The organism is Lacinutrix himadriensis (genome assembly GCF_001418105.1).
Classification (GTDB): domain Bacteria; phylum Bacteroidota; class Bacteroidia; order Flavobacteriales; family Flavobacteriaceae; genus Oceanihabitans; species Oceanihabitans himadriense.
In genome coordinates, this window is sequence record NZ_LIQI01000024.1 from 115,344 (window position 1) to 173,014 (window position 57,671).

The 57,671-nt window shown below is 34.5% G+C and carries 34 protein-coding genes (2 of these 34 cut by a window edge); 13 read left to right on the forward strand and 21 right to left on the reverse strand.

Annotated elements, in window-relative coordinates:
• From AMD28_RS12395 to AMD28_RS12485, 20 genes are all read right to left on the reverse strand, one after another.
• Positions 1–213, reverse strand: the start of a protein-coding gene (locus AMD28_RS12395) for a hypothetical protein (RefSeq protein WP_055444463.1). Its footprint begins 1,467 nt before the window's first position; the window shows 213 of its 1,680 coding nt (coding positions 1–213); it begins with the start codon at positions 211–213; its stop codon lies off the left edge, out of view.
• A 269-nt stretch (positions 214–482) separates the two neighbouring features.
• Positions 483–1,322, reverse strand: coding sequence for a histidine phosphatase family protein (locus AMD28_RS12400; RefSeq protein ID WP_055444464.1), 840 nt, complete (start codon positions 1,320–1,322; stop codon positions 483–485).
• 21 nt (positions 1,323–1,343) lie between these two features.
• Positions 1,344–2,867: a sulfatase-like hydrolase/transferase gene (locus AMD28_RS12405; protein ID WP_083478306.1), complete on the reverse strand. Its 1,524-nt coding sequence runs from the start codon at positions 2,865–2,867 to the stop codon at positions 1,344–1,346.
• A gap of 98 nt (positions 2,868–2,965) precedes the next feature.
• Positions 2,966–5,338 (reverse strand): glycosyl hydrolase family 95 catalytic domain-containing protein, encoded by a 2,373-nt coding sequence (locus tag AMD28_RS12410; RefSeq protein WP_055444465.1) that lies wholly within the window; start codon positions 5,336–5,338, stop codon positions 2,966–2,968.
• A gap of 109 nt (positions 5,339–5,447) precedes the next feature.
• Complete coding sequence (locus AMD28_RS12415) at positions 5,448–6,311, reverse strand: alpha/beta hydrolase (RefSeq protein WP_055444466.1); 864 nt, start codon at positions 6,309–6,311, stop codon at positions 5,448–5,450.
• A 6-nt stretch (positions 6,312–6,317) separates the two neighbouring features.
• On the reverse strand, positions 6,318–6,653 hold the full coding sequence (locus AMD28_RS18785) for a hypothetical protein (RefSeq protein ID WP_206542236.1): 336 nt from the start codon (positions 6,651–6,653) through the stop codon (positions 6,318–6,320).
• 83 nt (positions 6,654–6,736) lie between these two features.
• Positions 6,737–7,891: a sialate O-acetylesterase gene (locus AMD28_RS12420; protein WP_206542237.1), complete on the reverse strand. Its 1,155-nt coding sequence runs from the start codon at positions 7,889–7,891 to the stop codon at positions 6,737–6,739.
• 7 nt (positions 7,892–7,898) lie between these two features.
• Complete coding sequence (locus AMD28_RS12425) at positions 7,899–9,410, reverse strand: sulfatase family protein (RefSeq protein WP_055444467.1); 1,512 nt, start codon at positions 9,408–9,410, stop codon at positions 7,899–7,901.
• Between the two features lie 61 nt (positions 9,411–9,471).
• Entirely contained in the window at positions 9,472–10,605 is a 1,134-nt protein-coding gene (locus AMD28_RS12430) for an alpha/beta hydrolase (protein WP_055444468.1), read from the reverse strand.
• Positions 10,606–10,638: 33 nt separating this feature from the next.
• On the reverse strand, positions 10,639–12,135 hold the full coding sequence (locus tag AMD28_RS12435; protein WP_055444469.1) for a sulfatase family protein: 1,497 nt from the start codon (positions 12,133–12,135) through the stop codon (positions 10,639–10,641).
• A 67-nt stretch (positions 12,136–12,202) separates the two neighbouring features.
• Positions 12,203–13,636 carry a sulfatase family protein gene (locus AMD28_RS12440; protein WP_055444470.1) on the reverse strand — a complete coding sequence of 478 codons (1,434 nt, stop codon included), beginning with the start codon at positions 13,634–13,636 and terminating at the stop codon, positions 12,203–12,205.
• 7 nt (positions 13,637–13,643) lie between these two features.
• On the reverse strand, positions 13,644–15,254 hold the full coding sequence (locus AMD28_RS12445; protein ID WP_206542238.1) for a sulfatase family protein: 1,611 nt from the start codon (positions 15,252–15,254) through the stop codon (positions 13,644–13,646).
• A gap of 4 nt (positions 15,255–15,258) precedes the next feature.
• Positions 15,259–17,118 carry an alpha-L-fucosidase gene (locus AMD28_RS12450; protein WP_055444471.1) on the reverse strand — a complete coding sequence of 620 codons (1,860 nt, stop codon included), beginning with the start codon at positions 17,116–17,118 and terminating at the stop codon, positions 15,259–15,261.
• Positions 17,119–17,139: 21 nt separating this feature from the next.
• Complete coding sequence (locus AMD28_RS12455; protein WP_206542239.1) at positions 17,140–18,744, reverse strand: sulfatase family protein; 1,605 nt, start codon at positions 18,742–18,744, stop codon at positions 17,140–17,142.
• 11 nt (positions 18,745–18,755) lie between these two features.
• Entirely contained in the window at positions 18,756–20,231 is a 1,476-nt protein-coding gene (locus AMD28_RS12460; RefSeq protein ID WP_055444473.1) for an arylsulfatase, read from the reverse strand.
• Positions 20,232–20,258: 27 nt separating this feature from the next.
• Positions 20,259–22,142, reverse strand: coding sequence for a sulfatase (locus AMD28_RS12465; protein ID WP_055444474.1), 1,884 nt, complete (start codon positions 22,140–22,142; stop codon positions 20,259–20,261).
• 24 nt (positions 22,143–22,166) lie between these two features.
• Positions 22,167–24,050, reverse strand: coding sequence for a sulfatase (locus AMD28_RS12470; protein WP_055444475.1), 1,884 nt, complete (start codon positions 24,048–24,050; stop codon positions 22,167–22,169).
• Between the two features lie 33 nt (positions 24,051–24,083).
• A complete protein-coding gene (locus AMD28_RS12475; RefSeq protein ID WP_083478307.1) occupies positions 24,084–25,328 on the reverse strand; it encodes a putative glycoside hydrolase in 1,245 nt (414 codons plus the stop codon).
• 49 nt (positions 25,329–25,377) lie between these two features.
• The gene (locus AMD28_RS12480) at positions 25,378–26,562 is read right to left on the reverse strand and encodes a putative glycoside hydrolase (RefSeq protein ID WP_083478308.1); all 1,185 of its coding nucleotides are present in this window, start codon (positions 26,560–26,562) and stop codon (positions 25,378–25,380) included.
• Between the two features lie 46 nt (positions 26,563–26,608).
• The gene (locus tag AMD28_RS12485; protein WP_055444478.1) at positions 26,609–28,132 is read right to left on the reverse strand and encodes an alpha-L-fucosidase; all 1,524 of its coding nucleotides are present in this window, start codon (positions 28,130–28,132) and stop codon (positions 26,609–26,611) included.
• Between the two features lie 215 nt (positions 28,133–28,347).
• Between AMD28_RS12485 and AMD28_RS12490 the strand changes: the two genes are divergently transcribed.
• The 8 genes from AMD28_RS12490 (at position 28,348) to AMD28_RS12525 (ending at position 42,114) form a co-directional block, all read left to right on the forward strand.
• The gene (locus AMD28_RS12490) at positions 28,348–31,473 is read left to right on the forward strand and encodes a TonB-dependent receptor (protein WP_055444479.1); all 3,126 of its coding nucleotides are present in this window, start codon (positions 28,348–28,350) and stop codon (positions 31,471–31,473) included.
• A gap of 162 nt (positions 31,474–31,635) precedes the next feature.
• Positions 31,636–33,405 (forward strand): alpha-L-fucosidase, encoded by a 1,770-nt coding sequence (locus AMD28_RS12495; protein WP_055444480.1) that lies wholly within the window; start codon positions 31,636–31,638, stop codon positions 33,403–33,405.
• A gap of 11 nt (positions 33,406–33,416) precedes the next feature.
• Complete coding sequence (locus AMD28_RS12500; RefSeq protein ID WP_083478309.1) at positions 33,417–34,565, forward strand: putative glycoside hydrolase; 1,149 nt, start codon at positions 33,417–33,419, stop codon at positions 34,563–34,565.
• A gap of 22 nt (positions 34,566–34,587) precedes the next feature.
• Positions 34,588–36,129, forward strand: a complete 1,542-nt coding sequence (locus AMD28_RS12505; RefSeq protein WP_055444599.1) for a sulfatase family protein — start codon at positions 34,588–34,590, stop codon at positions 36,127–36,129.
• 7 nt (positions 36,130–36,136) lie between these two features.
• Entirely contained in the window at positions 36,137–37,525 is a 1,389-nt protein-coding gene (locus AMD28_RS12510; RefSeq protein ID WP_083478310.1) for a sulfatase family protein, read from the forward strand.
• Between the two features lie 59 nt (positions 37,526–37,584).
• Complete coding sequence (locus tag AMD28_RS12515; RefSeq protein ID WP_055444482.1) at positions 37,585–39,423, forward strand: arylsulfatase; 1,839 nt, start codon at positions 37,585–37,587, stop codon at positions 39,421–39,423.
• Between the two features lie 99 nt (positions 39,424–39,522).
• Positions 39,523–40,914, forward strand: coding sequence for a DUF1800 domain-containing protein (locus tag AMD28_RS12520; protein ID WP_055444483.1), 1,392 nt, complete (start codon positions 39,523–39,525; stop codon positions 40,912–40,914).
• A 93-nt stretch (positions 40,915–41,007) separates the two neighbouring features.
• Entirely contained in the window at positions 41,008–42,114 is a 1,107-nt protein-coding gene (locus tag AMD28_RS12525) for a DUF1501 domain-containing protein (RefSeq protein ID WP_241492502.1), read from the forward strand.
• On the opposite strand, the gene AMD28_RS12530 is transcribed toward AMD28_RS12525, so the two are convergent.
• Positions 42,107–43,210, reverse strand: coding sequence for a formylglycine-generating enzyme family protein (locus AMD28_RS12530; RefSeq protein WP_152975603.1), 1,104 nt, complete (start codon positions 43,208–43,210; stop codon positions 42,107–42,109). The genes AMD28_RS12525 and AMD28_RS12530 overlap by 8 nt on opposite strands.
• Positions 43,211–43,809: 599 nt before the next feature.
• Between AMD28_RS12530 and AMD28_RS12535 the strand changes: the two genes are divergently transcribed.
• The 5 genes from AMD28_RS12535 to AMD28_RS12555 all read left to right on the forward strand — a co-directional run.
• Positions 43,810–44,265, forward strand: coding sequence for a hypothetical protein (locus AMD28_RS12535; RefSeq protein ID WP_055444484.1), 456 nt, complete (start codon positions 43,810–43,812; stop codon positions 44,263–44,265).
• A gap of 295 nt (positions 44,266–44,560) precedes the next feature.
• Positions 44,561–45,859, forward strand: coding sequence for a hypothetical protein (locus AMD28_RS12540; RefSeq protein ID WP_055444485.1), 1,299 nt, complete (start codon positions 44,561–44,563; stop codon positions 45,857–45,859).
• Positions 45,860–45,951: 92 nt separating this feature from the next.
• Positions 45,952–47,412, forward strand: coding sequence for a T9SS type B sorting domain-containing protein (locus AMD28_RS12545; protein ID WP_055444486.1), 1,461 nt, complete (start codon positions 45,952–45,954; stop codon positions 47,410–47,412).
• 1 nt (position 47,413) lies between these two features.
• A complete protein-coding gene (locus tag AMD28_RS12550) occupies positions 47,414–50,176 on the forward strand; it encodes a PorP/SprF family type IX secretion system membrane protein (protein ID WP_055444487.1) in 2,763 nt (920 codons plus the stop codon).
• A gap of 69 nt (positions 50,177–50,245) precedes the next feature.
• A protein-coding gene (locus AMD28_RS12555; RefSeq protein ID WP_055444488.1) for a T9SS type B sorting domain-containing protein crosses the window boundary here: on the forward strand, positions 50,246–57,671 show its 5' portion. It continues 6,407 nt past the right edge of the window; only the first 7,426 of its 13,833 coding nucleotides appear in the window; it begins with the start codon at positions 50,246–50,248; the stop codon falls past the right edge of the window.

Consider the following 57,671-nt stretch of genomic DNA (forward strand, 5'->3'; position numbering starts at 1 on the left):
TGGTTCTCCGTGTAATGCTTCTAATTCTACAGAAGTATCTACTCCTATTTCTATACCTTCTACGGTTTTGAAATCTATTGTACCATATTCGTTTATGCCAAATGTGCTTTCAATGGAGCCTTCTGGTATCACTACAGGGTCATATTGAATATCATTTGAACAGGATATACTTAACAATAATAAAATCACGGAAATATACTTGACGGTTTTCATAAAGTTTAATTTAGTATTAATATTTCATCAAATATCTTGAACTTAGGCGAAAAAACATTTCTTTATTCCATCAAATGCTTGCTCTTTTTTTGCATTAGTATGGTTTAGGCGTTAAATAGGGCATTAAGTTATGGTTATAATCTTTAGTTGGTCCAATATCTTGAAAGTTTAATCTTGGGCTATTCCAGTTTTTAATAAAAAAAATCTAAGCACAAAAACAGTAAACATTTGTCCTTTAAATTTAGCCTGCTAACTCCATAACTATAATCTTATTCCGATAAAGGAACATCATTAAACATCATTAATTTAAACGAACCATCCTCTTGTTTTTCTACCATCCAAACACCTGTATTTGTAATTTGTGGAAAATCATTTAAAGGGTTATTGATAAGCATTCTTAAAACTGCTTTTCCGCTGCTTCCATGTCCGGATAAAAGTATCGTTTTATGAGAAACACTGCGGTCATCAATTAATTCTAAAACGCGATCGATAATTACCTTTGCCATCGCATTTTCTTTTGCGCTCTCGGAATGATCTCTAGGAAATCGCATTTTCTTAAATTCATGCAAGCCATCTTTACGCAACGTAAAATAAGGAGCTTCTTCTGGAAGTAAAGTGATAGCATCTCCAGCACCAAGAATTTTATCGGTTGCTGTATGTTCTGGTAAATCTGGCGAAACCATAAGATTGGTTGCATAAATTTCAGCAAGTTCTGGCCAAATCTCGCCTTTCATTTTGGAAGCTTCTAGATATGGTAACACCGTGTTTTTACATCGCCATGCAGGACTTACGGCTACAAAGTCGAAATTAAATCGCTTTAATTTATTTGACACTCTAGATTGTTGCATAATCCCTTTAGGTGTAAAAGTACTATGATTACCAACATAGGCAGGCCATTCGCTTTCTGGATATATTCCCCATTCTTTTTTAACATTATGTCCACCTTCTGCATGTCTTATATAGTAAATTCGAAGCTTCGGTTTTGTGGAGTCTTTCTTCTGAATTACTTCGGTATTGTTAGAAGTTTCATTTATATCGTTTTTCGGAAGTAGTATTCCGAAAATGAAGATTCCGATGACAATAGGAAAGGATAATAATAGTTTTTTCATGGGTTATTATTTATAGGTGAATTAATTTAATTCGGAAACAAGGATTTTACATCTTTCTCTATATGCATTTAAAACGTCGATGTAATCTTTATTTCCAACTAAGTTGTTTTGCTCTTTTGGATCTTTTATGATGTCGAATAGTTCTTCGTAGATTGGCTGTTCGTCGGTTTCAATAGTTTGTTCTGGAACGTATTTGTTTCGGTCGTTTTCTTTACTAAAAGAGCGAATGTATTTATACTGTTTACTTCGCACGCCTTCTTGTCTTGGGTAGCCTTGATCTGTAAATAAGTTTTCTAAAAAGATGTCTTTTCGCCAATCTGTATTTTTATCATCAATTAACGGAAGCATACTTTTTCCTTGATAGGATTGCGGTGTTTGTACACCACACATCTCTAAAATAGTTGCAGGAATATCTTGTCCGACTACCAATTCATTGACTACTTTTCCGATGGTTTTATCTTTGAAAAATGGAGAATACACAATCATTGGCACATGCACCGATTCATCATATAGAATCGTTTTTCCTCCTAATCCGTGTTCACCTAAAAACAAACCGTTGTCCGAACAAAATACGATAATGGTATTTTCAGCTTCGCCAATTTCCTTTAAAAACGCACGAAGATTGCCTAGCATTAGATCGATAGCATAAATAGCACGATCCATTTTTAGCTTTTCATTTAATAGCTTTCCCTTATTAGCCGTTACATAATATTTCATTAAATCACCTGTAGCATACACGTTTTTAGGTAGACTTATCTTTTGCGGATAGCCGTCTGGTAATTCCATTTTATGTTTTACATCCTCATATTTTGTTTTGTAATATTCTGGGTCTGTTTCGCGAGAACCCATACCGCCAATACTAGATGCATGCGGAAGATTTAAATTAATCCATGCCGAAAATGGCTTGTTAGGATCTCTTTTTTGAAGTTGGTTTTTAATGGAAGGATCTGCGTTTTCATAAAAGTACTTATAATCATCTCCTTGCGTTAAGTAGGCTTTTGTAGCTTCTAATAAACCTTCTACTTGGGTTTTGTTTTTTAGATTGCTGAATTGCTTGTGTTTTTTTTCTGGATAAAATCCTAAGTGGCCATTTCCATAATAACTAAAATCGGTGTTTTCTACTAAAGGTGTATCCTTTCTATCTCCAATTTTGGTGTGGTGTTTCCCAATAAATGCCGTAGAATATCCTGCTTTTTTTAATTGTGCTTGCCAACTGTCTTGATAGGTTTTTTTAGAAATCACATGATTCGAAATAGAGGTGAAGCCTATTTTATTTTTTCGTTCCCATTGTGCAGTAAAGATATTTGCTCTACTTGGTCCGCAAATAGGACTAGTAATATACGCGTTATTAAAAAAGACACCTTCTTTTGCTAGTTGATCGATATTTGGAGTTTCTGCTATAGGATCTCCAGTCATGCTCAAAGAATGAAACCTTTGGTCATCTGAAAAAATAAAAATGACATTCGGTTTCTTTTGTTGTTCTTGTGCTTTACAGGATATAAAAGAAGCGCATATAAAGATGCTGTATAGAATCGTTTTTTTCATGTGTTTATATTTATTGTTTATTTATGGTCACATGCTGTTCGCTATTAATCATTATCCTTTGGTGATAAAATCTTGAACATGCTCGTTTCATAATATTTTTAATAAGAACTGTAATAGTCATGACCTGGTAGTCGTTTTGTTTTCTTGCCATAACCGAATAGATTTTGCTCTGCTTCCGATTTTGGTAATTCTTGAATACTTAAATCTGTTTTGTTTATTTCTTTGGAAGTAATAATAACAGATTCATTTTGCTTTAAATCAATAGTATAAAAACCATCGGATGTTTCAGGTATAGAAACCGATTTTCCGTCAATATAAAATTGAGGCTTCTCAAAATCAACTTGAACGATACATGCATTTCCTTTTAAACTTTTTACGGAAACAAATTCGGTAACTCCTTCTGCTTTTTTAGCACTCACCAAAAAGGCACCTTGGGTTCTTAAATCGTGAAAAGCAACATCTTTCCATTTTTTCGGACTAGCAGGAAATACGCGTATTTTTCCTCCCCAACTTTGCAGCATCATATCGTGTACGCTAGTAGCAAAAGACAACGGACTTTCAATAACTGGGTTTATTTTTCCTTCGGAATACATCGTGGTAGACGAAATGTTTTTATGCTTAATTAGAAAATCTAGATAATAATAGGCCTTTTCGGCATCGCCTAAATTGGCATACATAGAAGAAGCTCCAGTTGCGGTATAACCTGTAACTGGCATGGCTTTAATTTTCTTTCCGCTATTAAAAGTGACATCTAACCAATGATCTAAAGATGTACGTAACAATTTTTTATCTTCCTCGTTTTCTGGTGTAATTACCATTAAAGGATAAAAAGCTAGTAAATGGGAATAATGTCTATGCGGATTCGCAAAAGGTCTGTCTTTTCCAACCATAAGACCGTTTTCATCGATTTGAAAATCCACTAAATTATCTAATAAGTATCTCCATTCTTTTTTAAGCGGGTCGTTTATTTGATGCTTTTCATCCAAATCGATTAGCGTTTGACAACTCCAACGAATTAATGCCAATGTGAAATTAATGTCTTGACCACGTCCAGGTTTGTATTCTGGCGACCAACTATATTTAATATGAATTTTGCCATCTTCGGCAGCTACGGGATTGTCTTTAATGTAATTTAAATAACTATTTACGGTCTTTTTTAAGATAGGAAATAGTTTATCTCGCATTCGAATATCATCTCCTGCAAATTGGCAATGCAACCAATAATCGTTTAAGATCCACGCTAACATATCCGGCACTTTTGCACCATTAAAAGCGATGAGGTCTTGCGGCATTAAAGCAGCAACGGCAGCACTATTTTTCCATTGTGGAGGTACGTTTGCCTCTAGGTTTTTAGCGTATTTGTCAATGTTGTTTGGTAGAGATTCTCCAATAGACATTCTGTTTGCTGTTAAATGCGTCCAATAGATTAATTGCACATTTAAATCTCCCCAAACCATTGGCCAAAACGTTCGGTTATACCAAGGTCCCATTAAATCTAAAATCGGTCCGTTTCCTCGAGAAGCAGATCCTAGTTTATACATCTGAATCCAATAGAACGATTCTTTTTCTGCATCATTAATGGTTAAGAAACTTAATGGATAATAGTCATGCCACCATTTTTTATGGGTAGATACAAAGTTGTTTTCTTGGATTAGTGCTTCCGCAGTTTCTAAATTTTCAGTAACAATTTCTAAGGAATTGTGGTCTGGAAAACAATGATGTACACTTGCTATTAATTGTTGTTTTCCGGAAGGGTTCCCTGATATTTTATAACCTGTAGTGGTTTCTCCTCTGTTATCGAATAATGGTTGGTAACAGAAATTGTAACCGTCTTTCTCACTAAACGTTGGTTTCGGCGCGATTTCTAAAGTTACCGCTCTCATTTTATCCCAAGTACCACCTTTTGGTCCACCACCGCTTTTTAAAACTTCATAAACTGGAGGAATAGGATCTTCGGCATGCCAAGTGATTTCTATGTTTTCATCTTTGGTATCCGTTTCCAAATAGATAATATCCTTCGTACTATGCGTAAATCCTTTAATTTTATAACTTCCTTGAGAGGTATGGATTGTACCTGTTAATTCGGCATTCCATAAATCTAAACGCATATCCACACCTGTGATCTTTCCTTTAGAAGTTAATTTAAAATGACCTAGCGGTAAACGGCTTCGTTTAATCCAAAGCATTTCATCTGCTTTTGTTTCCGCTTCTCTATGATCGTAGTAATCATGACGCCCAATATGTAACGAGATTACATTGTCTTTTTCTTCAGTACCTTGATATAATAAAAATCCGACGTTACCATTTCCTGAATACGGAGCAGTTTGCCATTTGTCTGGAACAATATCCCAAAGCATATCGTGTTTCGATAAGAAGGATTCGTAATCGACTTTAAAATCGACATTTTGTGCTTTGATTATCTGCGTAAAGCAAAATATAAATAATAAATACGATACCGTTGTTTTTTTCATTCTATCTAGGATTATTAGTAAGGTGTATAATATTATATATAAAGGTATAACATTAGTTTATATGGTGTTTTCTCTAATCGTTCAAATAATTGCTGAATATGAGCATTGTCTATTCTATTGCGTTAAAATGATGCTTTTTAAGAAACGCTAAGGATGCATCCATGGTAATATTAAAAATTACATCCGTCCTTTTTTTACGAAAAAAAGAACCATTAAAATAGCCATGGCCTTTGCCTTCAAAAGGAATTAACTCACAGGTGTTTCCTGTTTCTTTCGTAAGTTTTGTAAACCGTTCTACATTTTCAAAAGGAACGGTTTTATCCCCAGTTCCATGAAATATTAAGGTAGGAGGGATGCCAGAAATTACATGGTCACATGGTGATATTTCTGTTTTTCTGCTTTCGCCTACTTTTTCCATACCATAGCCTTTTTCTGTAGTATCTATTACCGGATTAAAAAGAATCATTGCATTAGGAATCGAACTAATATCTAGATTTTCTCCAACTTCCTCAAAATCTTTTATAACACCTGTACAAGCTGCCACGTGTCCGCCAGCAGATGCGCCAGAAGCTATAATTTTATTCGGATCTATTCCTAGTTCATCCGCATGTTCTCTTAGCCAACGTATGGCAGATTTACCATCGGTTACACATTCAAAAGGAGTGGTTTTATGTCTGCCACGTACTCGGTATTCTGCTGAAATTGCTAAATAGCCCCTATCGGAAAAATATCTTGCTTGCTGATAGAATTGTTTTGGATGCCCTGCAACCCAACCGCCTCCAAAAAAGAATATAATTACTGGTCTTTTGTCGGAAGTTTTATAATCGGAAGGTTTAAAAATATCCATTTTTAAGTTGCCTTCCTCTGTGGTCTTATAGGTTAAAGTAGAATCTGGCACAAAATTAACTTGTCCTTTTGCTACAATTGAAAAAGCGATTAAGAACGCGGTTATTAGTATTTTAATATGCTTCATAAAGTGTTAAGGCTTGAAAGTATCTGTTCGAAATGGGAATGCAGGTAAATCTATTTCATTAACTAAATTTACTTCTGGTATTCCTGTAAAAGCGTAACGAATGTATTTTGGTTTTGATAATGCATCCGAATGTAATACCACGGTTTTTCCTTTTATTTCCGCTTCCGCAGGAAACCATTCTTTAGAATCATCTGCTAACCAAAAACCTGTTGGTGCTTTTCCGTCTTTTGTTTTTAGTTTTTCAGCATAGTCAAAGGTCACGACTGCAGTATTTCCTTTTATTACAGATTCTTTTATAACAGGACCACAGGATTTAGTAGCTGATTTTGAAATCTCGTCCATTGCTAATAACGCTAAACGCTTACCAATAGGTAGTTTGTCTTTTGGATGTATGTTTTTAATATCTCCTAAATCGATGGTATTTACTACCGATGTATAGGCAATTCCAATGCTTTTAATTGGGATTCACGCATCCATGCCCAGGAATGGGAATTCGGGTTTTCAGAATTAAGATCGGTTCCTGAATTTAAAGTTTTTCCGAAACCAGGCAGCATAACCACCATAAATTGCATGGCTTCATCATTCCAAGATTTTCGATAATTTTTTATCCATTCTTTTAGTGTTTCTCCGTATTTCAGCATCCCTGAATTTCTATAAAACCAAGGTTTCTTTACCATACCTTCCATAGATTGGGTATTTCGTTCTCCTTGGTACCAAACTAATCCGCGACAAGCGTAAGGAATTAACGGATGCATCATGGCATTGTACAATATATTAGATTGTCTACGCGCAAAAACATTATCATGTTTGGTCCACGGTTCTGGTCCATCTAAAATGGTTTGTATTTTATTTTTGGTTTTTAAGTCCGCATCAAATTCTTCCATGATCGTTTTAAAATGCGGCACTGTTTTGGTCATTTCTCTTGGCATCCATGCTTCTATAGAAGAGCTTCCCCAAGAAGTTAATATAATTCCGATAGGAATATTGGCAGATTTCTGAAGAAAATAAGCAAATGAAAAAGCCACAGCACTATCTGGATGTTCATTTACCCAAGTACCTTCGCAGGTATCTTGAGGTTCGAAGGCTACGGTGTTTTTTACGGTAAAACTTCGAATATTAGAAGATGTGGGGATTAAAGCCTTAATTTCGGGAATACGTCCTACTTGCATTTGCATATTAGACTGCCCAGAACAAATCCATACATCTCCAATTAATATATCTGAAATGGTGATCTCTTCTGCATTTTCTGAAGATGAAATAATCATGGTTTTGGGTTCAAAACTAGCACTTAAAGCGTTTAAATCCATACGCCATTCGCCATTAGAATCGGTAACAATACTTTTTTCTGAATTCGCAAATTTCACGGTAATGGTTGCTCCAACTGATGCTTTTCCCCAAACAGGAATAGACTTATCGCGTTGCAATACCATATGGTCTGTAAAGAGAGAAGCTAATTGAAAGGGGGTTTTTACTTCTGTTTTTAAAACAGTGTCTGTTACATTAAAACTAAAATTAGCCGCAAACAAAGAAGTGCTTAAAAGGAAACTAACCGTATATATTAAAAAATGCAATCTTTTCATGAAAGGACTAATGTTTAGATTTATTATTGTTTTTATTTTTCTTCTTTTCCGATTTCCATAAAATGATTTTATCTACATCATTTTTAGCAAATTCTCCTTTGGTGCTTCTACCTGTTTTTATGTCTGGTTCCAACTGCTTTAAAAGTTTTTTAGCAATTTCTGGGCGTGTTTCATATAGATTATTTGTTTCCGCAGGATCATTTTCTATATCGTATAATTGCGCTTTAGGCGTATCTGCTGCTTCTCTTTCTCTTGGGGAAGACCATCCTCCAGAACCTTTGGCTAATAATAATTTCCATTTTCCTAATCTGTACCCAAAATGACCACTAATAGAATGGTGTATCACACCAGCTCTAGTGCTATTTATTTCTTCTCCTTGTAATGCTGCTAAAAAACTCACACTATCTTCTCCGCTTTTGCTTGGAACGGCAACATCTGTGATCTCAGAAAAGGTAGCCATAATATCTGTTAAACAAATTAAGGCATCACTTGTTGAACTAGGTTTTACGTTATTTGGCCACTTTACAATAAACGGTACTCGATGTCCACCATCCCATAAATCGGATTTAGAACCACGATATCCTGCACTTACTATATGCCCTTTTTCAGCAAGTCCTTCAATGTCCGCTGCTTTAGACGTACCATTGTCGCTAGTAAAAATCACCAATGTATTTTCAGATAATCCATTTGCTTTAAGTGCTTCTGTAATAGCTCCCACAGTGGCATCTGTTTGCATCACAAAATCTGCATAATCTCCCATGCCACTTTTCCCTTGCCATTCTTTGGAAGGTAGTATTGGCGTATGTGGTGAGCCTAAAGGCACATATAAGAAAAATGGTTTTCCATCTTTGTTTTTTGCTTGTTGATTAATGTATTCTACAGATTTAGTTGTCAATCGCGGTAGCATGTTAATTTCGTCATCATAAAGAATTACTTTATCATTTTCAATTACTGCTTTCATATCTCGAGCATGATGAAATCCGTGATAATAATCAAATCCACGATTTACAGGTCCATCTGGAATAATAGCGCCAACAGGAGGTAACTGTTTTTTTGCAATTTTTTCGATTGGTTTTTTAGTATCTGGGTCGAGATACTGAAAATTAAGATGCCACTTACCAATAATAGCAGTATGATATCCTTGATCTTTAAGGAAGTTTGCAATTGTTGGTCGGTCTTCTTTAATGAGGTTAGGAGCAAAACCTTGAACAACACCACTTTGAAGTTTTGTTCTCCAACTATAACGTCCGGTCATAATTCCATAACGAGTAGGTGTACAAACCGCTGATCCAGAATGCGCATCTGTAAACACCATCCCTTCTTTGGTTAATTGATCGGTAAAAGGTGTTTTTATTTTACTGGTTTCTGGTGCTAAACTTTGAATCTCTCCGTAGCCTAAATCATCACATACTATAAAAACAATATTGGGTTTTTTAGTGTTTTCTTGCGCGTTAGTAGTCCAAGAGAAAAAGCTTAATAGGATTAGGATTAAGGGGATTGTATTGACTTTTAGTTTCATTATATTTTATTAATTTGTTAGTACTCTTTTTTTATTGCATTGTTTTTATATAGTAATCGATTTATTCTAAATGAGAAGCAAAGTAATTTATTGTTGTTACTATTATTGATTCTCGTGTTGGATTAATAGCTGCACCTACTTTTCGCCAATTGTGTCCTGCGTTTTTTACAATTAATGTGGTTACTGGAGCACCAATAGCATTTGCTTTTTCTGCCATGTAATAGGCATGCTTTACAGGTATTGTTGTGTCTTTATCACCTTGTATCATTAATAAGGGCGCACTGTTTTTTTCTAAATAATTAATAGGACTCATTTCCTTATACAGCAATAATTTATCTTTAGGTTTGGTATTTGATTTTGTTATTCTTGCACCAAATCTATCTTTAGAAACAGGGCTGTCATCATGATTAAATAGACTTATGTTTTCAAAATCGCAAGGACCATACCAAGATACTCCAGCAACCATTTTATAATTATAGGAAGCCAAATCTGGATCTCCCTTTAAAGTTTCAGGAGCACTTAATAATAACATTTGGGAAATTTGACCACCAGCAGAATCTCCAAAAGAGAAAAAACGATTGGTATCTATTCCTAGTGTTTCGTTATGTTTAGACAAATAACGCATGGCATCTTTACTATCTATCACGCAATCTCTCATGCTGGTTTCGCCTTCTTTTTTCCAAAGTCTATAACTAACAGATACCACACAAAACCCTTTTTCTAAAAGTGTAGTATGTACGGTTTTAAAAGAAGCATTTGCAGCTCCATGTCTGCTACCTGCAGCCCAACCACCACCATGCGTGTAAATAACTACAGGTAGTTTTTCTCCTGCAATTCTGTTTTTCGGATAATAGATATCGAGATATAAATTTTCTTCTTTAGTTTCTTTATATAATACATTCAATTTTCTTTCTCCGCCTTGATCTAAATAAGGAATTTTAGTTGCTGAGAATTCTTCTTCACTCACAGCATTGTCTTTGTTAAGATCTAGTTGTTTTAAATGTTTCCAACTTCTGCTATTTTCTTTTTCAAGAAATTTCCCGTCTTTATTTTTATCTAATTTTTGCCAAGATTTTTGAAGGTATAGGTCACGATATGCTCCGTTGGATTGATCTTCGGTTTGTGCAAATCCATTTAAAAAAGGAAATGTAATACATAGTATTACTAATAAGGTGTTTAATTTTGATGCTGTCATAATTCGGTTAAGAGTTATCCCTTTTTATTTTAATTATTTATTACTATATCCTTGACTTTTATAAGTCTCTAAAAGGTTGTTTAATTCTTCAACAACTTCTGGATGTTCGTTATACAAATTGTTCTTTTCCGTAGGATCATTAATCATATCATATAAAGTTCCTGGAGCTTCGTTAGGTTTTGGTTCTCTGTTTTTTGGCTTTGTAAAACCACCGGAACCTAATTCTGGAGTGAATTTCCACTTGCCTTTTCTAATGGAAAACATGCCGTAAAGTGAATGATGCACAACCGCTTCTCGAATTGGTGTTTTTACATTAGAAGTGTAAGCAGGCCAAAGATTAAAACTATCTTCAGCGCCTTCTTCTACGTTAGGTTGATTTAATATTCCTGATAAAGTGGCAAACAAATCAGTGGTAGACATCAATTGATTGGATTCTAGTCCTGCAGGAATTACACCCGGCCATTGTGCGATGTATGGTACTCTATGACCGCCATCATAAATATCTGCTTTTCGGCCTTTGTATATGTAATTGGCACGATGTGGATATAACTCTTGATCTCTTTCTGTCCAATTTGCTCCATTATCTGAAGTAACTATAATGAGCGTGTTTTCTAATTGCCCTGATTTTTTTAATGCTTCCACAACTGCACCTACCGCATCATCTACCATAGTTACATAATCTCCATAAAGCCCTGCTTCAGATTTACCTATCGCTTCACCTACTGGTAACCAAGGTTTATGCGGAGCAGTTAATGGGAAATACAAAAAGAAAGGAGAATCTACTTCTTTTTGATCTTGGATAAAGGAAACCGATCTTTTCGTGAAATTATCTAATACCTGTTCGAATACAAAATTGGGTGCTTTTTCTCCTGGTCTCCACATCACACCGCGACCTGCGTTTTTTCCTTTGGTGAATTCTGTTGGTAGTTCTACCGTTTTTCCGTTTTCTATATATACATAAGGAGGAATATCTAAAGATGCAGGCATGATGTATGAATAATCAAAACCTAAATCGCTTGGGTCTTTTATTGGTTTGCTAAAATCTACATTACTAACACCGTCTTTTGATTTTACAACTTTGTCTCCATCTTTTGGTTGCATCCCTAAACCAATGTGCCATTTTCCTATGCAGGCTGTTGTATATCCATTACTTTTAAGATACGAAGCAACCGTTGGTCTGCTTTCTTCTATTAAAGCTGGTTTGTAACCATGTAGCACGCCTTTTTTTAATGGACTTCTCCAAGCATAGCGTCCTGTAATGATACCATATCTAGTAGGTGTACATACGGAAGAATTGGAATGTGCATCTGTAAAATGAACGCCTTCTTTTAGTATTTTATCCATGTATGGCGTTTGAATCCCAGATGCTGAGTTTAAGGAAGAAAGGTCACCGTATCCCATGTCATCTGCCAAGATGTATACAATATTAGGCCCTGTGTTTTTAATAACAGAATCTTGTTTTTGGATAGTCGCATTAGACTTACAAGATGTTATTACAAGGAATAGGAAAAGAAATCTTAATGCGTTCATTGGTGTTTTTTATTTATAGCTGAAACGAAAGTTTGCTTCCTTTGTTTTTAGCTTATAATCTGTTTTATTAATGTTTCTTTTTTTTAGAAACGGTATAATCTGCAGCTTCTAAAGAGGTCATTGGATCTTTGTTTTTATCCATTTCCGCTTCCAATAGCTTTGTCATTTCATCTACTTTCTCATTATACTCAAGGTTGCCTGCTAAATTTTTCATTTCAAATGCATCCTCTACAAGGTTGAAAAGTTTCTTCTTTTTGATTTGCGGATATACAATTAATTTCCAATTATCTTTAATAAGCATTCGCTGGGTTCCCATATAGGCACTATAAATATTTTCATAGTGGTTGTTCTTCTCATTTTGTAATAATGGAAGTACACTTTTAAAGGATACATAATCTGGTTTGGTAGCTGTTGCTAAATCCAGCGAAGTAGCCATAGCATCTTGAAGATAAATTGGAGTATCTATTTTAGAATCCGCTTTTATATTTGGTCCCGAAATAATAAAAGGAGCACGAACAGAATGCTCATACATATTTTGTTTCCCTACCAAGCCATGATGTCCAACCGCTAAACCGTGATCGGATGTAAAAATAATATAAGTATTATCTGCTTTTCCAGATTTTTCAAGCGCATCTAAAATACGACCAATCTGCGCATCCATGTGCGTGATACTCGCATAATATTCTTGTCGGTGTACTTTTATAGCATACGGTGTTCTTGGGAATGGTGCCAATCTTTCGTCTCTAATTTTTGGCACGCCATTTTTACCCATATCCGGATATAAATCCTGATAATTTTCTGGAAGTTGGATGTTGTCTAAAGGGTATTTATCCATATATTCTTTTGGTGCTTGTCTTGGGTCATGTGGCGCATTAAATGCCAAATACATAAAAAATGGTTTATCTTCTGTAGCAGCATTTTCTATAAATCCTACACCATCATCAGCTAGTACTTCACTCCAATGTTTTCCACCTTGCCAAAATCCACCATTTTCTGTATCCCATGGTAACCAAGCGGTTTCTAAATTTTCTCCTTCCACCGGTCTATTGTAAGCTTTTGGAATACTTTTAGGCATACCTGCTCTAACATTTTTAGTTACGTCAAACGCTTGAATTACAGGAGTTGGCACATGCCATTTTCCACTCATATACGTAGTGTAACCTGCATCGTGCATCATTTCTGGCCAAGCTTGCTGTTTTTTTTCGCTAACTTTTTTGACTGCTTTTTTTGCATTCCATAAGCTAGTACCTGTTATTATCATAGACCTGCTTGCTACGCATACTGCACCACCCCAAGCTCCTTGATTATACGCATGTGTAAAAGTGGTACCGCTTTTGGTTAACCTATCTAAATTGGGCGTTTCTACAATGGTTTGTCCGTTTGCACCTATAGTTTCAAAAGATTGATCGTCTGAAAATATAAATAGAATATTCGGCTTTTCTGTTTGCCCATACATGTTTAGGGCAAAGAGTAATACAATAAGTTTAAGGCTGTTTTTCATTTTGAGATTATTCTTTAAATGCAAATTCTGCTTGTGGCCACTCTCCCATTATAGCATCGTTTTCTTGCGTTTTCCCTGGTGTACTTCTACCATCCCTTATTTGTTGGCTTAAGATGTCTTTTAGTTCTTTAACCTTTTCAGGGAATTGATCTGCAACATTATTTCGTTCTTTCACGTCCTTTTTTAAATTGTATAAAATCTCTTCCGCAGTAACATCTTTATGTTTTTTTGTTGCTCCAGATGCCATAATACCAGAATTAGGAGATACAATTAATTTCCAATCTCCTTTTCTAATAGCAAAAACACCATATTTATCATGATGAATAGTTACTTCTCTTAAATAATCTCCTTCATTAGTTAATAAAGGCATCATGCTAAAACTGTCTTCAGCTTCATTATCCTTAAAATCATAATTAATGATTTCTGCGCAAGTTGCCATAAAATCTGTTGTACAAATGGTTGCTTTTGAAATGGAATTTGGTTTAATTGTTCCTGGCCATTTTACAAGAAAAGGTACTCTATGACCACCTTCTAAATAGCTTCCTTTATAACCGCTGTAAATATAACTTGGACTGTGTTTTTCTTTTTTTAATGTTTTTAAATCGTTTGTAGTAGCGAATCCATTATCACTTGTAAAAACGACTATGGTATTGTCGTCGATACCCTGTTCTTTTAATGTTTCAAAAATCGTTCCCATTAAATCATCAATCATGATTACAAAATCTGCATAAGGACTGCCAATTTCGCTTTGCCCTTTCCATGGTGCAATTGGTAAAACAGGATTATGCGGAGAAGGTAAGGGGATGTACATAAAAAAAGGTTTCTCTTTATTGGCATTCTCTTTAATAAATGAAATCGATTTATTTACAACGTTTGGTAATACTTCCTCGTGTTTAAAATCTGCAGCAATGTCACCTCTTATCCAAGTTGCATAAGGGGATTGTTTTTTAGTTTGTGCGGAAATACCTGTTGGTACCATGGTTGCTTTATTATTTTCGATATATACAAAAGGTGGCATGTTTAAGGATGCAGAAATCATATAGGAATAATCAAAACCCATATCATTAGGTCCGAATTTTAAAGGTTGGCTATAATCGATATCCTTGAAATTCAACCGATCGGATTTGTTTGAAAAATGATCAAACTCCGGACTATTATTTTTCATCGACCAGTTTAAACCTAAATGCCATTTTCCAATACTTGCTGTTGTATAGCCATTATCTTTTAGCATTTGCGCAACCGTTAATCTATCTTTCTGAATTAAACTAGGTGAGTTTCCCCAAGTCACAAATTCTTTTAAAGGCGTACGCCAATTGTATCTTCCTGTTAAGATACCGTAACGAGTTGGTGTACAAACGGCAGATGAGGTATGCGCATCTGTAAACACCATTCCTTCTTTTCCCATTTGATCTAAATGCGGTGTCTGGATTTTACTGTTTTCATTATAAATACTTAAATCACCAATTCCCAAATCATCTGCCAAAATGTAAATAATGTTTGGCTTTTTATTTTTTGGTTTTTCTATAGTTTCCGTATTAACAAAACTAGAAAGCATAAATAGTAATCCTAATAACGGAAGGCTTACAGAAAGAATTCGAGTGGTTTTATTTTTCATCATCGTTTTATTTGTTTTTTAAAGTCACTTCAATAACGTAACCAAGTGCATCTTTAGGCACTCCAGCAATTGAGGTTTGTAATCCGTTTTTATTTTGATCCCATTCCAGGATTTTATCGCTTCCTAATAACTTTACTTGTTCAATTTCTCCTTCTCCTTTTCTTAGGGATTTTATTAGAATATCTCCGTCTGTATTGGTAAGTGAAATAGCGTACACTTTATTTTCTTTGGTAGTAAACCAAAAATCTTTAGAAGTAAATTCTCTTCGGAAGCCTTTAGCAGCTCTATGGCCTGTACCATCTAATAATGTTTCTTCTTGTCCTTCGTTTGGCGTTTTCCAACGAGTTGTTCCGTAAACAGCATCCGCATTTTGATGCACCCATTTTCCCATTTCACGCAAGTTTTGAGCACTTGTTTCTGGCACGTTTCCTTTTCCGTCAGGACCAATATTCAATAGATAGTTTCCGCCTTTAGATAAAATATCAACAAAGTAGTATAGTAGTTCTTTCGGACTTTTCCAGTCTTCATCATAGACTTTATAGCCCCAGGAATTATTAGTAGTACCACAAGTTTCCCAATACTTTTCTAACTTTTCTGAAGCGGAAGGAATCTTATTATCTCCTGCATCTAAATAATCTCCAAACTCCCAGCCAACTCTTCGGTTTACTAATATATTCGGATTTGCATCGTACACCATTTTGTAAAAGGTAAACGATTGTTCTTCGGTAGTAAACCCTTCGCCGTCAAACCAAATTAAACGCAACTTTGGCAATAAAGTGATCAGCTCTTTAATTTGCGGATAACTTTTAGAAGCATAATATTCTGCATGTGTATTCGTACTTGGATCCCATAAATTTTTTCCGGATGCATGGGTATAGATTCCTAAAGAATCATTTACTTTTTTAACGTTTGCATAGTTACCATCACCGCCATCATTCCAATCATTTCCATGCGAATAATAAACACCAAAATCTAAGCCTTCGTTTAAACAAGCCTCATATAATTCTTGGATAACATCGGCTTTGTAAGGTGTTGCATCAACCATGTCGTATTCTGAACTTTCCGAATTAAACAAAGCAAAACCATCGTGGTGTTTTGATGTGATTACTACATATTTCATTCCGACATCTTTGGCAAGTTTGGCTATATTTTGCGCAAAAGATTTATCTGGATTGAAGGTTTTTGCCAATTCTGCATATTCTTCTCTAGGAATTTGAAACGCATGCATTAACCATTCTGCGACTTTAGGTCCTTGAAATGGCGAATGATTAATTTTTGTTCCTTTCCACATGCCTCCAGCTTGGGAATATAATCCCCAATGAATAAACATACCAAGTTTGGCTTCTTTAAAACGTTTTAGCGCTTCTTGTTTCTCCTTAGATTGATGCATGGTTAGCCATTCTTGATGATACTTACCAGAACCAACTAGGTTTTTATGATGAGGTACTAATCTTATTTGATGAAAGTTTGCTTCCGTTTCAATAGTTAAAACATGTTTTGCTGCCGTATCCTTAATTTTAATAGGTTTCTTAAATTCGGAAACTATTTTACCATCATAAGTGGTGTAATCCTTCTTCAATACACCTTCTAGTTCCTGATCATCTATTTTGATTTTTACTATGGAATCGCTAGTTGGTAAAGCATCCATAACTACTTGTACCGTATATTCAATTGGATGTTTTACCGTAATATTCCATGTGTAGGTGTTTCCGTTTTTTACGGCATCTGCTTTGTTGCTTAGGCTCCAATTTGTGGTTTGGTCAAAACTCAGATTTTCAGTAACGTTTGTCTTTTCTTTTTGCGCACAAGCGAATGTTGTGATAAAGACAATAAGCAGTAAGCTATGGATTCTTATTTGGTTTTTCATCCTGAAATGTATAGTTGTTTCTTACTTGTTTTTTGTAGCAATGGTTTGATATTCTTCTTTTGTCATCCAAGTTAAATCATCCCAATACCCAGTATCATTACCTTGAAAAGTGCCGTTAATGGTACTTCCGCTAGCGATAATAGTATTGATTTTAGTTTTTAGATCTTTTACCTTTTCCGGAAATAGCGTCGCTACATTTTTTTCTTCGGAAGGATCTATATCTAAATCATATAATTCTATTCCTTCCGCTTTTACTTTAGAAGGTAAAATCAATTTCCAATTTCCTTCCGTAATGGCATATCTGCCAATTCTTCCTCTATCTCCTCTATTTATAAGAGGTAATCGGTTATAGGTACTATTCGTTGTTGTTAAAACGGAAGCAAAACTCTGACTATCTTCTCCTGCATTTTCTGAAATAGTAGTACCTAAAATATCTGCGAATGTTGCTAATAAATCTACTTGTCCAATAGGATGATTCCAAGAACGTCCCGGTTCTTTAATGCCATTTGGCCAACGCACCAAAAATGGTATGCGATGTCCACCTTCGTAAACCGAACGTTTTCCTTCTTTAAATCCGGCTTTACTATCGTGATTGAAATCGGTAATACGTGCACTCCAAGATTTTTCAGGACCATTATCACTGGTAAAAACAACCATGGTATTATCCTCTAATCCGGATTCTTTAAGGTAATTTAATATTTGTCCGATATGATAATCGGTCTCAATCATAAACTCACCATAAGCACCTGCGTTTCCTTTTCCATGAAATTCTGGTAAAGGAGCAACCGGGTAATGCGGAGAGGTATACGGTAAATACAAGAAAAAAGGCTTGTCGTTCTTAGCATCACTTTCCACGGTCTTCATCCAATCAATAGCTTTATCTGTAAAACGCGTTAAACATTGATTGTCTACAAAATCTGGAGCAACTTCAAAACCGTTTTGGCCTAAGTTCTCTTTTGTTTGCTCGGGAGTTGTATCATAAGGAGGCATGATTCGATAATCTACATGCCTATCATTTTTCTTTTTATTGGTAAAAAGTGTAGGAGGGACTTTAGCAAATCTTCCTTCAAACCATGCAAGAATACCAAAATTTAAGGAAGCTGGTACACCATAAAAATAATCGAAACCTTTATCTAAAGGCATATCTTTTACAGGCTGTGACCAATCTCTGTTTTGTGGCGTTCCTGGAAAATCCATTCCCAAATGCCATTTACCAACCATTCCTGTATGGTAGCCTTGATTTTTTAAAAGGGAAGCCAATGTTTCTCTTCCATCTTCTATCAAACAGGTAGCTTCCGATTGCATTACGCCGTTTTTAAGCGTGGTTCTCCAGCTATAACGACCGGTTAATATAGAATATCGAGAAGGTGTACAAACCGAAGATGCACTATGTGCATTTGTAAATGAAATTCCTTCTTTCTCTAAACGATCTAAATTTGGTGTTTTAAATTTTGATTCAGGATTTAACGCGCTTACATCTCCAAAACCTTGATCGTCTGTGTATATGACAATGATATTGGGTTTTTTCGAAGACTGCGCGCATGAAATAGAGGTGAATGTTAGTGCAAGAAAGCACAATACATAGACACTATCTCTAACGATATTTCTAAAAGGATTTAATTTCACTTTAATTCATTTTATAATTTTGGACTCCAAAGTTCAATGCCTTTTTCTTCTAATTGCTTATGATATTTAACATGAAGTGGTTGTTCTTTTATTCGCTTTCTGTTTTCGTTTACCATCAGTGGAATAGAAGCAGACCACCAATCGTTATAGGGTTGTTGAAAATTTGCAATCACTTCTGTGTTTTCTGCAGCTACATTTTCACGCTCGCCAGGATCGTTCATAACATCATACAATTCCTTATTATTTACAAAACGCCATTGCTGACTTCTTATAGCCATTTTAGTGTATTTGGCCTCCTCTACCATTCCAGATTTCCATCGTCCGCAATGCACAAATAGCAAACGATCTTCCCAATTTGTCGCTGTGTTTTCTAAAAGAGGTAGTAAGGATAAACCTTCTAATGGTTGCATGGTTTCAGGAAGTTTAGCACCTGTTAATTCGGCAAAAGTTGGATATAAATCGAGGTGTGCAGTAAGTTGATTAATGTCTTTTCCTTCCGTTAAAACACCTTTCCAATACAAGAAAAGCGGTACGTGATTTCCACCTTCATTTGGTGAGTTTTTTCCACCTTTTAGATTCGCATTAAAATGTTTTATTTTTTCTCCATTTAAAGAACCTCTTAGGTGTGTTGCACCATTATCTGTAGTAAAAATAACTAGGGTGTTTTCTAAGGCATCCCATTCCTCAAGCTTGTTCATCAACACGCCAAAATTATCGTCAATGTTCTCAATCATGCCGTATCTACCTGCAGTTCCTTCATCATAGCCCAAATCTAAAAAACGTTTTTTATAAGCTTCAGGAGCAATTAAAGGAGCATGAGGAGCATTCAGTGAAAGGAATGTAAAATAAGGTTGCTTCGTGTCTATTTTTTCTTTGGTCCAGGCTAGTGCTGCATCGAAAAACACATCGGTACAAAAGCCTTCGGTTTTTACAATGGTTTCGTTATGTAGTAAAATGTTATCGAAATAGACGTTTTCTTTATTTGGTGGAAAATCTCCTAAACTCACTTGACCAATTCCACCGCCACCATGCATTAGCACTTCATCAAAACCTCTATTTTGTGGTAGGTATTCATCCGCATCTCCCAAATGCCATTTGCCAAATAATCCGGTTTGATATCCTGCAGATTGTAAGGCTTGCGGAAGTGTGTACACATCTAAAGCCATGCGTTCGCGTTCTAAAATGGTATGAGTAACGCCAACTCTAAATTCATGTTGACCACTCATGATAGCAGCTCTTGTTGGAGCACAAGTAGGACTTACATGGTATTCTGTAAAACGAGTTGATTTTTTATAAAACGCATCCATGTTTGGGGTTTTTACAACCTCGTTTCCCATACAAGAAAAATCTCCCATACCTTGATCATCTGTCATTACAAAGATGATGTTGGGACGACTATTTTTTAACGCTTCAACGTTTTCTTGGGCATAACTCATTGGAATAATAAATAGGAAGCACAAGAAATAGGTGACAACTGTATTTTTCATGATTCCTATTTTATATTCAACGTTTAATTACTTGATTTTATGAAATGCACCTTTTACCATAAATCGGTTTTCATCAATTAAAATGATACCGTATTCTATGGCTTCTTTAGGAACCGTAAACGAGTATTCTAAATTGTTTTTCCCAGCGTCTACAGGTATTCTGATATACGTGGATTTCACTTTGCTTTTCTTACCTTTTTTCTTAGCCTTCGCCTTGTCAGATATTTTTACAAGCGCATAACTTTCAACTACATTAGATTTTCCTTTTTCTAATTGAATAGCAACTTTACGAGATGTAGCATCTAAAACATCAGTTACAATTACAGGGATAGCAGTTGCCTCTTTATCACTTTTAAATTTTGAAGGATCTTTATAAGGCAATTTAGCATCGTAATCTTTTAGATATTTTTCCAATTTGGAAGCTAAGGCTTGAGTGATTTCTGGCGCTTCATTGGCAATATCATTTTGTTCTTCTAAATCATAGCGTTTTCCATCCTTATACAAACGGTGCAATACATAATTACCTGTGATAAAGTTTTTATATAATTTATAATCTCCAGATCGTATAGCAGATTGGTTTTTAGTCTCGTCGCCATACGGATAATGCCACCATAAATCTTCTCTAGGTTTTCCGTCTTTATTTAAGACTTCCTTTTCATTCTTTAATAAGACATTGGAAATATCTAATCCGTCTAGGTTTGCACTATACTTTTCCGGTATTTTACTATTGGTAAGGTTCAAGATTGTTGGAAAATAATCTAACTGATTGATTAAAACATCTTTTGTTTTTTCTTTAGGTATGTTTGGTCCCGAAATAAGCATTGGTACTCTAATACCGCCTTCTTCCGAATATTTTTTACCCTTATCTAAAGGAGCATTATCAGACATTACTTCTGCTCTACGAGTTTCCGCTCCACCATTATCAGATGAAAAGATGATGTATGTAGTTTCGTATAATTTTTTACCAGGATTTCTAGGATCATCTGTTTTCTTTAGTAAATCTATAACACGACCTAAACTCCAATCTAAGGTAGTTACCATAGCACCAAAATAAGGATTATTCTGACCTTCTTTAGTCCATTCTGTATCTACTTCTGGAAGTTCTACGCCTAATTTATCACAATAATAATCTAATAATGCACGGTTTTTTGTGTGAATAGGGTAGTGCACCATCCAGTGTGCTAAATATAAAAAGAAAGGTTCTTCTTTGTTGTTTTCTATGAATTCTAGTGCGTTTTCAGTAACTGCATCTGTTGGATAAGAGATTCCTTCAGGCGATTCCTTTGTGAAAGGAAAGTATTTTTCTTCACTTAAACGATACGCATCATTTTTATCATGCGTAGCAAAAGCATTTAAGCGATTTTTAACTCCTTTCGGTCCTTGATGTGCTCCTCTAGATTCATGTGCAAAATCAAAACCTTGATTGGTTGATTTTTGAATCTGAAGTGCTCCTGCATGCCATTTTCCAACATGTCCAGTTCTGTAGCCATTCATTTTTAAAGCTTCTGCAATCGTGAAGTTTTCAGGCATTAATCCTTCTGGAAAATACGGACTCATATATTTTTCAGATCTCTGAGCCTTAGGGATTTTTCCTCCGCTTACATTCGTTATTCCTGTTTTAGCAGGATGCAATCCGCTTAAAAGCGCAGATCGAGAAGGGGCACAAGTAGGTGCTGGAGAATATGCATTGGTAAAATTGATAGCATCTTCCGCTAATTTAGCAATGTTTGGTGTATCCCAAGCACAAGGTTCGTCTAAATCATTTAACTGTACGTCTTGCCAACCCAAATCATCGGCATAGAAAATGATAACATTAGGTTTTATTAAGTTACTTTTTTCCTGACTGTTTATATAGTTCGAAGAAAAAAACGCTAGTAATACTAGGACTAAGAATGTTTTGTTAGTTTTCATTATATGTATGTAAAGGGCGATTTTTTAGTTGATTTTATGAAATTCACTTTGTACCATAAATCGATTTTCATCGATTAAAATAACACCGTATTCTATAATTCCTTTAGGAATAGTAAACGTGTATTCTAAATTGTTTTTACTAGACTCTAATGGTACTTTTATAAAGGTGGTATCATGTTTTCCGTATTTACCTTTCTTTTTTGCTTTAGCCTTATTTGCAATTCTTACTAGTGCATACGCTTCTATAACATTGTTTTTTCCTTTTTCTAATGTGATAGTGACTTTGCGAGATTTTTCATCAAAAGAATCACTAGCAACAACAGGAATAGAAGCTACATTTTTATTAGTTCCATCTTTTTTGAATTTTGAAGGATCTTTATAAGGCATTTGCGCATTATATTCTTCTAAATATTTTTCTAATATTGCAGATAAATCTTTAACTACTTCCGGATTTTGTTTAGCGATATCAAACTTTTCTTCAATATCTTCTCTTTTTCCATCTTTATACAAACGGTATAATTCATAAGTACCAGGAATCAAGTTTTTGTATAATTTGTAATCTCCATGTCTTAGTGCAGACTGCATAGATTCGTCTTGATTATGTGGAAAGTGCCACCATAAGTCTTCTCTAGGACTTCCGTCTGTATTATGAATAACATTTTCGTTGTTTAATAATACACCTGAAATATCTAGACCATCTAATTCGGAAGCATATTTTTCTGGAATTTCACTATTAGTAAGACTTAAAATGGTTGGGTAAAAATCTAACTGATTTACTAAACCATCATACGTTTTTCCTTTAGGAATATTTGGACCAGAAACAACCATAGGAACTCTAATACCACCTTCTTGTGCATGTTTTTTACCTTCGTCTAAAGGAAAATTATCTGTAACTATTTCTCCGTTTGCTTTTTCTGCACCACCATTATCGGAAGAAAATATAATATAGGTAGTTTCAATTAGCTTTTTACCAGGATTTCTAGGGTCGTCTGTTTTCTTTAACAAATCTACAACGCGTCCTAAACTCCAATCTAAAGTAGTCACCATAGAACCGTAAAAAGGATTGGTTTGTCCTCCTGTAGCAATAGGAATATTCTTAGTAGGCATATCTATACCTAACTTATCACTGTAATATTGTAATAATTCTTTGTTTTTAGTGTGAATTGGTGCGTGTACCAACCAATGTGCTAAGTATAAAAAGAAAGGTTCTTCTTTACTAGTCGTAATAAACTCTAATGCTTTTTCCGTAACCGCATCCGTTGGATATGAAATTCCGTTAGGAGATGCCTTTGTAAAAGGAGGATATTTTTCATCGCTTAAACGGTACGCATCGCCTTTATCATGGGTTGCAAAATTATTCACACGTGTTTTTTCTCTTTTTGGACCTTGGTGTGCACCTCTAGATTCGTAAGCAAAATCGAAACCTTGGTTCGTTGATTTTTGAATATCTAGCGCTCCTACGTGCCATTTTCCAACATGTCCTGTTCTGTAACCATTCATTTTTAATGCTTCTGCTATTGTAAAGTTTTCAGGCATTAATCCTACAGGATAAAATGGAGTTACATAATTAGATTTTTTAGAGGTTTTAGGTAAAGTTCCTCCGCTTACATGTGTTACACCTGTTTTTGTAGGATGTAAACCAGAAAGCAGTGCAGCTCTAGAAGGCGCGCAAGTTGGAGCTGGAGAATAACCATTGGTGAAATTGATACCTTCTTTAGCAAGTGCCACTATATTTGGAGTCTCCCAAGGTGTGGGCTCATCTAAATCATTAAGTTCTGTGTCTTGCCAGCCTAAATCATCTACATAAAAGACAACAATATTTGGTTTTACTAAATCTTTCTTTTCTTGGCTAATAGCATCATTAGCAAAGAACAATAAAATGGTCAGCGTTGTTAAAAGTGATTTCATTTTTTTTTGATGTATAAATAATTACGGGTTTGTTTATTTCCAATCTAATTGGGCGGTTTGGTTTTCTATATCTAGCCAAACATCTAGATGTTCAAAAGACCTTGTGTAAATGTATCCGTCTCTTATGGCATTTCCTGTTGGTGCTCCTAAGTTTTTTTTATATTGAGAAAATGTTTTTAACCAAGTAGCAGAAGTTAAACTATTGAAGCCATCATGCGGATATATGTAACTGTATTGTTCTGCACAAACTAGAAATATGGCTAATAAATAATCTAGACGTGCGCTAAGTTCTTCATTTAATTCTATAGTCTCTATACCGTCACCAGATCCAATTGCTGTTCCGTTTATATCTTCACCAAAATTAATAGACATAGCCATTACTTTACCTTCTCTTGCTGAATTCTGAAAAGCTTCTATACCTGTCGCAAGGTAATTTGCATAAGTCATGCCAAAATTTTCATTATCGAAGGCCTCGAGATAAGATCCATCAAAATAGTTTAAAAATTCTCTTCCAGAATCTATAAAATCAGGACGAACACGAACAATGTTTGCAAGGAATAGATTGTCATCTCGCATTTGCGTATTTAAATCTTCCATCATAGAAAAATAGCCGTATTCTATTTGCTGTTGTTTTTCTTCACCAACTCTTCCGCTAAAAAAACTAGGAACTAGTACTTTTATATTAGCATCTACAAACAAACCATCAATAGAAGCGTTATTAGTGATTTCATTGACATGGTTTAACCAATAGTCGCGTACATATTCCTGAGAAATATCAAAAAAACCAGTAACTCCATTAGGCATTACAGCCAATTCTCCTTCATCATTAGTCAATAAGGCTTCTGGATTGGCTGATAGAAAAGCTTCATCTTCTTCATAATTCCCCCAATTGATTACTGCATTTTTGTAATACAATATCTTAGCCTCTGGATTTAAGTTCTTAATAGCTGTAGCAGCTTCAATAGTCCCATTTTCATTAGAACCATAGGTTTGGTAACCCGTGCTTTTTTCGATAGTAATTAAAGGGAAATCTGCTAGGAATTGAATTTCATCTGCTGTAAAAGCAGCACTTTTACGAACATGCATATACAGTGGCATTTTGTCCCATGAAAATTCAGGATAGTTCGGATTGATTATTACAGGAGGTTCATTCTCTATTGGAGTAGTAGTAGTAGTAGTAGTAGTAGTAGTAGCATTTTCTTCTACAGCTTCTTCATTACACGATACCATAAATAACAGCAGTATAAAAAAGGATAAATGCGAATATGTTGATTTCATGTTTTTAATTTTGTAGCTAATAATCTAGTAGCGTATTAAACTTTAAAATTTATTTCCAATCTAATTGGGCTGTTTTGTTTTTTATATCTAACCAAACATCTAGATGTTCAAAAGATCTGGTGTAAATATATCCTTCACGTTTTGCATAACCTTTTGGAGCTCCTAATTTTTTCTCATACTGAGGAAACGTTTTAAGCCAAACGGCAGAACTTCCAACAGCATAACCGTCATGGGGATATACGTAGCTGTATTTTTCAGCACAAACTAAAAAAATGGCTAATAGATAATCTAGTCGTTTTGCGAAATCTTCATCTATGTTTACTTTTTTTCTAGCATCATCAATACCTTCTTCTGCATTTTTTAATCCTTTACCTATGCCAAGAGACATGGCGATAACATTTCCTTCTCTTGCTGATTTTTGGACAGTTTCAATACCTTTAGCAAGATAATCTTCATAGGTCGTGCTAGTATGTCCGCGTTCAAAACCTTCTAGGTAAGAACCATCAAAGAATTTTAAATATTCTCTGCCGGAATCTTCAAATTCTGGACGCACACGAAGGATATTTGCAAGGAGCAAGTTGTCTTCTCCTATTTGTGATTCTAAATCTGCCATCATGGACAAGTAGCCTGATTTAATAGCTTTTTGTTTTACTTCTCCAACACGGCTGTTAAAAAAAACAGGGACTAAAACTTTAATGTTTGCATCTAAAAACACACCATCAATAAACGGATTGTCACTAACTTTTTCTACATGTTTTAACCAATAGTCACGAACGTAATCTTGTGAGATATCAAAGAATCCCGTTTTGCCATTTGGCATTACAGCCTTTTGTCCTTTATTGTTAACCAATAAAGCTTCAGGATACTGGTACAAGAAATCTTCATCCTCTTTATAACCACCCCAATTGATAACCACATTTTTATAATATAAGATGGTGGCATTCGGGTTAATTTTCTTTACAGCTTCGGCAGCTTTTATAGTTCCTTTTTCTGTAGAACCGTACGTTTTGCTTCCTGTTGTTTTTTCGAAGGTTATTAAAGGATGTTTTGCAATGTATTTAACCTCTTTATTTGTAAACGCAGTAGATTTGCGTAAATGCATATACAATGGCATTTTATCCCAAGAAAATTCAGGTAATTTATGTTTTACTGCAGAAGTCTCTACCTTTTGCGTGACACATGCACTTAAAGAAGCTACTAATAAAACCAATAATATGGAAGACTTAAAATGCATTGTTACCTTTTGTTAAGTTAATTGTTAGACTCTTTTGTGACTTTAACTATTCTGTAATTATTTTAAAACAAATAGCCGATGGGTTTGGGATGTCTTTAAAATCATGTTCAATAGCCAACCCGTCTTTACTTTGACTCCATTTGATTTTTTCATCACTACCTAATAACTGTATTTCTTTAATGGTCTTTTGTAAAAGGCCTTCTTTTTTAAGTGTTTTAATCAAAATATCTTCTTTAGGTGGTGCTAAAAGAAAAGCGTAAATGTTTCCATTTTTTGTGGTAAAACGAATGTCTTTTTCAGAGAATTCTTTTAAGTTTTCTCCAGCTCTTTTGGTAACGATTTCTAGAGGTCCTTCCCCAAAGGTTTTCCAAGGTCTGGTATTATAAATACCGTCTTGATTGGTTTTTACAAAATCACCAAAGTCGCTAAGCATTTTTATTTGATTTTCAGGAATGGTACCATCTCCTTTTAAAGCAATGTTAATCATTACAATACCGTTTTTACTGATGGCATCAATAGCATTACCAATTAAAACATCTAAAGACATTTTGGTAAAAGAATCTTTTCTGTAAAACCAACTTCCAGATAAATCGGTAGCCCAAATCCATGGATGCGCTTGCTGTTCGCCAAACATCCCTCTTTCTAAATTGTAGGTGAAAGCAGCTTTATTCTCTTTTGCGTTTTTAAAGGATAAAACAGTAGTTTGTTTTCCGTTATTCTCTTTTAAATCTCTATTTAAATATTCGGAGAATAGTTTCACACCCAATCCTTTTCCTGTTTTTATTGACGGATAAGGCGAGTCGTTATTAAACATGTCTGGATCGTATTTTTCTATTAAATCCCAAGAGCGTTTGTACCAGTGTTCATTCCAACGATCTTGACTAGCAAATTCTTTGGTATCATAATCCATGTTGAAGAATTCCCATTCTGGAGTACCTTCTTTTTGAAATTTTCTAGCCGTTCTAAAAAAGCGAGGAGACCAATATAAGTGCGTAGATACTCCAAATTTTAAATCGTGTTTGTTTGCAGCGTCTTTCCATTCTCTAAGGATATCTTTCTTTGGGCCCATTTTTACGGCATTCCAAGGAAAGAAAGAATCATACATGTCAAAATTATCATGATGTGTTGCTACTGGCATGATAAAACGTGCACCAGACTCTTTTACAAATTTTACAATAGCATCGGCATCAAAATTTTCTGCTTTAAAGTCAGGTATGAATTTTTCATAACCAAATTCAGAAGGATCTCCATATCTCTCCGTATGCCATTTCGTTAAACGTACCGTTCGCATTCTGTCTGGTTCGGTTCGTGCATCATAATCTTTATCACCATACATTCTTCTTCCGTAATGCGAACCATCGTCTGCTCTATTTTCATCTATAGAAGAAGGGATACCCCAATGCATCCAAACCCCAATTTTACCATCTTGAAACCATTCTGGAACCTGATAGTTTTCCGCCATGGATTCCCAGTTAGGTGCTATTGTTTTTTCAGACTGCTTTGTTTGACTAAAAACAAAACAAGTGCTGAATAGCAAGAAAAAGATAGCGGCACGTTTCTTAAGGGTCATATTCTTTTATATTATGGGATATACAAATTAACCATTTACTTATTAAGAAACGATTCTCTATTCCGTCATTTTCTTGCTGTAAAAATTCAAAAGTATCGAGACTGCTTATTCCTTGGCGGTTTTGGTTGAAATGAGAAAACTTTAAAACGATAAGAGCAAGTTCAATTCTCTTATTTGTCACATATTTGTATTCAAACGAACCAACTCATCAAGTCATGAAAAAAAATATTTCTAAAAGTTTACTGTTTTTGGCATTGCTACAATGCTTTATTGGTTTTGCTCAGGAACAAGTTGTTACCGGTAAAATTATTGATATAGATAAGGCGCCTTTGCCAGGAGCTAGTATTATAGAAAAAGGAACTAGTAATGGTACAATGTCTAATATGGACGGAGATTATACTTTAAAGTTAAAGAGTGCAGATGCTGTATTGGTGTTTTCTTATGTAGGTTTTAAGACCGTAGAGAAAATTGTTGCAGGAAAGAGTCTTGTTAATGTTAGCATGGACGTGGATCCAGAATCTTTAGATGAAGTAGTTGTAACAACAGGAATTAGAAGTTCGCAATTGCGATCTGTTAAAGAAAAGCGAGAAGCTACTACGGTTATAGAGTCTATAACACCAGAAGATATTGGAAGTTTTTCGGATAGTAATGTTACCGATGCTTTACAAAGAGTTGCAGGTGTACAAATAGAACGAAATGATGATGGTGTTTCTGGAGATAGAGTTTCTATTAGAGGGATTGGGCCACAGTTTGTTCAAGTAACTATGAATGGTCGTTCTCCAATTTCTGCAGGAAATGAAGGGAAATCAGATTACCGAAAATTTAACTTAAATGTGATTCCTACCGAAATTATTAATGGTGCAAGAATCCATAAAACAACACAAGCCAAGGAGGTGTCAACAGCTATTGGTGGAACTGTAGATTTTCAAACCTTAAGACCATTAGATAAAAAGTACAAAAAGAAGAAAAATTATTTTGCTAGTGTTAATCTAAGAGGAGATAGTGATTCTTATTTTGAAGATATAGATTTCAACCCAAGATTTTCAGGAGTTTTTGGCGGTAAAATACATGAAAAACTAGGTGCTGCTGTTTCTATAGTTTATGCAGATGATTATAGTCGACGTGAGGAAGTGGGAATGCGTGGGTATAGAAATGTAAATTTTTATGAAGATACCAATAGCAATGGCTCTTATGAAGCTGGAGAAAATGCGTATGAAAACATTTTAGTGCCAGCAACTATAAATAACGTAATAAGAAAAGATGATAGAGAACAACTAGCGGTATCTGCGGCAATTCAATATAAACCAGTGGAGAAGTTAGAGTTTGTATTAGATTATACGTTAACTAGGTTACGAGCTGCTTCAGACAGACAACAGTTACAAATGTCAATGGCTTCTGGTGGAGACAATAATGGATTGTTAGGTGCTAATAACTTTTTTACACCAGGAAGTCTTGTCTTTAATGGAAATAATTTAGCTTACATTAACGCAGCTGGAGCTAATCAATCCAGAGTGAATATTCAAAATAAAAATCAATTTTATAATAATAATACCACTAATAATATTATTGGTTTAAATACAAAATTTACGCAATCCGATAAGTTTAATATTAGTATTGATTTGTCCTATTCTAATTTAGATTTTTTCCAAAACTTAACACAAATTAACTCTAGATTAAAAGGACAAGATTATGATAATAGTGTTTTTAGTTTGGATTTGAGAGGAGATCTTCCTCAATATGGATTACCAGATGAAATATTGGATCCAACTGCATTTGGATTAGTTTCTTCATCAAAAAGACATATTAGAACGAAGGGATATAATTATGCTTCTAGATTAGATTTAGAGTATGAATTAAATAAAGACATCATGTTTACTGTTGGAGCAAGATCAGCAGTAACAGATTTTGAAGCAAGAGAAGCTCAGGCAAATGCAGACGATATATATGGCGATTATACGGACGTGCAATTACAGGAATTTACAGATCTTATTTCTTATAACAATTATTATACTCCAGGGGAGTTTCTGTACGGTGAAACAGGTTTAGATCAATGGATTAATATACCTGGAAATGCCGTGTTAGATTTAACACCAGGATTTAATGATTTAGATGGTGGTGGTGTTTTTAATTTTAATACACCTATAGATCAATTGATCTCTTTAGATGATAATCTACAATTTAATCCAGCAAAATCTTATGGCGCATTAGAACGAAGTTTTTCTTCTTATGCACAAGCAGATGTTAAAACAAAAGTGTTTGATATACCATTGGTTTTAAATTTTGGAGTTAGAGCTATTAATACAGTTAATGAGTCTAGAGGATTTACAGGAGTAGAACAATTTGATCCTATTGCAGAAACTAGTACTGTTGTAAGTGAGGCTATATATCATGAAGTAGAAAATTCTAGATGGGATATATTACCTAGTTTTAATGCTAATTTTAAATTAAGAAGAAATTTCAACTGGAGATTTAGTGCTGCTAAAGGAACATCAAGACCAAAGTATAGAGATATGATGCCAAGCAATGAGGTGGAATATTTAGATCCTACTTCTGAAATATTCAATCCGAGTTCACCAGATTATGAACCAAATTTAGGAACTAGTTTATATAGAGGAACAATCACTTCTGGAAATCCAAAGTTAAAGCCGTATTCAGCATGGATGTATGATACTACCCTAGAATTTTACAGTAGAAATGGTGGAGCTATTATTGGTAGTGTTTTTTATAAGGACATTAGAAACTACATAGGAAGACAAACATTAAATGATCAAGCTTATCCTGGTGTAGAAGCGTTAGGTATTGCCATACCAGCAGGACAAGAAGATTTATTGTTTGATATTTCTACACCTATTAATATAACCAACGCACAACTTTACGGATTTGAAATAGGTTTCAACCAACACTTTACATTCTTACCAGGTTTTGCAAGCGGATTTGGTTTACGTGCAAATTATTCTTTTGTTGAAAGTAATTTTGATGGTGCTGTTGGTGATGCAACGAATGGTTTTCCTGGGACATCTAAACACAACTTTAATTCGGTGATGTACTATGAGAAATACGGTTTCTCTTTTAGATTCACAGCTGCCTACAGAAGTAATTACCTTAGTAATTTAGGAGGTGTTGGATCTACACGTGCAGACGAAGCGCATTATACCGAAGGAACTACTTTGCTTGGTATCAATTTAAAATACAAGGTAACAAAAAGTTTACAGGCAAGTGCTGGAGTAAGTAACCTTACCGGTGAAGATACACGTAGATATATTGGAGACGATACGCAAAACTTAACCTCTTATTACCAAAGAACTCCTACCTGGAAAGTTGGTTTAAGATATAGATTATAATATACAATACGAATACCATATTTTCTTGAGAGTCATTAAATCAAATTAGTTAATGCCTCTCCAGAGAATCATAACGGATGAAAAGGTAGATGCTTTTTGTCCGAATTTTAAAAGAAAAATAAATTAAATAATAGTTCGAATATGTTTAGCAAAAGATGTTTTATGTTTTCCGTTTTAGTAATGCTTATTGGTGTTATGAACGTGCATTCTCAAGTGAAGGATAAAAAGGGAATGGAAGAAATGTGGGGAGAAACTACCGTTTCTGGAGACGCTTTAAAAAGTGGAAAAGCAAAGTTGTTTGATGAAGGTAACTACGGAATGTTCATCCATTGGGGTTTGTTTTCAAATCTTGGTGGTGTTTGGGAAGATAAAACCTATTACGGTATTGGTGAATGGTTAATGAGTAAACGCGTTGCTAATATTTCTCCAAAGGAATATATGGAAACTGCAAAAACGTTCAATCCTACAGCATTCGATGCAAAACTGATTGCGCAATTAGCAAAAGATGCTGGGATGAAATATATTATCATTACTAGTAAACATCATGAAGGTTTTGCAATGTTCGATTCGGAAGCAAGTGACTTTAATATTGTAGATGCTACACCATTTGGAAGAGATCCAATGCATGAGTTGTCTGCTGCTTGTAAAGAATTAGGACTTGGTTTCGGATTCTATTATTCACATAATCAAGATTGGACAGCTCCAGGAGGTACTAGAGGTCCAGAAGTAGATGAAAATGGAAATAAAGCAGATTTTAAAGATTATTTCTATAATAAATGTAAACCTCAGGTTAAAGAAATATGTACTAATTACGGTCAAATAGACTTTGTTTGGTTTGATACTCCAGGAGATATGCCAGAAGAGTACGTTGTTGAATTAGCGGATATGGTTAGAGAATTACAACCAAATGCTATGATGTGTAGTAGAGTTGGTTATGGTATGGGAGATTATGCTAGTATTGGTGATATGGAAGTGCCAACTAGAAATGTAGAAGGTCTATGGGAAACTTGTGATACCAATAATGATTCTTGGTCTTATGCTTGGTATGATAACAACTTTAAAAGTCCTAAGAAAATTTTAGGAAGAGTTATAGAAACCGTGGCTAGAGGTGGTTCTTATTTATTCAATATTGGTCCAGATAGTACCGGTGCTGTTCCTGCTATTGGAATGGAATTTTTACAAGAATCTGGTCGTTGGATACAAAAATACCCACAAGTAGTTTATGCCGCAGGTAGTTCTCCTTGGGGTTATGCATTACCTTGGGGTGATATTACAACAAACAATAACTCTCTTTATTTATCGGTAGGGCAATGGCCAACAGATGGTAAGTTATACGTTCCTGGTTTAAAATCGAAAGTGAAAAGTATTTCGCTTTTAAATGGAGCAGAAAGTAGCGCATTACAATTTTCTAAAGACAACGATTGGTTAATTATAGACGTGCCTTACAAAGCACCAGAAGATCTTATCTCTGTAATTCAAGTGGAACTTGCAGATGCAGAAGCGAATGTAGAAACCAACTTAGGAATCTATCCAAATGTACCAACTAGATTATTAACCGAGTTTGGAGTTGCTGAAGGCGCAGAGCAAAAAAATGTGCGTTGGATGGAAAAATTTGGTGAATGGAAACATGCAAATCAAGTTAGCGATTGGCAAGAAGGTGGTACTGTTACTTGGGAAGTGAATGTGCAAAAACCAGGATATTATTATTTAGATTTAGAATATAAGGGGGAAGGAAGATTGGTTTGGAATACAACTACCGATGAAGGTGTAAAAGTTCAAAACCAACAAGCTGCAACCGATAAATATGCATTTCGTAGAATGGGTATTTTAGAATTTAAAACTGCAGGAAATCACGTTATTAAATCCGCTTTGGTTGAAGGAGATGTAAAAACATCTAGCCTAAAATCGATTAAAATTTCACCAATTAAATAATAGAAAGCATAATGAAGTTCCCTTTTCTACATACCTCTTTATTTTTAGTCAGTTTGCTTTTAAGTCAAACGGCATTTTCTCAAAGTGATGCACATTATCCAGATTTTAGTTGGGATAAAGTTCCTGTAGCTTTTCACTTCGGAAAAAAAGGAGATCTATTAACCAAAAAGGAAGCCAAATTTGTTGCTTCGCATTCCAACTTTGTGGTATTAGAAAAAGCACATGGTTTCCCTAAATATAAATATTCGGAAGAATCTATCGCTGCCGATGCAAAAGTCTTAAAGGATTTAAATGCCGATATGAAAGTGGTGTTTTATTGGAATGCTTTTTTAGATTATAGCATGTATGCGGCACACAAAGAATATCAAAAGAAGGAAGATTGGTGGCTAAAAACAGCAAAAGGGGAATTCGATTTAAAAGATAATAAGATTAAACGTTACGATTTATCGAATTCAGAACTTAGAGATTGGTGGTCTAATGTTGCTTTAGAAAATGTAAAGAATGAAAATATCGATGGTGTTTTCTTTGATGCATTAGTACAGGTAACCAACCCTGGAAATGAAAGATTATGGGGAACGGAAAAATTTGACGCCATTCAACAAGGGTTAAAAGATTTAATTCAAGAAACTAGAGCTAAAATTGGTGACGATAAATTAATCGTTTATAACGGTATTCGTTCTACACCAATTAGAAATGTAGGTAATAATTTTCCTGAAAATACAGATGCCATCATGATTGAGCATTTTGGATATTTTAATAGCAAAACTAAAGAAAGTATGCTTCAAGATATTCAAGAAATGGAAAAAGCAGGTAAAACTGGTAAAATTGTAGTGTTTAAGGCTTGGCCAGAAAACGCATGGTTGAACAAAAAGTTCATGGCTAAATCAGAGAAAGAAAAAGAAGAAATTTCTAAAGAGCATATAACTTTTGCTTTAGCTTCTTTTTTAGCTGGAGCACAAAAACATTCGTATCTTATTTATAATTGGGGTTATCGATTAAGTATGGGGTCCCTTTTATGGTATCCAGAATTTGATAAACCTTTAGGAAAGCCTTTAAATGACATGCAGGTAAACGATTGGATTTTAACCAGAAATTACGAGCATGCAAGTATTTGGGTAGATTTGGAAAACAAGAAAGCCAAAATTGACTGGAAAAATTAAAACAATAAATAGAACAAAAACCATGAAGCTAAGTGCCTACTTTTATGTTTTCATGCTGGTGTGTTTCACATCTTGTCAACAACAAACAAAACCAACAGAACCTGAGAATAAACCCAATATAATCATCTTTTATGCCGATGATATGGGGTACGGAGATTTGGCAATTCAAAATCCGAAATCTAAAATACCAACTCCCAATTTAGATCAATTAGCAAAGGAAGGTCTTTTAATGACAGACGCTCACAGTTCTTCAGGTATTTGTACACCTAGTAGGTATGCACTTTTATCTGGCCGTTATCATTGGAGAGATTTTAATGATATTGTACATGCGATGGGAGAATCTGTTTTTAAAGAAAATCAGGTGACTTTACCTAAAATTCTTAAAGCAAACGGGTATCATACTGCAGCAATTGGTAAATGGCATTTAGGTTGGAATTGGGAAGCTATCCGAAAGAAAGACTTTACTCAAAAAGAAACCGTTATACGTGGCAAAAAGGAATTAGAAATTTGGCCAGCTCAGGCTTATGATTGGAATAAAAATATTCCTAATGGTCCTTTATCTATTGGCTTTGATTCTTATTTTGGTGATGGTACCATTAATTTCCCTCCGTATACTTGGATTAAAAATGATAAGGTTACCGAAACTCCAACCATAACCTTACAACTTCCAAGAAAAGATTTTCCTTTAGAAGGTAACTGGGAATTAAGACCAGGACCAGCAGTTAAAGATTGGGATTTCTATAACGTTTTACCAACGGTTACCAGTTCAGCGGTAACTTTCATAAAAAATCAAGAAAAAGCAGAGAAGCCTTTCTTTTTATACATGCCTTTTCCTTCTCCGCATGCACCAATAATTCCGAATAAAGCATTTAAAGGAAAAAGTGAAGCAGGTGCTTATGGTGATTGGGTATATCAAACAGATGATGCTGTCGGACAAGTTTTAGCGGCTTTAAAGGCAATTGATGCGGACGAGAATACCATTGTTATTTTTACTTCCGATAATGGATCAGAGCGATATGCTTATGATCGTATTAAAAACTACAATCACGATAGTTCGCATCCATTTAGGGGTGTAAAAAGAGATGTTTACGAAGGTGGACACCATGTGCCTTTTATTGTAAAATGGCCAAATAAAATAAAAGCAGGAACTACAAGTGATCAATTATTTAGTCAAATTGATATTCTAAATACGCTAGCTACTATTACCAATAGTGATTTACCAAAAGGTTTTCAACACGATAGTTATAATTTTTCGGAGTTGTGGTTAACAGAAAATAATAAGGCTGTAAGAGAAAATATTATTCATAATACATTTACCACCAAATACGCCGTTAGAAAAGGGGATTGGTTGTATATAAATGATAAAGATGGATATCACGCCAGAATACCAGAATGGTTTGTAGAAGGACAACGTTTTGCAACGGACAAGGATAGCGTACAGCTCTTCAATCTGAAAGAAGATATTGGACAAACGATTAATTTAGCTAGTAAATATCCAGAGAAGGTAAATGAATTAGCAGCGGCATTAGTCCAAGAACAAAAGACAGAAACGTTTAAAAATTAATACGAAAATGAGAATAAGTATATTAAAACATATATCATTAGCAGTAATTATACTTGCGATGTTTTCTTGTAATAACACTAAAAAAGAAGTTGTAGCAGAAAAAGAAGATACCAGACCAAACATCATTTTTGTTTTTGCTGATGATTGGGGATATGGCGATTTAGGGGTTTATGGAAACACAGAAGTATCCACACCAAATTTAGATAAAATGGCTGCTGAAGGTACACGATTTACACAGTTTCATGTTACCAGTGGCGTTTGTTCTCCTAGTAGATCTTCGGTGTTAACAGGACATTTTCCAGCAAGACATCGTGTTCACGGTCATTTTGCAGGAAATGAAGTGAATGCAAGACGTAACATGCCAAATTATTTGAATGATTCCTTACCGGTTTATCTACCGCAAACCATGCAAAAAGCAGGCTATAAAACAGCACATTTTGGAAAATGGCATTTGGGAGGTGGAGGAAAACCGCATGGAGATCCTTCAGCTCCAGAACCTAAAACATATGGTTATGATGAAGCCAGAGTTTGGAACGGAAATGGACCAACTTGGAAAGGTGATCAAAAATGGGAAACTACGCGATATATGGATAGTGATACCTTATGGGTGCAAAGTTCTAGTAAAATTGCTGTAGATGAAACAATCGATTTCATCAAAAGAAATAAAGGGAAACAACCTATGTTTGTAAATCTTTGGTTAAAAGATCCTCATACGCCTTTATGGCCTTCCGAAGAACAACGCAAATCTTTTAAAGGTTTATCGCCAAGCAAGGAAACCTATTATGCAGTTTTAAAAGATGCCGATTATCATATAGGAAGATTATTAGCGTCCATATCTGAAATGGGATTAGATGAAAACACATTAATTATTTTCTCTAGTGATAATGGTCCTGCAGCTTATGGTCCATCTTTAGAGGCTGGTTCTACTGCAGGTTTAAAAGGTAGAAAAGTAGATATTTATGAAGGTGGTGTTGTAGTGCCTTTCATTGTAAAATGGAAAAATCATGTCCAAGAAAATAAAGTAGATTCTACAAGTGTACTGTCTACAGTAGATTTATTGCCAACATTTGCAAGTTTAGCAGAAACAGAATTACCAAAAGATTATAGTATTGATGGTGAAAACATACGTTCTATTTTAGAAAATCATAACTTTAAAAGAACAAAACCCTTATTTTGGGAATGGCGTTTTCCAAAAGAAAAATCCAACCATTGGGCAACAGGAGCAGTTAGAAATGGGGATTGGAAACTTTTATTTAATGAAGACATTAACAAAGAAGAATTATACGATATTTCAAATGATCCGAAGGAGAAAAACAATGTCGCAGAAAATAACAAGCAAATAGTCAGTGCGCTTAAAAGCTTGTGGAAAGATTGGAAAAAAGACTTACCAGAATAGGTTGAAAATTATTTAATAAAAACGAAGACGCATTATCTACTTTTAAAAATAAAATCAAAATGAATAAAAAAATAGCATTACTAATTGTCCTTGTAGGAATTACATTTTCATGTACTTCGCAATCCAAAAAAACGGAAACAACTTCTAAAACAAAGCAACCTAATGTCATTGTAATTATTACAGATGATCAAGGATATGGAGATATTGGAGCGCATGGTAATACCTTGGTAAAAACGCCCGCTTTAGATAAGTTTCATGATGAATCTGTTCGTTTAACAGACTTTCATGTTGGGCCAACTTGTGCACCTTCAAGATCTGGTTTAATGACAGGTCGATATGCAGATAGAGTTGGTGTATGGCATACTATAGGAGGTGTTTCTATTTTAAGAAAAGACGAAGTTACTTTGGCTAATGTTTTTCAAGAAAATGGATACGAAACAGCAATGTTTGGTAAATGGCATTTAGGAGATACGTACCCTTCTAGACCTCAAGATAAAGGTTTTAAATACACTGTTTCCCATGGTGGAGGTGGTGTTGGTCAGACGCCAGATTATTGGGATAATGATTATTTTGATGATACTTATTTTAAAAATGGCGTACCTACAAAGTATGAAGGATATTGTACCGATGTTTGGTTTGATGAGGCTATAAAATATATTGAAGATAAAAAGGATGCACCATTTTTCGCATATATTTCTACTAATGCACCGCATCTACCTTATAATGTTCCAGAAGCATATTATAATAAATACAAAGATTTAGACATTCCAGAGTTTCAGAAAATATTTTACGGAATGATTACCAATGTAGATGACAACTTTGCGAAGCTTCAAAAGAAATTGGAAGATTTAAATATTGCAGATAATACCATCCTTATTTTTATGACAGATAACGGAACCGCTTCGGGTTATAAAACAGTTGGTGGTAAGTTATACGGTTTTAATGGTGGAATGAAAGGAACAAAGAACAGTGAATATGAAGGTGGACACAGAGTGCCATTTTTTATATCGTATCCAGATAAGAATATTACAGGAGGTAAAGATGTTACCGACTTAACTGCGCATTTAGATATTTTACCAACCTTAGCAACTTTATGTGGTTTAGAATTACCAGAAAGACAAAAGGAATTGGATGGTTCTGATATCTCAACACTTCTTTTAGGAACGGAAAACACCATTGGTAGAGAATATTTAATTACAGATTCACAACGTGTTCAAAGTCCGATAAAATGGAGAAAAAGTGCCGTGATGTCAGATAAAATGAGATTGGTTAATGGAACAGAATTGTATGATGTGTCTACAGATCCTGGACAAGAAAAGGACTTAGCAGCGCAGTTTCCAGAGAAAGTAGAAAAAATGCGTGGCTATTATAATGAATGGTGGAGTTCTGTATCTACAGAATTTAATCAGTTTCCTATTATTGTTTTAGGTTCCGATAATCAAAATCCTATAGAATTAACGTGTCATGATACGCATGTACATGATTCTAAAATTCCTTGGAATCAGAATTATATTAGAGAAGCAAAAAAGAATCCAATAGGAGGTGAATTTACTGTAGAGTTTGAACAATCTGGTACCTATACTATTGAATTAAGTAGATGGGCTTTTGAATCTGACTTAGCTATTAATGCTGCTGCAGAAGGAAGAGAAGGTACAATTTCAACCGAAGCTATTTCTGAAGGTAGAACGATGAACTTCAAATCTGGTGGTGTAAAAATTGGTGCTTGGGAACAAACTATGAATGTAACAAATGATGCAAAAGCATTAACATTTAAAGGAAACTTTACTAAAGGAGAAACAGATTTGAGTGCTTGGTTTACAACCGATGAAGATGTGGATTGGGGAGCTTTTTATATTAGAGTTACAAGAGTATCGAAAGCGTTCTCTTTAATAGACTAATACGTTTATATTGATATAATTCTGATTTCACTATATGTAAAAGATACAGTATTAAACTTTCTTATTATTTTAATGTCTAAAAAGAAATAGATCTCTATTATGAAGCAAAAACATATTCAACATTTATATAGTAGAGTTGGTTTTGGTATAAATTATAGAGATCTAGACGTTTTAAAACCGAAGTCAAAAAAAAATATTGTTTCTAACTTATTTTCTAATTCTAAAAAAGTTGTTCCGTTAGATATTGATGTAAGTGAATTTGAAATTTTTAAAAGCAAATCCGGCAAGCAATTAAAACTGGAATTAGGTAAAGAAGAAGTTAGAGAACTCCAAAAGAAAAGTAGAAAAAAAGTTAGAGAACTAAACTATGCTTGGATAAATAGACTCTCTGAAACCGATACTATTTTAAGAGAAAAAATGACCCTTTTTTGGGCGAATGTTTTTGTTTGTAGAGATAATCACATTTTGCATATTCAGCAATACAATAATGTTTTAAGAGAGAATGCTTTAGGGGATTTTAAAAGTTTTGTGAAAGCAATTTCTAAAGAACCTTCCATGATTAAGTATCTAAACTTAAAGCAAAATGTGAAGAAGAATCCTAACGAAAACTTTGCAAGAGAACTCATGGAGCTCTTTACTTTAGGTGTTGGAAATTATAAAGAACAAGACATTAAAGAATCTGCAAGAGCGTTTACGGGTTATAATTTTGATAAAAAAGGTGATTTTAAACTAGTCGAAAAAAAACACGATTTCGAATCTAAAACCTTTTTTGATAAAACTGGAAATTTTAATGGAGATGCTATTATTGATATCATTCTAGAGCAAAAACAATGTGCTAGATTTATTTGTAAAAAAGTATACACGTATTTTATCAACCCTAAAATTGATGAAAATAGATTAGAAGAAATCACCAATGTTTTTTATGAAGAATATAGTATTACTAATTTAATGCATTATATTTTTAGTTCCAATTGGTTTTATGAGGATAAAAATATTGGGGTGAAAATAAAATCTCCAATAGAACTATTAGTCGGTATACAAACAACAATTCCTTTTACATTTGAAAAGGAGCAACGTTTGCTTTATTTACAAAAAATGATGGGACAAACACTTTTGTACCCTGTAAATGTTGCTGGTTGGAAAGGGGATAAAAATTGGATAGATTCTAATACAATACTATTTAGGATGAAATTACCAGCAGTATTATTAAACAATGCGGTTATTAATCTAGAAGAAAAAGGAGATTTTGAAGATTCCTTTGAGGCGTATTATACGAAAAATAAAGGACGCAATAAGTATATTAAAACAGAAGTAAATTGGGATGCATTTGAGAATGAATACGGTAAATTAACTCCTAAAGAATTACAACATCTTGTCATAACTTCCAAACTAGATGCGGATACACAACACTTATTAGATAGTTTGAAAATTAGATCTAATAAATCGTTTTGTATTCAATTAATGTCCATTCCAGAATATCAACTTTGTTAATCCATACATCATGAAAAGAAGAAATTTCATTAAACAAAGTACGTTAGCAAGTAGTTTATTTTTTGTACCCAATTTTGTAAAGCATTTGAGGATGTGGCTACTTCTAAATTGGGCTATAAAAAACTGGTAATTATTCAACTAGCAGGAGGTAATGATGGTTTAAATACCATTATTCCATATACCAATGATATTTATTATAAAAGCAGACCTGATTTAGCTATTCCTAAAGGAAGTGTTTTAAAGATAAATGATGAAATAGGGTTTCATAAAAATCTTGGGCCACTTAAAGAATTATACGATCAAGGACATGTAACAATTATTAATAATGTTGGCTATCCAAATCCTAATAGATCTCATTTTAGATCTACAGATATTTGGCAATCTGCAAGTGGCTCTAACGAATATTTAAACACAGGTTGGTTGGGTAGATATATAGACGCCTATGGTAAAGCTCCATATTCTGGTATTGAGTTAGATGATAGCCTTTCTTTAATTTTAAAAGGAGAAAATATTAACGGAATTGCCACAAGAAACCCAAAAATATTTAATACAAATGCACAGACTCCGTATTTTAAAAAGGTACTAAATTATCAAACCGATGCGCATTTAAGTGAGCATAATTTAGGGTATTTATATAAAACCATGATTGAGGCAAAATCATCTGCGAAATATATTTACGAAAAAACAAAAACGTCTAAGAGTAAGTTAGAATACCCAAATAATCCTTTTGCTAAACAATTAAAAACGACTGCAGAATTTATTAATTCTCATATAGAAAGTAAAGTATATTATGTTTCTATGGGCGGTTTTGATACCCATGCAAATCAAGAAAAAAAACAAGCACAATTATTAAAAACCTACAGTGAAACTGTAGCTGTTTTTGTAGACGATTTAAAGAAAAACGATACCTTTAAAGATACTTTAATTGTTACGTTCTCCGAGTTTGGAAGACGAGTAAAACAAAATGCTGGTGGTGGTACAGACCATGGCGCAGCAAATAATGTTTTTATTATTGGTGACGATTTAAACAACAAAGGGTTTTATAATGACATGCCTAATTTAAATCAATTAGATAAAAACGGAGACATTATTCATACCGTTGACTTTAGGAGTATTTACGCCACCATTCTAGATAAATGGTTAGAAGTTGATGACGTAAAAATCCTTAATAAGTCCTTTAGTAAATTAAATTTTATTTAGAAGATAACATGTCTGGGGTTGCAACGGTTCTAAAACCCATGTGATCAGACCCAGAATCTGTAGAAACCCCCATTTTTGCTGAAATTCTAAAACTAGCACAATAAGAAGCATGACATAAAAAAGAACCACCTTTCATTACGTGTTCTACTTCATAAGGGTTATTAGGATTGTAATGTTGATTGGCTCCTTTCGGATTTAAAAGTGGTTTAGAAGGATCTATTTCACTATAATATTTTACATTAAAGAAATCACTAGTAATTTCCCAAACATTTCCAGCCATATCATATAAACCAATACTGTTTGGGGTATAAGATTTTACAGGAGAAATAAATTCGAATCCGTCTTTAGGATCATTTGTAGTAGGAAATACACCTTGCCAAGTATTTGCGTTAGCATCTAAACGAGTAGGGTCATTTCCCCAAGTAAAAATAGCATCGGTATTAGAACCTTGTGCAGCAGACTCCCATTCGGCTTCTGTTGGTAAACGTCTGTTTGCCCATTCACAATAAGCCATTACATCTGGATATGCAACATGAACTACAGGATAATTGTCTTTACCTTCAATAGAAGATTCTGGACCTTCAGGGTGTTTCCAGTCTGCACCAGTTCTCCATGTCCACCATTGTCCGTAGTTTTCCATGTTTACCACAGCATTAACACTTTTATTAAAAATTAAACTACCAGGTTGTAGAATAGAATCATGAGGTTTTGGTGTGTTGGGTGGAAGTGCTTTTTTCATTTCTTCCCAATCAATTTGTCGTTCGGCAATAGTGACATATTTGGTAGCATCAACAAACTTTTTAAACTGCTTATTGGTAACTTCCGTAAGGTCCATGTAAAAACCATCTACAGTTACCATATGCGCTGGTTTTTCTCTTGGCATGGCATAATTATCAGACGCTTTTGCACCTTGTAAAAATGTTTTTTGTTCCACCCAAATCATGCCTTCTGGAGCTTCTGTTTTTGAAATCGTTTCTGTTTTTGAAGATGTAACTTCTTTGTCTTTACAATTTAAAATTGTAGATGAAATTACAAGAAGGAGTGAAAGATGAACTAGTTTTGTTTTAATAGTAGAATGATACATGTTATTATTCATTTAAATGGAATTATTTATAATCTTTTGCTATTTGCAAATACAAGTATGTTGAAGTCTTGTTTGCAATATAGCTATGTATTTCGCTTTTAAATACACACTTTTAATATTAGGTTTTGTTCTCTACAAAATAAGGATGTAATTTACAATATAAACTACGAATTTAATTAATTATTTTGGGGCAAATTTCAAAAACTTAAAACCATAGTTTGAAATGTAAAACTAAGGGATTATTTATACCATTTTTTCAACCTAATAAGACTTATTTTTCAAATTTAACTGTAGGTAAAAACTTTCAAAAATAAGCAGTTTAGCAGGTGTAAAACGTTTTTTGTCGTGATAAATGTGTTTTTTTATTAATTTTTTTTCATATTTATTTTTACTAATAATTGCATGTATTTTTTCCTTGTTTGATATGCTGTGAAATACAGTGATAGCTTTAATTTAGATGATTTTTATACGGTTAGGTTTCTTTAATTTTTACATATCAATTATATATGAAGAAGTCCTGTTTTGTGTCCGTAAATTAAAATGTAACGTTGTGCTTTTTGAATATTTGCCTAGATTTGTTACATAATTTTAATTATTAAAGACTTACAAATATGAAGCTTAAACTTGTTTTTTTTAGTGTTATTTTTTTATTAATTACAGGAGTAGGAACGGCTCAAAATAAAAGTGGGGCGCCTAAGAGTATTATTAATAAAGATGTTGCTATCTCTAAATATCATGATCTTAAAGAGTTAGAGGATATGCAAAAAGGGAAATTATTGGAGTTATATACCGAACGAATGGAAATCATTATTAAACTATTGCCATCCATTGCTTTCGGAATTAAACCAGGTATTACAATGTCTAGTTTTGGTATTCCAGATTCCAAAGAGAATAGAAATGCATTGGAAGAGCATCATGAGGCGACTAGAAGTTACTTTGAAAATACCATTGCCTTTCAGAGTAGAATTTTGCCATACTCTGATAAAGCTAATTTAATAGCAGCTATTTTGTTTTATGAACAAGTTTTAAAGTCCCTGCATATTTACGGACAGGAAAATAAGTTTTAAATATAACTTCTAAAAAAAAACAGAGTAACTTGAATATAATTACACTTGTAAGAAAAGGATTTCAATATAATTTTAAATTTTTAAAGTTTATTTTCTAAGATTAGTTTGTTTAAATTTTGTAAAAGCCCGATTAACAGTCGTTTTATTACGTAAAAAGCTGTTAATCGGGCTTTTCTATTTTTTATATTTTCATTTTAAAATTTGTATTTCATCGATAATATTTGCATTACATGGAATTTCTTTCTAGATTTACCATCTTAATTAACCTACTTTGAATTATTAAATATTTTTCGTTATGAAACATTTACCTAAAATCGTATCTATATTTCTTTTATTTATTGGTAGTGCCCTTGCGCAGCAGGAAAAAGGTGTCATAGGCAATAGCAATTGGTTAAGTTCTTGGACAGAATTTAGACCTGACCTCGTGGAATATAATGAGGCTAACGAAATTCTTACAGGAATCATTTCAACAGACACAAAATTACTAAAGCGAAATACCTATATGTTATTAGGTGACGTTTTTGTTACAAATGGTGCGGTGCTAACTATTGAACCAGGTACTGTTATTATTGGTGATTTTAAAACCAAAGGATCGCTAACTATTACTAAAGGAGCTACCATAATCGCTAACGGTCTAGAAACAGATCCTATTATTTTTACCTCCAATAGAAGTGTGAAAAAAGCTGGAGATTGGGGAGGTATAATTATTCTTGGAGATGCACCAATTAATACGTACGGCAATGGCGTTTTAACGGGCTACAATTTTGCAACAGATGCTTCTATAGATATTAGCTATGGAGGAGAAAATCTAGAAAGTAATGCTGGGATTTTACGATATGTAAGAATAGAATATGCGGGTAAAAGAACAAGAGACGGTGATAATTTTAATGCATTACTATTAGCAGGTGTGGGTACCGAAACAACAATTGATAATGTGATGGTAAGCTATTCTGCAGGTAATTCGTTTGATATATATGGTGGAGAACTATACTTAGAAAAATTGGTTTCTTATAAATCGAATCGTATCGACTATAACTTTAATTATGGAACGCAGAGTAATTTATTCAATTCGTTAGCAGTTCGATCTTCTTATGTTTCTAGCTCTAAAGGATCCAGATGTCTAAATATTGCATCCTACGAAAAAGGAGAGGATGTTAGTTTTATTAAACAGGAAACTGCAGTAACGGCATTAAATTTAACATTGGTGAACATAAGTGATGATTTAGATTACGAAATTAAATTAGACCTAGTAAAGGAAGCTGTTTTTATAGGTAATGATGCATCTCTTAGTATGAAAGAGAGCGTAATATCTGGTTTTAGTCCTGCCGTTTTAATCGATAATAGCGTTCGTGTGAATAACGAAAATTTAAAGAAAATAATGTTTCAAAAAATGTATTTCAATAATTGTAATGGAAATATCTTTAAGGAGTATAATAGTGATAATGAAGATTTAGAAAACTGGTATGGTAACAGTAGTTTTTTTAATGTGTATTCTAAAGGTCTCGATTCGGAAACATTTATTGATATTAAAAATGATAATAGACTAGACTTTAGACTTCGTATTAATAAAATTCTTGCATCTAATATTGATTAGAATTCAACAATATAATATGGCCGTCTTAAATGCGGAAGCATGACGTTTAAATAAGCATATACTTTTAGTATTTGTCTTTAATAAGTAAGTGAATGATGAAAACTACCTTTGTATGTAAATTGTTTTTAGGATTATGCATTAGTGTTTTTTTAGTTTCTCAAAAAATAAATGCACAAATTGTAATTGGGACTCCAAATTTAGGATTCAGCCAAGCATGTGCAAATGCGTCTTTTAATTCCTATAATGTCAATTTTGTCTTTTCACATAGTGCGCCACTAGATGCGTCGAATCAATTTACTATTTTATTGTCTGATGCCAATGGCGATTTTACAAACGAAACAATTATTATTCCAACCAATGCTGGAGATATAACTACTTCTCCTGCAACTTTAAATTTTTTATTACCAACAAATCTTGCTGGTGAAGGATATAAAATAAAAATAAGAAGTACGACTCCCGTTGCAACTAGCTCTAGATCTGTAGCGTTTTCTGCATATTATAAAGTACAAGACGAACCATTCACCATTAATAATTTAATAGATACTGCGGTTTTTTGTGGCGGCGGAAGCTATTTGTTAACCATTGATAATCCTGGAACAGGAACCAATGATTCTCCACTAAACTATCCTTCTTTATCTTTTAAATGGTACAAGGAAACAAGTCTTACAACATCTGTTTTTGTTGCTGATGGACCTAGTTTAGCTGTAGATGTTCCCGGAACTTATTTTGTAGAAACAGATTATGGTTCTTGTACTTCAAATTCTTATTCTAATAGAGTGCAGGTTTCTGAAGCTACTTCAAGTGTAGAAACTGTAATAAATTCTAGTTTAGGAAATCCGTATTGCCCAAGCAATTCGCCAACTTTCTTAAGTACAACAAACGGTGAATCGTATCAATGGTATCACGATGGAACTCTTATTTCGGGTGCTACCAACCAAATGTATGCAACTACAGAATCCGGATTATTTGAAGTCCGTGTAGATTTAGGTGGATGTGTCGCAATGGGTAGTATCGATTTAATAAGCGAACAGTTTTCAAGTAGTATCAATGTTTTTGAAGAAAACACTATAGAATCAGACGAAACTTTAGAAGTTATTATCACTTCATCTGCAACAAATCCAGAATACCAATGGTTTTTTAATGATGTGCTTATTACAGATGCTTTAGCAGATACTTATGAAGCTAGCCAAGAAGGAAATTATAAAGTAATCATTACCGAAACTACAGGTTGCCAAGCTTCAAAAGAATACGATTTTACTGTAATTCAAGCAGAAGACCCATTTCCAGATGTTGATAAAATTCCAAATTTAGTTAGTCCTAATGGGGATGGAGCAAACGATACTTGGGTAATTCCAAATGCATATGTAAGTGGTACAAATACCGAAATAGTTATCATGGATTCCTACGGAAAAATAGTTTTTAAAACCAAGGACTATCAAAATAATTGGCCAGAAAGTGAATTGCCTTTTAATGCCGTAAATGCCGTGTATTATTATGTGATTATGACAGAAGATAAAAACACGAAAAACGGATCTATAACAATAGTTAAATAGTATGAAGAAAACATTACTCGTAATAGCTTTATTTTTTGGTATCACTCAGTGCTTCTTTGGACAAGAAGAAGATGGGGTGATTTCGCTAGCTATACCTGTAAGAAATTCATTGAAATTTAATAGATTTAATATTAACCCAACTTTTAGTTTTGTAAGAGAGCAAAACAAATATATAAGTATCAATAATAAAAGAGAGTGGGTACAATTTGAAGATGCTCCGCAAACCTATTTATTAAGTTATTCTGGTAGATTTAGAGAGAATATAGGAGTTGGTATTGGCTTCTTTCAACAAAATTACGGTGTTTTAACTTCCTATGGCGGAATTTTAAACCTAGCCTACAATGCCATGCTACAACCAGATAGTAATTTAACTTTCGGATTGAATATTGGCTTTTATCAAAGTGGTATCAATGAAGGTAAAGTGGTTACCAATGTGGCAGATCCTTCTTTAGAAAATATACCATCCAATTCTATTTTAAGTGTTAGTCCTGGAATTAATTACGGAACGGTATTTTTTGATTTCGGACTTTCCGTAAATAATCTAGTACAGTACAATTTTAAAACATCACAACTTCTTAAAGAAGATCCGCAACAAGTTATTCAGGCACATATTATGTATACCGGATATATGAGTAGTTATGGTTTTCTAGATGAAAGTAAATTTTCTGGTATTATAAAATCGGAATTTAAAAAAGACAAAACAGTGCTTTCCGGATTAGCAATGCTTACGGTGCCTAAAGGAATTTGGGGACAAGTTGGTTATAATACACAATATGGTGTTTCAGGTGGTATCGGACTTAATATTACTTCGCAAATAGCTATAGAGTATAACTATGAGAAGGCTATTGGTGATCTTTCTGCTTTTGGTTCTTCACATGATATTACGTTGGCATATAAATTTAAAAACACAAATAATTTTTATTATAGTGGAGATGATGAAGAAGAAACGATGCTTTTCAAAAAGAAGAAAAGACGAGTGGTTTCTTCAAAACCAAAAGTGGATTTAGAAGCTAGAGCTATAATCGCTAAAGAAAAAGCAGATGCAAGAGCGGCAAAGATAAAAGCAAAGGCAGATAAAGATGCGCTTTTAGCGGCAGCAGCAGCAGAAAAAGCGCAAGCAGAGGAAGATGCTAAGTTAGCAGCGGAAACAGCAACACTAGAAGAAACGGATGAAGATACAAGGTTAGTGGCAGAAGCAGCAGCACAAGCACAAGCAGAAGAAGACGCAAGATTAGCAGCAGAAGCAGCAGCGCAAACACAAGCCGATGAAGATGCAAGATTAGCAGCAAAAGCGCAAGCAGAAGAGGACGCAAGATTAGCGGCAGCAGCAGCAGCAGCAGCACAAACACAAGCAGAGGAAGACGCAAGGTTAGCAGCAGAAGCAGCAGCGCAAACACAAGCCGATGAAGATGCAAGATTAGCAGCAAAAGCGCAAGCAGAAGAGGACGCAAGATTAGCGGCAGCAGCAGCAGCACAAACACAAGCAGAAGAAGACGCAAGATTAGCAGCAGAAGCAGCAGTACAAACACAAGCAGAGGAAGACGCAAGATTAGCGGCAGGAGCAGCAGCACAAGCAGAAGAAGACGCAAGGTTAGCCGCCGAAGCAGCAGCAAAAGCGCAAGCAGAAGAAGACGCTAGGTTAGCGGCGGAAGCAGCAGCAAAAGCACAAGCAGAAGAAGACGCAAGATTAGCAGCAGAAGCAGCAGCACAAGCACAAGCAGAAGAAGACGCAAGATTAGCAGCAGCACAAGCACAAGTAGAAGAAGATGCTAGGTTAGCGGCGGAAGCATCAGCAAAAGCACAAGCAGAAGAAGAAGAAGAAGATGCTAGGTTAGCGGCCGAAGCAGATAAAGCTTTAGAAAAAGAAACATCTTTATCAGAAATAACACAGAAAGATGTGATAGCAAAAGAGATGTTTGCAATTACGGAATCTGCAAAAATATCTAAAGAAAAGCAAGAGTTACTATTCGAGAAATTAAATGAAGTTGTTGCTACTAAAGATAAAGACCTTAAAGATTTAAAAGAAGAAAATGATTTAAGCGAAAAAGGTATTTATTCAGAACCTAAACCATTTAAAAGTATTGCTGCAGAAAATAGGATGCTAGAATCCTTACAAACAGAAGTAGATCAAGTTATTCAGGAGCGTAATGAAGAAATAGTAGCATTAGAAAACCTGTATAATAATAGGCTTAAAGATGTTTCCAATAAAAAGGACGAAACGAATCAATATTATTTAAATGCAATTCAAACTTTAAAGGAAGAACAATTACAATCTAAAAGAGCAAAAGAAAAATTAGTGTCTACTTTAGAAAGTATAAAGATTGCTACAGATTTTGAACGTAAACGAAGAATTAAACGTGCCGTTTATGATAATGAGAAAGATCGATATTTAAAGGATAAAGCAACTTTAGAAAGCATTATAGAAAATACACCTGTAAGTAATGAGCCTATTGCTGCAGAAGATTTTGATTTTGGAGAAGCACAAAGTGCAACGGTACAAATCTTAAAAGGTATGCAAAACATAGAAGAAGGATATTATATAATAATAGCAGTACATAGTGACAAAGAAAAAAGAGATGACTTTATAGAAAAAGTAGTCTCTACAGGACAATCTAATATTAATTTTTTCTTTGATGTAAATACCAATAAATACTTTATTTATTATGAGAAATTTGATTACGTAGATGGAGCTATGCAAGCTTTAGAAGCTAAAGGTAGCAAACCTTATAATGGAAAAATGTCTGTTATTAAAATAGAAAATTGATGAAAATTTGAAGTAAAAAATAGCATTTAACCCATCCCCCAAATGGTTTAAATGTATGAAACGTATAGCATGAAAAAACCTACTTTTTTTAAGATCGTATTAGTAATTGTATTACTAGCAAACTGCTTGCAGTCTATCGCTCAGAATTATGTCCCATTTACACCTAGATTTAATCAAGACCTAAAAGGAGATATTCGGTTGATAGGGAATAATATATTAGGCCCAGACAACAATGCTTTCAATAATGATAATGTGTATAATCATAATGTCGATATGCAATATATTGATATTGATGGAGATCCTTCAACATTCAATTCTACAAGTGCAGATTTAGAAATTCCGAATCCTGGTTGTTATAGAATTATACATGCAGGTTTGTATTGGGGAGCAGTTACAAATGGAACAGATCCAATTACAAATGTCAAATTTAAAGGTCCGGAAGGAGGTTATAATGATGTTGTAGGAACGCCAATTTATAGTGCTGGAGGAGTAGCAACGGGTGCTAGTTATCCGTATTCTTGTTATGCAGATGTAACAAGTATAGTTAATGGTTTTACAAATAATCTAGGTACCTATACTATAGGTAATGTTTCTACTGCACAAGGAGAAACATCCGATTTTACACCTTATAACGGAACTGGATATTCTGCAGGTTGGTCTTTATTTATCGTTTTTGAAGATCCAACTTTACCAGGAAAATCAATTACTAGTTTTGATGGTTTTAGTGCCATCAGTTTTGCCGACAACCCTAATTTAGATATTCCTGTTTCTGGTTTTAGAACAGTACCAGCACCTATACCTGTAAGAGCAAACTTTGCGTTTGCAGCTTTAGAAGGAGATAAACCAATTCAAGGAGATAGATTAAGAATTAATGGCGTAAACATGTCTACGGTAGATCGTCTTGCAAACAATTTTTTTGATAGTTCTGTAACGCAACTGGACGCAACTCCTGTAATGAATAGAAATCCTAACAGTACAAATACTTTAGGTTTTGATACAGGAATTATGGCGGTTCCCAATCCTGGGAATTCTGTTATTGCAAATGATTCTAATAATGCAACAATTAGTTTGGCAACACAAGGAGATACTTACTTTGTGTATCTGTCTGCTATTGCTGTAGAAATTATAGAGCCTAATATTGTTCTTACTAAAATAGTATTGGATGAATTTGGAGCCGATATTGGAGGACAAATGGTTGCTTTAGGCCAGCCTTTAACCTACGTTATTGGTTTTCAGAATACGGGAAATGATGACGCTGGAAATTTAATTATTAGAGATATACTTCCTATTAATACCATTTTTGATTATCCAACGGGTTTAGAATTACCTCCAGGTGTTTCGATTGTAAGTTATGATCCTATTACTCGAGAAGTTGTTTTTAGTGTAGCTAATTCCTATGTAGAAGAAGGATACCCTCTTTCCGAAATTCGAATTAATGTAACTGTTGTTGAAAACTGTAATGAAATTGATGATGCTTGTTCTAATATTATTAATAATCAAGCTTTTGCTACCTATACAGGTGTTACAAATCCTAACTATGAAATTACAGATGATCCTAGTGTAAATAGTAATACTGGCTGTTTATTAACACCGCAAGCGACTAATTTTCTTGCCGATTTAAACGACTGTATATTTACACAAAATGAAGTGCTTTGTGGGGAAAGTGTACAGTTAACTGCAGCCGATGGTTATGATACATATTCTTGGTCTACAAGTGCTACAGGTACGCCCGTAATAGGTACAACACAAACAATTACAGTGACCAATGTTGGTACGTATTATGTGCATAATGCTGCTGTAGCTCCTTGTCAATCTATAGATCAAATATTTACAGTTACGCCGTATGGTGCTTCTATTACAAATCCTGTAATTCCGTATGCAGATGAAGTTGTTACTTGTCCGAATGATGGAAAATTACTGCCAAATATATTTTTATGTGGTGCCAATGATTTCGTATTTATCGAAACAAATATTGCAGATGCATCTACGATTATTTGGGAACAATTAGACGAAGCAAGTTGTGCACCAGTTTCCGATACAGATTGTGCCAATGAAAATACTTCTTGTACTTGGACGCAAGTTGGAACAGGGCCAGACTTTTTAGCGAATACTTCCGGACAGTTTAGGTTAACTTTAAACTATGATGGTGGATGTTTTAATCAGTTTTATTTTAATGTATATCAGAATATTTTAATTCCGACGGTTAACGCTCGTGATATTATATGTACCACTCCTGGTCAAATTACAGTTGGTGGTGTTCCTTCCGGATATGAATATAGCATAGATGGAACAAATTTCCAGGCTAGTAATATTTTCTCCGTTACCGTTGCAGGTATTTATACAATCTATATTAGACAAACTGGAGTAACTACAAACCCTTGTATTTTTACCGTTCCAGATATTCAAATTAGAGAAAGAGATTTTACGGTTTCTACAAACGTGACACAACCACTTTGTAATGGTGATAAAGGAAGTATTCAATTGGTTGCAAATGATGTTAGACCACAATATTTTTTCACCATCCATAATGGCGCTACACTTGTAAATAGTGTTGGTCCGATTACGGAAAATAATTATGCATTTAATAATTTAAATCCTGGTACTTATACTGTTTTAGTGGAAACGGAAGACGGATGTACCTATACAGAAGATATTATAATTTCTGAACCTCCATTATTAACAGTTACAGCAGCTATTACTAGTCCGTTAACCTGTGCCGATGGTGAAATCACAGTATATCCGCAAGGCGGAACACCTCCTTATTTTTACTATATAAATAGTACAACAGATTTTCAAACGGTACCAGAAATAGTGGTAACCGCTGGAGGGACTTATGATATTACGGTATTAGATGCTAACAACTGTAGTGCTAGTACGACTATTGAAATAGTAGATATCCCAGCTCCAGAATATACGATTAGTCAAACCGATGTTTTATGTTATAATGATACTACCGGCGAGATTCAAATTAATGTTACCAACGCAAATGGATATACTTTAGAATATAGTATAGACAACGGAACAACTTTTACTTCCAGTTCTATTTTTACAAATCTAAATGGTGGTAATTATGAAGTCATAATTAAATACACGCTTGGTGCTTCTGAATGTTTTACAACCGTAGAAACGATTACCATAAACCAACCAGATGAAGCTTTAACAGCTACAGCAGGAATCTCTGCACTTGCAGGTTGTGGCCCATCGGGAGAAGGGACGATTAGAATTACCAATCCGCAAGGAGGAACACCATTTCCTGGTCCAAATTTTTATGAATATAGTTTTGATAACCAGGCGACTTGGACCACATCTAATGAAGCATTTGTAAATCCGGGAACGTACACCGTTTACATTCGGGATGCAAATGGCTGTATTTTTGTTATGCAGGATACCATTTTAGATCAGGAACCTCCTGCGCCAACGATTGAAGTTGGTGAAACTATTTTTAATTGTGATGGTTCGGGGAATGCAACGGTAACGGTAACTAATAATGGAGGAACTTCTTATGCATACGATTATTACTTAGATGGTACACTTAATTCGAATACAACAGATCCTCAAACATTTGTAAATGTACCTTCAGGATCACACACGATTAGTGTAGAGTACACTTTATTAACGGTGCCAACCTTTAGTAATTTACTTTATGAGACATTTGGTTATGGTGAAGACACTACTTCTCCTGGAATTAATCCGACGTATTATTGTTTTGAAAGACAGGTTGTTGCAACACAGTGTAGATACAATCCAGCAATTAACGATGGTGATTATTCTGTGACTTCTAGTATTGTACATCCATTTAGTACTTGGATAAACCCAATAGATCATACACCGGTAACGATTCCTGCAACACCAAACGGACGATTTATGGTTGTAAATATTGGAGCAGCAATTCCTGCAACCGAAATATTATATGAAAAACAAATATTTGATATTATTCCAAATCAGCCAATACAAGTAGAGTTTGCTGCTATGAATTTGCTGGAAACTGGAAATTCGCAATATGACCCTAACTTAAGAGTAGCATTAGTAGATGGTTCTGGTACAGAAATATCATTTTACAATACTGGAGATATTCCTAAAACAGAAAACTGGGTAGAATATCCTACAACACCAATAACTTTAGATCCTGGAGCGAATACTAGTTTGAAATTCATTTTAAGATCCAACGTGCAACAAGTTAGTGGAAACGATGTAGCAATAGATGATTTGAAAGTATTCCAACTTCCTGTTGCATGTGCGAATCTTGTAGATTTTCCTTTTGTTATTCCTTCCGGAAATGCATTTACTGCAGATATTACAGCAACTTCAATGATAAGTTGTTCTGGTAATGCAGATGGTGAAATTACAATTGCAGTACAAAATTTTGACCCTATTTTAGGTTTTCAATATTCTATGGATAATGGTGTAACTTGGATAACCGAAACAACATCGCCACAAACGATTACCGGATTAACAGATACCACCTATAATATTCAAGTGCGTTATGAGGATGCGGCAGATACTTGTATTTTTGACTTTACAGAAACGATAACCTCATCAAATCCTTTAGAAATTAGTATTACTAATACAGAAGTGAATTGTGTGGATGGCGCAACCATTACAGCTACTGCAACTGAAGGAACGCCTGGATATTCTTTTCAATTGATAGATACCGTTTCTCCTTTTACAGTAACCGATTTTCAAAATGGTACGTTAACAGATGTTGCTGCGGGAACTTATACTGTGCAAGTAACAGATGCTTTGGGTTGTACTGCAGAAACAACACTTACGCTAAGTGGAACAACGGCACCAACGGCAATAATTAGTACGACCTCTAATTTTTGCTATGAACCAACAAATGGAGCAACTCTAGAAGTTACTGCTTCAGGAGGTGTAGCACCATATCAATATAATATCAATGGAGGCACATTTCAAAATGACAATATTTTCAATGGTTTAACACCTGGAACATATACCATAACCGTAAGAGATACTTTTGGATGTGAGGTTACTTTACCTGCGGAAACCATAGAGCCTCAATTAATATTAAGTACTATAATAACAAAAGATTTAGACTGTACAACGTCTCCAGATGCTGTAATCACAGGAACTATATCTGGTGGTACTGCGCCATTTACGTATGCAGTATCTGAAAACGGAGGAACATACACCGATTTAGGAACTACTGGTACTCCTTTCACTTATGCAACGGCAACAGCAGGAACGTTTCAATTTCAGGTAACGGATGCACTAGGTTGTATTGCAACATCGGAAGTCAATACTGTGGATGCTATTTCAACGCCAACAGGAACCGCTAACGGTGTGGATCCACTTTGTTTTAATGATGCAAATGGAGAAATTCAATTGTTTGCGGCAGATGGTTCTGGCGGATATACTTTCAGTTTTAATGGAGGTGCTTTTTCAACTACGTCATTCTATGATGCCTTGGATGCAAATACTACCACCGCTACAACTACAGATTATACCTATCAAATTCAAGATAGTAATAACTGTGTATCTCCTATATATACCATTACTTTAAATAACCCAACAGAGATTGTTGCAGCTGCTACTTTATCGAATAATACCAACTGTAGTACTACAACAGATATTACGGTAACTGCTTCTGGTGGTGCTGGTAATTATACGTATAGTTTTAATGGGAATGCAACTTATACTGCTACAAACGTATTAACAGTAACCAATACAACTACAGCGCAAACCATAATGTTTTCGGTAAGAGATGCTAATGGTTGTATCGATACAGAAACTATTGAAGTTCCACCATTCCATCCTTTAACAGGAATGACTTTTGTGGATTCTAATACCATTACTTGTAATGCTGCCACTACAGATGTGACTGTAAATGCTACAAATGGAATAGCTACATTTTTATACGAAATTACTGCTCCAGCAGCAGCAACTTCTAATACTTCTGGTGCAACAAGTGGAATCTTTACCAATGTTGGTCCTGGAGATTATACCTTTCAAATAACAGATGGTAATGGTTGTACAACTACTGCTTCTCATACCATTGCACCAGCAATTAATATTGCAGTAGCGCAAACAAACACAGATCAAATATGTTCTGGTTCGGATGATGGAACTGCTGTTTTTACAATGACAGATGTTAGTAGTCTAGGAAACTATAGCTATACATTAACGCCTTCAGCAGGAACAATCACACAAACAGGTAATGAAGTTACAGTAACTAATTTACCAACAGGAACCTATACGTTTGATGTTGTAGATACTACAACAGGTTGTACTAGTTCTGCATCTATTACTATAGATCCAGTAACTCCAATTACTTTTACAGTAAACGCAAGTAATATCAGTTGTAACACGGTTACTTCAACTATGAATTTTGCAACATTATCAGGAGGAACTGGTGGTTATAGCTATGCGTATGTAACTTCTGGAAGTGCAGCTCCCGCTAGTAGTGATTACAGTACTTCAACAACGGTAGATACTAGTGTTTTAGGATTGGTAATTGATGTGTACGTAATGGATAGTAATAATTGTGTAGTTATGGATACCATAACTATTATAAGTGATATTCTACCTAGCGTTACTGCAAGTATCGATAACCAGTGTACCGGAACAGGAAATAATTTTACAATTACAGCAACGGCAACAGGTATTGCTACGTTAATCTATAGTATCGATGGAACTAATTATCAAACAGGAAATACATTTACAGTAACTGCAGGAACATATACTATAACCGTTAGAGATGGTAATGGTTGTGAAGTAACAGATACGGTTATTGTTAATCCGCAATTAACACTTGCTGCTGTATTAGATAAAGATATTACTTGTGTTTTACCAGCGGAAGCGGAAGTAACACTAACAGCTTCAGGAGGAGATGCATCGGTTTATACCTATGCATATTCTACAGATGGAGGTACTACATATACCAATATGGCTACCAGCGTACTAAACACAACAACACCTGGAAACTATATTTTTATGGTTACGGATGCTAATTCTTGTACGGCAGCAACAACAACGCCGATAGAGATTACAGCAGCTGTCAACCCAGACATTACAGTAACACAAACCGGATTCATTAATTGTAATGGAGAAGAAACAGGTGCTATTTCTATAACACCAGATATTACACTTGGTCAAGCGCCATTTGTTTTTGAAGTATATAATACAACCACAAGTACTTCTTATGGCACACAAACTTCAGGTTTACCAGCAGGAGATTATACAGTTACTGTAACGGATGCGAGAGGATGTACAGAAGTAGAGCCTATTAGTATTTTACAACCAGCTGCCATTATTGTTAACCATTCTACAGTGCCAATCACATGTACTACAAGTGGAGTTTCGCAAGGATCGGTAATTGTGGATAGTGTTACAGGAGGAACAGGACCTTACAACTATTTTGTTACAGGAACTAATGGTTACGATGAGGTAGAACTTAATAATATAGGAGATACATCTACTACTTTTGATGTTGTAGATTTCGGTTTATACCAAATTAATGTTGTGGACACCAATGGAT

What these genes read in the sequence shown, in the direction of transcription:
- AMD28_RS12400 (WP_055444464.1), bottom strand. Translation starts at nt 1,322, where the DNA reads ATGAAAAAACTATTATTATCCTTTCCTATTGTCATCGGAATCTTCATT.
- AMD28_RS12405 (WP_083478306.1), bottom strand. Translation starts at nt 2,867, where the DNA reads ATGAAAAAAACGATTCTATACAGCATCTTTATATGCGCTTCTTTTATA.
- AMD28_RS12410 (WP_055444465.1), bottom strand. Translation starts at nt 5,338, where the DNA reads ATGAAAAAAACAACGGTATCGTATTTATTATTTATATTTTGCTTTACG.
- AMD28_RS12415 (WP_055444466.1), bottom strand. Translation starts at nt 6,311, where the DNA reads ATGAAGCATATTAAAATACTAATAACCGCGTTCTTAATCGCTTTTTCA.
- AMD28_RS18785 (WP_206542236.1), bottom strand. Translation starts at nt 6,653, where the DNA reads ATGGACGAGATTTCAAAATCAGCTACTAAATCCTGTGGTCCTGTTATA.
- AMD28_RS12420 (WP_206542237.1), bottom strand. Translation starts at nt 7,891, where the DNA reads ATGAAAAGATTGCATTTTTTAATATATACGGTTAGTTTCCTTTTAAGC.
- AMD28_RS12425 (WP_055444467.1), bottom strand. Translation starts at nt 9,410, where the DNA reads ATGAAACTAAAAGTCAATACAATCCCCTTAATCCTAATCCTATTAAGC.
- AMD28_RS12430 (WP_055444468.1), bottom strand. Translation starts at nt 10,605, where the DNA reads ATGACAGCATCAAAATTAAACACCTTATTAGTAATACTATGTATTACA.
- AMD28_RS12435 (WP_055444469.1), bottom strand. Translation starts at nt 12,135, where the DNA reads ATGAACGCATTAAGATTTCTTTTCCTATTCCTTGTAATAACATCTTGT.
- AMD28_RS12440 (WP_055444470.1), bottom strand. Translation starts at nt 13,636, where the DNA reads ATGAAAAACAGCCTTAAACTTATTGTATTACTCTTTGCCCTAAACATG.
- AMD28_RS12445 (WP_206542238.1), bottom strand. Translation starts at nt 15,254, where the DNA reads ATGATGAAAAATAAAACCACTCGAATTCTTTCTGTAAGCCTTCCGTTA.
- AMD28_RS12450 (WP_055444471.1), bottom strand. Translation starts at nt 17,118, where the DNA reads ATGAAAAACCAAATAAGAATCCATAGCTTACTGCTTATTGTCTTTATC.
- AMD28_RS12460 (WP_055444473.1), bottom strand. Translation starts at nt 20,231, where the DNA reads ATGAAAAATACAGTTGTCACCTATTTCTTGTGCTTCCTATTTATTATT.
- AMD28_RS12465 (WP_055444474.1), bottom strand. Translation starts at nt 22,142, where the DNA reads ATGAAAACTAACAAAACATTCTTAGTCCTAGTATTACTAGCGTTTTTT.
- AMD28_RS12470 (WP_055444475.1), bottom strand. Translation starts at nt 24,050, where the DNA reads ATGAAATCACTTTTAACAACGCTGACCATTTTATTGTTCTTTGCTAAT.
- AMD28_RS12475 (WP_083478307.1), bottom strand. Translation starts at nt 25,328, where the DNA reads ATGAAATCAACATATTCGCATTTATCCTTTTTTATACTGCTGTTATTT.
- AMD28_RS12480 (WP_083478308.1), bottom strand. Translation starts at nt 26,562, where the DNA reads ATGCATTTTAAGTCTTCCATATTATTGGTTTTATTAGTAGCTTCTTTA.
- AMD28_RS12485 (WP_055444478.1), bottom strand. Translation starts at nt 28,132, where the DNA reads ATGACCCTTAAGAAACGTGCCGCTATCTTTTTCTTGCTATTCAGCACT.
- AMD28_RS12490 (WP_055444479.1), top strand. Translation starts at nt 28,348, where the DNA reads ATGAAAAAAAATATTTCTAAAAGTTTACTGTTTTTGGCATTGCTACAA.
- AMD28_RS12495 (WP_055444480.1), top strand. Translation starts at nt 31,636, where the DNA reads ATGTTTTCCGTTTTAGTAATGCTTATTGGTGTTATGAACGTGCATTCT.
- AMD28_RS12500 (WP_083478309.1), top strand. Translation starts at nt 33,417, where the DNA reads ATGAAGTTCCCTTTTCTACATACCTCTTTATTTTTAGTCAGTTTGCTT.
- AMD28_RS12505 (WP_055444599.1), top strand. Translation starts at nt 34,588, where the DNA reads ATGAAGCTAAGTGCCTACTTTTATGTTTTCATGCTGGTGTGTTTCACA.
- AMD28_RS12510 (WP_083478310.1), top strand. Translation starts at nt 36,137, where the DNA reads ATGAGAATAAGTATATTAAAACATATATCATTAGCAGTAATTATACTT.
- AMD28_RS12515 (WP_055444482.1), top strand. Translation starts at nt 37,585, where the DNA reads ATGAATAAAAAAATAGCATTACTAATTGTCCTTGTAGGAATTACATTT.
- AMD28_RS12520 (WP_055444483.1), top strand. Translation starts at nt 39,523, where the DNA reads ATGAAGCAAAAACATATTCAACATTTATATAGTAGAGTTGGTTTTGGT.
- AMD28_RS12530 (WP_152975603.1), bottom strand. Translation starts at nt 43,210, where the DNA reads ATGAATAATAACATGTATCATTCTACTATTAAAACAAAACTAGTTCAT.
- AMD28_RS12535 (WP_055444484.1), top strand. Translation starts at nt 43,810, where the DNA reads ATGAAGCTTAAACTTGTTTTTTTTAGTGTTATTTTTTTATTAATTACA.
- AMD28_RS12540 (WP_055444485.1), top strand. Translation starts at nt 44,561, where the DNA reads ATGAAACATTTACCTAAAATCGTATCTATATTTCTTTTATTTATTGGT.
- AMD28_RS12545 (WP_055444486.1), top strand. Translation starts at nt 45,952, where the DNA reads ATGATGAAAACTACCTTTGTATGTAAATTGTTTTTAGGATTATGCATT.
- AMD28_RS12550 (WP_055444487.1), top strand. Translation starts at nt 47,414, where the DNA reads ATGAAGAAAACATTACTCGTAATAGCTTTATTTTTTGGTATCACTCAG.